At 55.0% G+C, this 55,063-nt stretch carries 61 protein-coding genes and 2 pseudogenes (2 of these 63 cut by a window edge); 46 read left to right on the forward strand and 17 right to left on the reverse strand.

Annotation, left to right across the window (positions count from 1 at the left end):
• Together FNY10_RS08995 and FNY10_RS27295 are read right to left on the reverse strand one after the other, a co-directional pair.
• Positions 1 to 36: the 5' end (the start) of a hypothetical protein gene (locus FNY10_RS08995; protein ID WP_160704814.1), read on the reverse strand. The gene continues 240 nt to the left of window position 1, outside the view; 36 of the gene's 276 nt are visible here — the first part of the coding sequence; its start codon is at positions 34 to 36; its stop codon lies beyond the left edge, outside the window.
• 1 nt (position 37) lies between these two features.
• Entirely contained in the window at positions 38 to 256 is a 219-nt protein-coding gene (locus FNY10_RS27295; RefSeq protein ID WP_160704812.1) for a carph-isopro domain-containing protein, read from the reverse strand.
• Between the two features lie 115 nt (positions 257 to 371).
• Here FNY10_RS27295 and FNY10_RS09005 point away from each other — a divergent pair, with 115 nt between their 5' ends.
• The 19 genes and pseudogenes from FNY10_RS09005 to uspE all read left to right on the forward strand — a co-directional run bounded on the left by FNY10_RS09005 (position 372) and on the right by uspE (position 10,363).
• Positions 372 to 1,091, forward strand: coding sequence for a S24 family peptidase (locus FNY10_RS09005; RefSeq protein WP_160704810.1), 720 nt, complete (start codon positions 372 to 374; stop codon positions 1,089 to 1,091).
• Between the two features lie 152 nt (positions 1,092 to 1,243).
• Positions 1,244 to 1,450: a hypothetical protein gene (locus FNY10_RS09010; protein ID WP_160704808.1), complete on the forward strand. Its 207-nt coding sequence runs from the start codon at positions 1,244 to 1,246 to the stop codon at positions 1,448 to 1,450.
• 199 nt (positions 1,451 to 1,649) lie between these two features.
• Positions 1,650 to 1,865 (forward strand): hypothetical protein, encoded by a 216-nt coding sequence (locus FNY10_RS09015; RefSeq protein WP_160704806.1) that lies wholly within the window; start codon positions 1,650 to 1,652, stop codon positions 1,863 to 1,865.
• 206 nt (positions 1,866 to 2,071) lie between these two features.
• Positions 2,072 to 2,296, forward strand: a complete 225-nt coding sequence (locus FNY10_RS09020; protein WP_202395523.1) for a hypothetical protein — start codon at positions 2,072 to 2,074, stop codon at positions 2,294 to 2,296.
• Positions 2,253 to 2,636, forward strand: a complete 384-nt coding sequence (locus FNY10_RS09025) for a hypothetical protein (RefSeq protein WP_160704804.1) — start codon at positions 2,253 to 2,255, stop codon at positions 2,634 to 2,636. The genes FNY10_RS09020 and FNY10_RS09025 overlap by 44 nt, the downstream gene beginning before the upstream one ends.
• Complete coding sequence (locus tag FNY10_RS26605) at positions 2,636 to 2,848, forward strand: hypothetical protein (RefSeq protein ID WP_202395497.1); 213 nt, start codon at positions 2,636 to 2,638, stop codon at positions 2,846 to 2,848. Before FNY10_RS09025 ends, FNY10_RS26605 begins: the two co-directional genes overlap by 1 nt.
• Positions 2,849 to 3,037: 189 nt before the next feature.
• Positions 3,038 to 3,469 carry a hypothetical protein gene (locus tag FNY10_RS09035; protein WP_160704802.1) on the forward strand — a complete coding sequence of 144 codons (432 nt, stop codon included), beginning with the start codon at positions 3,038 to 3,040 and terminating at the stop codon, positions 3,467 to 3,469.
• 49 nt (positions 3,470 to 3,518) lie between these two features.
• A complete protein-coding gene (locus FNY10_RS09040; RefSeq protein WP_160704800.1) occupies positions 3,519 to 4,037 on the forward strand; it encodes a hypothetical protein in 519 nt (172 codons plus the stop codon).
• A gap of 11 nt (positions 4,038 to 4,048) precedes the next feature.
• Complete coding sequence (locus FNY10_RS09045) at positions 4,049 to 4,288, forward strand: hypothetical protein (protein WP_160704798.1); 240 nt, start codon at positions 4,049 to 4,051, stop codon at positions 4,286 to 4,288.
• A 1-nt stretch (position 4,289) separates the two neighbouring features.
• Positions 4,290 to 5,087 carry a Rha family transcriptional regulator gene (locus tag FNY10_RS09050; RefSeq protein ID WP_227699359.1) on the forward strand — a complete coding sequence of 266 codons (798 nt, stop codon included), beginning with the start codon at positions 4,290 to 4,292 and terminating at the stop codon, positions 5,085 to 5,087.
• Complete coding sequence (locus tag FNY10_RS09055) at positions 5,080 to 5,514, forward strand: hypothetical protein (protein ID WP_160704796.1); 435 nt, start codon at positions 5,080 to 5,082, stop codon at positions 5,512 to 5,514. Before FNY10_RS09050 ends, FNY10_RS09055 begins: the two co-directional genes overlap by 8 nt.
• 105 nt (positions 5,515 to 5,619) lie before the next feature.
• Positions 5,620 to 5,844, forward strand: a complete 225-nt coding sequence (locus FNY10_RS09060; protein WP_160704794.1) for a hypothetical protein — start codon at positions 5,620 to 5,622, stop codon at positions 5,842 to 5,844.
• 242 nt (positions 5,845 to 6,086) lie between these two features.
• A complete protein-coding gene (locus FNY10_RS09065; RefSeq protein WP_160704883.1) occupies positions 6,087 to 6,320 on the forward strand; it encodes a hypothetical protein in 234 nt (77 codons plus the stop codon).
• Positions 6,321 to 6,355: 35 nt separating this feature from the next.
• A pseudogene (locus tag FNY10_RS26860) lies at positions 6,356 to 6,493 on the forward strand (ClpX C4-type zinc finger protein); the annotation flags it as partial.
• A gap of 274 nt (positions 6,494 to 6,767) precedes the next feature.
• On the forward strand, positions 6,768 to 7,031 hold the full coding sequence (locus FNY10_RS09075; protein ID WP_071057016.1) for a pyocin activator PrtN family protein: 264 nt from the start codon (positions 6,768 to 6,770) through the stop codon (positions 7,029 to 7,031).
• 123 nt (positions 7,032 to 7,154) lie between these two features.
• Positions 7,155 to 7,607, forward strand: a pseudogene (locus FNY10_RS09080) (AbgT family transporter); the annotation flags it as partial.
• Between the two features lie 202 nt (positions 7,608 to 7,809).
• Positions 7,810 to 8,325 carry a methylated-DNA--[protein]-cysteine S-methyltransferase gene (gene ogt / locus FNY10_RS09085; protein ID WP_160704792.1) on the forward strand — a complete coding sequence of 172 codons (516 nt, stop codon included), beginning with the start codon at positions 7,810 to 7,812 and terminating at the stop codon, positions 8,323 to 8,325.
• A gap of 195 nt (positions 8,326 to 8,520) precedes the next feature.
• The gene (gene fnr, locus FNY10_RS09090; protein WP_004862555.1) at positions 8,521 to 9,273 is read left to right on the forward strand and encodes a fumarate/nitrate reduction transcriptional regulator Fnr; all 753 of its coding nucleotides are present in this window, start codon (positions 8,521 to 8,523) and stop codon (positions 9,271 to 9,273) included.
• Positions 9,274 to 9,412: 139 nt separating this feature from the next.
• Positions 9,413 to 10,363: a universal stress protein UspE gene (uspE, locus tag FNY10_RS09095; RefSeq protein ID WP_100685073.1), complete on the forward strand. Its 951-nt coding sequence runs from the start codon at positions 9,413 to 9,415 to the stop codon at positions 10,361 to 10,363.
• A 148-nt stretch (positions 10,364 to 10,511) separates the two neighbouring features.
• Here the strand turns inward: uspE and FNY10_RS09100 are convergent, their stop codons facing one another.
• The 3 genes from FNY10_RS09100 to pntA form a co-directional block, all read right to left on the reverse strand.
• Positions 10,512 to 10,700 carry a YdiH family protein gene (locus FNY10_RS09100; protein WP_131049641.1) on the reverse strand — a complete coding sequence of 63 codons (189 nt, stop codon included), beginning with the start codon at positions 10,698 to 10,700 and terminating at the stop codon, positions 10,512 to 10,514.
• Positions 10,701 to 10,848: 148 nt separating this feature from the next.
• Positions 10,849 to 12,237, reverse strand: a complete 1,389-nt coding sequence (gene pntB, locus FNY10_RS09105) for a Re/Si-specific NAD(P)(+) transhydrogenase subunit beta (RefSeq protein ID WP_100685074.1) — start codon at positions 12,235 to 12,237, stop codon at positions 10,849 to 10,851.
• A gap of 10 nt (positions 12,238 to 12,247) precedes the next feature.
• A complete protein-coding gene (gene pntA, locus FNY10_RS09110; protein WP_141964510.1) occupies positions 12,248 to 13,777 on the reverse strand; it encodes a Re/Si-specific NAD(P)(+) transhydrogenase subunit alpha in 1,530 nt (509 codons plus the stop codon).
• A gap of 522 nt (positions 13,778 to 14,299) precedes the next feature.
• On the opposite strand from pntA, the gene ydgH reads away from it, so the two are divergent.
• From ydgH to folM, 3 genes are all read left to right on the forward strand, one after another.
• Entirely contained in the window at positions 14,300 to 15,250 is a 951-nt protein-coding gene (gene ydgH / locus FNY10_RS09120) for a DUF1471 family protein YdgH (protein ID WP_100685077.1), read from the forward strand.
• A gap of 177 nt (positions 15,251 to 15,427) precedes the next feature.
• Complete coding sequence (locus FNY10_RS09125) at positions 15,428 to 16,810, forward strand: amino acid permease (RefSeq protein ID WP_141964508.1); 1,383 nt, start codon at positions 15,428 to 15,430, stop codon at positions 16,808 to 16,810.
• A 36-nt stretch (positions 16,811 to 16,846) separates the two neighbouring features.
• The gene (gene folM, locus FNY10_RS09130; protein WP_141964507.1) at positions 16,847 to 17,572 is read left to right on the forward strand and encodes a dihydromonapterin reductase; all 726 of its coding nucleotides are present in this window, start codon (positions 16,847 to 16,849) and stop codon (positions 17,570 to 17,572) included.
• Here folM and FNY10_RS09135 read toward each other — a convergent pair.
• Positions 17,569 to 17,904: a GlpM family protein gene (locus FNY10_RS09135; RefSeq protein ID WP_100685081.1), complete on the reverse strand. Its 336-nt coding sequence runs from the start codon at positions 17,902 to 17,904 to the stop codon at positions 17,569 to 17,571. The two genes, folM and FNY10_RS09135, sit on opposite strands and share 4 nt — an antisense overlap.
• A gap of 228 nt (positions 17,905 to 18,132) precedes the next feature.
• Between FNY10_RS09135 and rstA the strand changes: the two genes are divergently transcribed.
• The 3 genes from rstA (at position 18,133) to tus (ending at position 21,465) form a co-directional block, all read left to right on the forward strand.
• Complete coding sequence (gene rstA, locus FNY10_RS09140; protein ID WP_131049646.1) at positions 18,133 to 18,849, forward strand: two-component system response regulator RstA; 717 nt, start codon at positions 18,133 to 18,135, stop codon at positions 18,847 to 18,849.
• Between the two features lie 309 nt (positions 18,850 to 19,158).
• The gene (gene rstB / locus FNY10_RS09145; protein WP_131049647.1) at positions 19,159 to 20,460 is read left to right on the forward strand and encodes a two-component system sensor histidine kinase RstB; all 1,302 of its coding nucleotides are present in this window, start codon (positions 19,159 to 19,161) and stop codon (positions 20,458 to 20,460) included.
• Between the two features lie 72 nt (positions 20,461 to 20,532).
• Positions 20,533 to 21,465 (forward strand): DNA replication terminus site-binding protein, encoded by a 933-nt coding sequence (gene tus, locus FNY10_RS09150; protein WP_141964506.1) that lies wholly within the window; start codon positions 20,533 to 20,535, stop codon positions 21,463 to 21,465.
• Here tus and fumC read toward each other — a convergent pair.
• Positions 21,455 to 22,855 carry a class II fumarate hydratase gene (gene fumC / locus FNY10_RS09155; protein WP_160704790.1) on the reverse strand — a complete coding sequence of 467 codons (1,401 nt, stop codon included), beginning with the start codon at positions 22,853 to 22,855 and terminating at the stop codon, positions 21,455 to 21,457. The two genes, tus and fumC, sit on opposite strands and share 11 nt — an antisense overlap.
• A 144-nt stretch (positions 22,856 to 22,999) precedes the next feature.
• A complete protein-coding gene (gene fumA / locus FNY10_RS09160; RefSeq protein ID WP_141964504.1) occupies positions 23,000 to 24,646 on the reverse strand; it encodes a class I fumarate hydratase FumA in 1,647 nt (548 codons plus the stop codon).
• Positions 24,647 to 24,842: 196 nt separating this feature from the next.
• On the opposite strand from fumA, the gene manA reads away from it, so the two are divergent.
• The gene (gene manA / locus FNY10_RS09165; protein WP_141964503.1) at positions 24,843 to 26,021 is read left to right on the forward strand and encodes a mannose-6-phosphate isomerase; all 1,179 of its coding nucleotides are present in this window, start codon (positions 24,843 to 24,845) and stop codon (positions 26,019 to 26,021) included.
• A gap of 98 nt (positions 26,022 to 26,119) precedes the next feature.
• Positions 26,120 to 27,664 (forward strand): YdgA family protein, encoded by a 1,545-nt coding sequence (locus tag FNY10_RS09170; protein ID WP_141964502.1) that lies wholly within the window; start codon positions 26,120 to 26,122, stop codon positions 27,662 to 27,664.
• Between the two features lie 537 nt (positions 27,665 to 28,201).
• Here the strand turns inward: FNY10_RS09170 and FNY10_RS09175 are convergent.
• A complete protein-coding gene (locus tag FNY10_RS09175; protein WP_100685089.1) occupies positions 28,202 to 29,230 on the reverse strand; it encodes a Mal regulon transcriptional regulator MalI in 1,029 nt (342 codons plus the stop codon).
• Positions 29,231 to 29,403: 173 nt separating this feature from the next.
• Between FNY10_RS09175 and malX the strand changes: the two genes are divergently transcribed.
• Both malX and FNY10_RS09185 read left to right on the forward strand, forming a co-directional pair.
• Positions 29,404 to 30,996 carry a maltose/glucose-specific PTS transporter subunit IIBC gene (gene malX, locus FNY10_RS09180; protein ID WP_141964501.1) on the forward strand — a complete coding sequence of 531 codons (1,593 nt, stop codon included), beginning with the start codon at positions 29,404 to 29,406 and terminating at the stop codon, positions 30,994 to 30,996.
• A 49-nt stretch (positions 30,997 to 31,045) separates the two neighbouring features.
• On the forward strand, positions 31,046 to 32,218 hold the full coding sequence (locus tag FNY10_RS09185) for a MalY/PatB family protein (RefSeq protein ID WP_160704788.1): 1,173 nt from the start codon (positions 31,046 to 31,048) through the stop codon (positions 32,216 to 32,218).
• Between the two features lie 72 nt (positions 32,219 to 32,290).
• Here the strand turns inward: FNY10_RS09185 and FNY10_RS09190 are convergent, their stop codons facing one another.
• Positions 32,291 to 33,319, reverse strand: coding sequence for a CorA family divalent cation transporter (locus FNY10_RS09190; RefSeq protein WP_141964499.1), 1,029 nt, complete (start codon positions 33,317 to 33,319; stop codon positions 32,291 to 32,293).
• 382 nt (positions 33,320 to 33,701) lie between these two features.
• Between FNY10_RS09190 and ydfZ the strand changes: the two genes are divergently transcribed.
• From ydfZ to yedF, 3 genes are all read left to right on the forward strand, one after another.
• Complete coding sequence (ydfZ, locus tag FNY10_RS09195; RefSeq protein WP_160704786.1) at positions 33,702 to 33,905, forward strand: putative selenium delivery protein YdfZ; 204 nt, start codon at positions 33,702 to 33,704, stop codon at positions 33,903 to 33,905.
• Positions 33,906 to 34,091: 186 nt separating this feature from the next.
• A complete protein-coding gene (gene yedE, locus FNY10_RS09200; protein ID WP_160704784.1) occupies positions 34,092 to 35,303 on the forward strand; it encodes a selenium metabolism membrane protein YedE/FdhT in 1,212 nt (403 codons plus the stop codon).
• Entirely contained in the window at positions 35,300 to 35,533 is a 234-nt protein-coding gene (yedF, locus tag FNY10_RS09205; RefSeq protein ID WP_032687424.1) for a sulfurtransferase-like selenium metabolism protein YedF, read from the forward strand. Before yedE ends, yedF begins: the two co-directional genes overlap by 4 nt.
• A 55-nt stretch (positions 35,534 to 35,588) precedes the next feature.
• Here the strand turns inward: yedF and metQ are convergent, their stop codons facing one another.
• The 3 genes from metQ to FNY10_RS09220 form a co-directional block, all read right to left on the reverse strand.
• A complete protein-coding gene (gene metQ / locus FNY10_RS09210; protein WP_100683701.1) occupies positions 35,589 to 36,404 on the reverse strand; it encodes a methionine ABC transporter substrate-binding lipoprotein MetQ in 816 nt (271 codons plus the stop codon).
• A 335-nt stretch (positions 36,405 to 36,739) separates the two neighbouring features.
• Complete coding sequence (locus FNY10_RS09215; protein ID WP_160704782.1) at positions 36,740 to 37,429, reverse strand: hypothetical protein; 690 nt, start codon at positions 37,427 to 37,429, stop codon at positions 36,740 to 36,742.
• Positions 37,430 to 37,498: 69 nt separating this feature from the next.
• Entirely contained in the window at positions 37,499 to 37,921 is a 423-nt protein-coding gene (locus FNY10_RS09220) for an Ivy family c-type lysozyme inhibitor (RefSeq protein ID WP_131048015.1), read from the reverse strand.
• A gap of 351 nt (positions 37,922 to 38,272) precedes the next feature.
• Between FNY10_RS09220 and add the strand changes: the two genes are divergently transcribed.
• Positions 38,273 to 39,274, forward strand: coding sequence for an adenosine deaminase (add, locus tag FNY10_RS09225; protein ID WP_160704780.1), 1,002 nt, complete (start codon positions 38,273 to 38,275; stop codon positions 39,272 to 39,274).
• Between the two features lie 36 nt (positions 39,275 to 39,310).
• Here the strand turns inward: add and FNY10_RS09230 are convergent, their stop codons facing one another.
• Positions 39,311 to 40,351 (reverse strand): oxidoreductase, encoded by a 1,041-nt coding sequence (locus tag FNY10_RS09230; RefSeq protein ID WP_131048013.1) that lies wholly within the window; start codon positions 40,349 to 40,351, stop codon positions 39,311 to 39,313.
• Between the two features lie 188 nt (positions 40,352 to 40,539).
• Here FNY10_RS09230 and blr point away from each other — a divergent pair, with 188 nt between their 5' ends.
• The 13 genes from blr (at position 40,540) to gstA (ending at position 52,367) form a co-directional block, all read left to right on the forward strand.
• A complete protein-coding gene (gene blr / locus FNY10_RS09235) occupies positions 40,540 to 40,689 on the forward strand; it encodes a division septum protein Blr (protein ID WP_131048012.1) in 150 nt (49 codons plus the stop codon).
• Positions 40,690 to 40,815: 126 nt separating this feature from the next.
• On the forward strand, positions 40,816 to 42,186 hold the full coding sequence (locus FNY10_RS09240) for a GH1 family beta-glucosidase (RefSeq protein ID WP_141964493.1): 1,371 nt from the start codon (positions 40,816 to 40,818) through the stop codon (positions 42,184 to 42,186).
• Between the two features lie 217 nt (positions 42,187 to 42,403).
• Complete coding sequence (gene ydgT, locus FNY10_RS09245) at positions 42,404 to 42,619, forward strand: transcription modulator YdgT (RefSeq protein WP_100683685.1); 216 nt, start codon at positions 42,404 to 42,406, stop codon at positions 42,617 to 42,619.
• A 68-nt stretch (positions 42,620 to 42,687) separates the two neighbouring features.
• Positions 42,688 to 43,128 (forward strand): DUF2569 domain-containing protein, encoded by a 441-nt coding sequence (locus tag FNY10_RS09250; protein ID WP_160704778.1) that lies wholly within the window; start codon positions 42,688 to 42,690, stop codon positions 43,126 to 43,128.
• A gap of 79 nt (positions 43,129 to 43,207) precedes the next feature.
• The gene (rsxA, locus tag FNY10_RS09255; RefSeq protein WP_100683683.1) at positions 43,208 to 43,789 is read left to right on the forward strand and encodes an electron transport complex subunit RsxA; all 582 of its coding nucleotides are present in this window, start codon (positions 43,208 to 43,210) and stop codon (positions 43,787 to 43,789) included.
• Between the two features lies 1 nt (position 43,790).
• Positions 43,791 to 44,369, forward strand: a complete 579-nt coding sequence (gene rsxB / locus FNY10_RS09260) for an electron transport complex subunit RsxB (RefSeq protein ID WP_100683682.1) — start codon at positions 43,791 to 43,793, stop codon at positions 44,367 to 44,369.
• Complete coding sequence (rsxC, locus tag FNY10_RS09265; protein WP_160704776.1) at positions 44,362 to 46,530, forward strand: electron transport complex subunit RsxC; 2,169 nt, start codon at positions 44,362 to 44,364, stop codon at positions 46,528 to 46,530. Before rsxB ends, rsxC begins: the two co-directional genes overlap by 8 nt.
• Positions 46,531 to 47,583 carry an electron transport complex subunit RsxD gene (gene rsxD, locus FNY10_RS09270; protein WP_141964491.1) on the forward strand — a complete coding sequence of 351 codons (1,053 nt, stop codon included), beginning with the start codon at positions 46,531 to 46,533 and terminating at the stop codon, positions 47,581 to 47,583.
• Positions 47,584 to 47,592: 9 nt separating this feature from the next.
• Positions 47,593 to 48,213 (forward strand): electron transport complex subunit RsxG, encoded by a 621-nt coding sequence (rsxG, locus tag FNY10_RS09275; RefSeq protein WP_142255875.1) that lies wholly within the window; start codon positions 47,593 to 47,595, stop codon positions 48,211 to 48,213.
• Positions 48,214 to 48,216: 3 nt separating this feature from the next.
• Positions 48,217 to 48,921, forward strand: a complete 705-nt coding sequence (locus FNY10_RS09280) for an electron transport complex subunit E (protein WP_160704774.1) — start codon at positions 48,217 to 48,219, stop codon at positions 48,919 to 48,921.
• Positions 48,918 to 49,553, forward strand: coding sequence for an endonuclease III (gene nth / locus FNY10_RS09285; protein WP_160704772.1), 636 nt, complete (start codon positions 48,918 to 48,920; stop codon positions 49,551 to 49,553). Before FNY10_RS09280 ends, nth begins: the two co-directional genes overlap by 4 nt.
• Before the next feature lie 600 nt (positions 49,554 to 50,153).
• Positions 50,154 to 51,659 (forward strand): dipeptide/tripeptide permease DtpA, encoded by a 1,506-nt coding sequence (dtpA, locus tag FNY10_RS09290; protein ID WP_131048005.1) that lies wholly within the window; start codon positions 50,154 to 50,156, stop codon positions 51,657 to 51,659.
• Positions 51,660 to 51,764: 105 nt separating this feature from the next.
• Positions 51,765 to 52,367 (forward strand): glutathione transferase GstA, encoded by a 603-nt coding sequence (gstA, locus tag FNY10_RS09295; protein WP_100683674.1) that lies wholly within the window; start codon positions 51,765 to 51,767, stop codon positions 52,365 to 52,367.
• Between the two features lie 51 nt (positions 52,368 to 52,418).
• Here gstA and pdxY read toward each other — a convergent pair whose 3' ends face one another.
• The 3 genes from pdxY to pdxH form a co-directional block, all read right to left on the reverse strand.
• Complete coding sequence (gene pdxY / locus FNY10_RS09300; RefSeq protein WP_131048004.1) at positions 52,419 to 53,279, reverse strand: pyridoxal kinase PdxY; 861 nt, start codon at positions 53,277 to 53,279, stop codon at positions 52,419 to 52,421.
• 66 nt (positions 53,280 to 53,345) lie between these two features.
• A complete protein-coding gene (gene tyrS / locus FNY10_RS09305; RefSeq protein ID WP_100683673.1) occupies positions 53,346 to 54,620 on the reverse strand; it encodes a tyrosine--tRNA ligase in 1,275 nt (424 codons plus the stop codon).
• Between the two features lie 242 nt (positions 54,621 to 54,862).
• Positions 54,863 to 55,063, reverse strand: the 3' portion of a protein-coding gene (gene pdxH, locus FNY10_RS09310) for a pyridoxamine 5'-phosphate oxidase (RefSeq protein WP_131048038.1). 456 nt of this gene lie beyond the right edge of the window; 201 of the gene's 657 nt are visible here — the last part of the coding sequence; its start codon lies off the right edge, out of view; the stop codon is at positions 54,863 to 54,865.

Below are 55,063 nucleotides of genomic sequence, written 5' to 3' on the forward strand. Positions count from 1 at the left end.
TGTGATGTGCTTGCGAATGAAGCATTCTGGTGACATGTCACACCTCCGGGCTGGGGTGCGGGAATAGCTTTGGTTTGTCTGGCCTTAGCTCGTGAGCTGGAATTCCCGTAGCCGCAGAAACGTCAGGGACGTGATCCACGCCAACCAATCCAACCTTTCTCCATCGAGATACCGACGGCTGCTTAACTCCAACCGCTCTTGCTAGGGCGTTTACACCGCCAGCCGCATCAATAGCTCTTTCAATCGCTGATTTCATAGTTGTGCTTAACCGTGTTTGTTAGCTATTGGGGAATGATAGCAATTGCTATTGGAATAGACAATAGACTTGTTTATTATGCGAAGCTAAAATGTGATAGCGGAGGCTATAAACTATGCAAGAAAGTACACTTAAGACGCTCGCAGATAGACTTAACTACGCGATGCAAGAGATGGGAATGAGTCAGGGGGCGTTGGCGAAAGCGGCCAACATGGCGCAGCCTACTGTATGGCGTATATCGTCGGGTAATGCCAGAGGAACAACCAGGATTGTTGATCTTGCCAATGCTCTCGGGGTCCGCCCAGAGTGGCTTTCAGATGGCAGCGGCCCCATGAGACCATTATCAGCCCATGAACTCCCAAAAGACAAAGAGTCTATTGGTGTAAAAACGTGGGACAGAAACACCCCTTTAGGAGATGATGAAGTGGAGGTTCCTTTCCTGAAAGATATTGAGTTTGCTTGTGGTAACGGACGTATCGGCAATGAGGACTACAACGGATACAAGCTGCGTTTCTCAAAGTCAACATTGCGACGAATAGGAGCAAGTTCAGACGGGCATGGGATACTGTGTTTCCCTGCCCGCGGGGATAGCATGGAGCCAGTAATACCTGACGGTACAACGGTCGCAATCAACACTGAAGACAAAAAAATAGTGGATGGCAAAATTTATGCTATCAGCGAGGATGGGTGGAAACGCATAAAAATACTGTATCGCACAGGGCCTGAAACCGTAAGCATTCGGAGTTATAATTCACTGGAGCACCCAGCCGAAGATAAGCCACTGAACAAAATAGAAATAATAGGCCGAGTGTTTTGGTACTCAGTTCTAATTTGATTAACCTTCAACATCAAAAGCCGCTACTGCGGCTTTTTTTATTTTTAATATCAATACGTTAAATTTCAATAGCAAAATAAATAGAATTTGCTATTGCCATAAATAATAGCATCCCCTATCATCTGTTCATCGACAAACAAGGAGTCAACGAGATGAACAGCGACCCTGCTCCATTCTTTAACGGCCTTTCTTTACAGCCTGTAGATGCTCTGAAAAACATATCTTCACTTATTGAGGCTGGTTGTTTATTAACGGCATCAACCAGTACTGAGCATGAAGAGATTGGCGATATTATTATTTGGTTAGCTCGCGACTATGCAAATGCTGCACACGCTTACGCTCTGGAGGTTGCAAAATGAAGCCCAGCACAACCAACCACCCGAACCTCATTAGCGCAATGGAATACACTAATAACGTATGTGCCCTACTCGTGGCTATTGAGTTAAGCGCTGAACAACTTGACGCGGAAACAATTAAAGATGCAACCAACGGGATTCGCTACTTGGCTTCGCGTGCATATGAAGAACTCGAATGCGTTAAGAATTCCGAGGTGAGCAAATGAATAATCCTATTCAGATGTTAGAAACTGTCTCGGCGGATATTATCGAAAACAAAGTGCTTCTTGAGATTATTTACAAAAACAGCAACGAGGACCACGAAACTGATTGCGCAATGGCTTGCTTGATTCGTTCAATGCAAAAAACTCTGGATACCACGAATGAATTTATTAAAACGTTAAGTGAGCCACCTGCGAACAGCAAGAATGTGAAGTAATCGGCATCGAAGTGAAATTGAATTAATCAAGCCGAATGTAATTACATCTTAATCGGTGGGGAATCCTTCACTCTAAATTTTATAAGGGGGGTTGTTGTGAGCTTCATTATCGACCGCGCGGCATATAAATCAGCCCGCCTGTACGCAGAAAGCGGACATGAAATTATTGCTGGTCTTTATCTGCGCAAAGCCTACGGGAGGTCAGCGTGAGCGCCCAATCCAACGGAATAAGCAATGTGACATTACAGGAAGCAAGTATTGCCACAGAAAGATTAATGCATCTGATTCAGACCATCGCGGAGAACTATTACGAAATGGAAGACGGGCAGCGCTGGAGTCTTTTGCAAATTGCTTACGACATGTCCGCAGATATTGACGGACAAATGAATGTCTTGGAGGAAAGAAACGGTGGAAAGACAAAACGCAATTGAAACACATCGGCGTAGAATTACAAATGCAGCCCTTTCGCGACTTAAAAGAAAAACCGGAGGCAATCTCCTGATTGTGAAACTTCCCGGCGGTAAAATAGAAACTGTGGAAATCACCCAATCATTTATGCATCAACTTTTATTGCGCTTTGAGGGTTTGACCTATGGCGAGTACGGTCGCACGGAAGGCGATCAGGTAATTAAGGCCGCCTATCAGAACGCTATCGAAGTTAATAAAAATACGGAGTACCTGACCGAGTCAGGGAAGCTAATAGTCGATGAACTGTTAAAAGAAGTTGCCGACTATGTGAAAGAGAAATATATCAGCGGAGGAATTAACTGATGACTAATTTACCCCCCCCTATTACACACGAAAAAGTGCAGGTCGTTATGACGATTGAAAACGGCCAGGTAATTGATACCCGCAAAGTTCGTGATAACGAGTTGATCGCCAGCATGGATACCTTCTTCTGGATGGCAAAGAAAGCCGGATATCAGGTGATCGCCCCTAATCAGGAGGGAGCCAGTGGCACTAACAGCAATACGCATTCCTGAACGGGTCCACCTGCAGGCGCTGCAGGTCCTGCTGCGGTACCGGCGCCGGAGGATATTCCCGAGGCGGATACGCCGCACCGGACATCTCAGCCTGAAGGTTAACCCACGCTGGCGGCTGTTATCGAAAGACGATGGTCGGAACTGGGTAGTGATGAGCCATTCCACGTACAACCGGGAGATAGAAAGCAAATGATCGATAACCGCACCGCCAGCGCCATTGACCTGGCATTACAGAAGCACCACACGCCAGTCGGCGACCTGTACGCCGCTATTCGTCACGGACGTATGAAGCGCTGCTTTAGCCGCGGCACCGCCATTATCTGGCTGGCGCACTTCCTGACATCGCACGCCTTTGCATGTTCAGGATTCCGCCAGCACCATCCGGACGTTCAGGCCACCCACCCGCTGAAACCTGAGCTGACACACTGGCAACGTGGTGGCGTCACTGTGGAATATTTCAATGCTCACCGTCGAACCATTCGCCGGCTGCGGCGGATCCTTGCCCGCAAACGTGAAATGCAGAAATGGTGCGAAAAATGGGATGCCATGCACGACCGCTACGTGAAAGAGCGCGAAGAACTTCAGGCCAGCAAACCAGCAGAGGTGCGCAATGCTTCTTAACATGCTTAACCCGGAACCAACCTCAACAGGGATCCGGTCTGGAAACCGGGTGATTGGTTACTCCGCTGCTATTCGCCTGCTGGATAACGGTCGCTATGACAAACACCTCGCCGAAGGTATGGAAATTCTGGCCTGCATCATGGAGGCGGTCGAAAGCAGCTGGATCACGCTCAACATCGAGAAGCAAATCATCGTCTGGCGTTGGTTGCTCGCCGCGGTATTCATTACCGAGGAGCGGGAGAAGAACGGGACTGTAGACGTTCCGAACGACGAAGGTGGCGTCGATGAAGCCGTTATCTACTCCGGGGAGCATGGCGCAATCAGCGTCTATCCTGGGCCGGAGCGCTTTGCACTCGCTAACCACATCGAGGCAGGCGCCATTGAGAAATACGGACCCGACCTTGGTCAGCGGCTGGCGCTGCGGATGTATCAGGACATGGTTGTTGCAGACGATGAATGCGGATTCAGGCTGTCCGCTATGGGCCGGGAGGGTTTCAACATGCTGCATGACGGCTTTATCGAGCAAATCCAGACTGAAGGCATGCCAGACATGCCGGTTATGCACTGAGGGAAATGATGATGGCAAAGAAAGCACGCAGAAACAGCACGGCGCAAGGATACGCAGGAATGACGATGGCGCAGTTTTTCCACAGCCACATCCGGTCAGACAACAGTAATGCCACTGATTACGCGAGTCTTCGGCATGGGCTTCACGACGCCGTAAAACCAGTCTCTGAAGGGGTGGTATGCATGCAACTGACTCGCAATCAACGCCGACTGGCGAAAAAGCTCGGAATTGAACTGAAGGAGGCTGAATAACATGAATATGAAATCCGTCAACGGCGTACTGATGATGAGCAGCAGTGAAATCGCAGTGGTTACCGATAAAGAACCTAAGCATGTTGTTCGCGACATCAAAACAATGCTGGAACAACTGGGTATCTATGGTCCAAATCTGGACGATAATGATTTTAAAGGTTTTTTCATTTCATATAAGGATTACTGCGGACGTACTGTTATTGATGAAATCTGGCTAAACGAAGACCTTTCGATGACGCTCATTACAGGTTATGACCCAAAGCGCCGACTGGCCCTCATTGAACAATGGCAAGGTATGAAAAAGGTGCTTGAGCAGCCGCGCATTGAAGCGCCGACAACATATCAGACGGCAGACATGCTCTCACTGGCTCGGGTCGTAGCTGAAGCAACGGCATCAGCGACGATGAAAGCCGTGATGGAAGTTATGGGGAGTAATCTGATTTCTGCAACACCAGGAGAACCCAAGCCACTTCATGTCGATCATGCCGCCCAAACGGCGCAGGAAGAAACCAAAGAACCCGAGTATGTACCAGTACATAAGGTTTCCTGGGCTGCCGGGATGTCGGACGCTACCTGCCGTCGGCTCGTCAGCTTTTACGACTTACCGAATTGCCAGCTCGATGGCGTTCGTGGGCTTTGCGTGCATCGCGCATTTTTCATGTCCGCGGTCGAAGTCCTGATTAAGGGGTCCACTCCACCAGCCAAGGGCCGCAAGCGCTGGCAGCATCCGGAGTTCGGCGGCTTTGAGCTGCGCAAAGATCCGGCGGAGATCTTCTGCGAGGGCGATCACGGTGAATAACGTTATCTGGCTGCCATCAGCCACAATCACCCAGGCCCACCAGCAGGCGCTGACCTGGGTGTGTGATGCGTATCTGTTCTATCTGGTCAGCCTGCACCGCCGCCCGGTCTATCGTCACCAGTACGGCGATATTTCGCTTAACCAGCCAGCGCTGCAGGGGTTCATTGATTCCTACCTCAAGGATAAAGGGTGGAGTCTGGAGCGGCGCCGTTCGCACTACATTAGCATTCTGGACCTCATTAAATATATGCATCGCAGCAATTCGAAATTTATCGACTGGGGAACAGTGCCAGCCCTTACCCCTCGTGGGATCCGCTGGATGAATGCCTGCCTCTCCCGGCTGGGTGAAATGGTTAACAGCTATGGCGGGTGGAAAGGATATATCGCAGCAGTAGAGGAGGTGCAGACCAATGAAAAAGGTATCTGAACTAGCGTTGTTCACTCTGTTTTTCTCCAGCCTTTCGGGGCTGGGGTTTGCGGCGGGTGTCTGCTGTTTCTTCGGCATTGCCCGATTACTGGCGAGGACTCTGGCATGAAAATCGAATATCAGGACCACGGATCCGTTGCAAATATTGTGGTCACCAGCACGGTGTTTGAATTCCGCCGGCACAACCGAGCGATTGATGTTGCTCTCTTTTTGGTTCCCGGCATGACCAGCAATAGCTGCGGATTTTTCATCATGAAAACGGTACTGAGTGGCCAGACAAAGCACGCCCTCCGGGCCTACAAACATCTGATGCGGGAGGCAAAGCGATGAGCATCAGCGAAAAACGGCTTAAAGCAATTGCCGATGGTGAACCTTTCTTCCCGGGCGAGGTGGTAGCGATGGCTCTTGAGCTTCTGGTGAACACTAAAGAAACATTGCAGCCGGAATATCCAGAAACGCTCCCCTGCCCGGTCATTCTTGAACCCGGCTTCCGGTTCGGTAAAGGCGTTGGTACTCATCTGGTTCTGCGAGCACTTAAGAACCGCGCCGAACGTTACGCAGAGTTGGATGCTATGGGTCCAGAGGCCCGCGCAGAGCATGATGCCGCTATCGCTGAACTCAGGCAGAAGCTGGGCTTTGGTGCTCCGGCGAAAACAGCCGTGCAGATTAAGTTGCCGGGGCTGCCAAAACTCGGTTCTGACGCTGAATGGTATCAAGGGTTTGCCGCCGGCGCCGGAAGTATGCGCGAGGCATGTGCGGCCACGCTGATTTCTGCGGGCGTTGAAATTATTGGGGAGGAAAAGTGATGGCTATCTATAACAACCTGGATAAATGGCGCCATATGCCTCAGCGCGAACCGGACCCAAAAACGGTTTGCAACTTCTGCAAACAGGTTACCGCTGAAGACAAACTGATCTCCGGGCCCTGCGTGAACATCTGCACCGAATGCGTCGACCTCTGCAACGACATTATTGCCGATCGGCAGGACGTACACCGCCAAAAGACAATTGAGGAGATAGCAAAAACTCTCTGTGAGCGCGACATGGCTCTGGTGGCCGAAAGAGCCATTGCGCTTGCCAGCGGCATTTTTGATGCCGGCTATCGCAAGGAGGTGAATTGATGGACTGGCCTACAGCATTCAGCATCGTCGGTGTTGCGTTTGCCATTTCCTGGATGTTTCGGAGCCTTTGACATGAAAAGAGAATTTGAAGTGTGGTGTCACTGTCGTGGACTGGAAGTAGTGTGAGGTGAAGATGAATACGATGTTTTTATTAATGGCCGAGTACGGGTCTGCTACCGTGCCACTCAGTCAGGTGTGTGAAAAGTATTTTGGGCTGAAGTCAGCAACAGCAGAAAAACGCGCCGCTATGGGGGATCTCCCTATCCCAACCTTCCGCGCAGCAGAGAGCCAAAAGGCCCCTCGCATGATCCACATTCAGGACCTTGCTAACCATATCGATGCGCAGCTGAAAAAAGGCCGCGACCTGCTGGAACAGATGAAATGCGGTAATCAGTGACACAGTAACCGGTACTCCGGATGCCGCCAATTGTGTAGCATCCGGTTTTATTTTTGCATCAAACAGGACCCCTAAAGCATCCCACAATAACACATTTCATTGTTTTAATTGATTATTCATACCATGTTTAACTGGAGCAATATGGGGAAATTTATGGCCGTGGGGCTGACTGATTTACTGGAACAAGCGGGAATGAACGGCGTGCCGGCCTTTGTTGGCCTGGCGTTGCTGTCGGCATTTCTCTGTATGTTCATCGCCAGCGGCTCGGCAATCTGGTCCATTCTGGCGCCGATCTTTGTGCCGATGTTTATGCTGCTCGGGTTTCATCCGGCCTTTGCACAGATTCTGTTCCGCATCGCGGATTCGTCGGTCCTGCCACTGGCGCCGGTATCGCCGTTTGTCCCGCTGTTTCTTGGTTTCCTGCAGCGCTATCGATCGGATGCGAAACTCGGCACCTATTATTCACTCGTTTTGCCTTATCCGCTGATATTCCTCGTCGTGTGGCTACTGATGCTGGTGATATGGTATTGGCTGGGTTTACCCATCGGTCCGGGAATTTACCCGCGCCTGTCGTGAAAAAGCGGGTGGTCGCAACCAGGTCACCCTCCGCCGCGCGCGTGACGAGGCACTTCACCACCTGGGGAGCAACGTAGTCGTTTTTTTAAAATCGGCACAGCGGTGGATTATCTTTCAGGAGTATAGTTGCCGGAACGGAGCGCGTGATATCTTGTCAATGTAGCGCATAATTATCTGGTTAATCAGGTAACAAGGAGAAACGATGCTGGTACTGCTGCAGGACAAAATCGACACCCCGCTGGGGCCGTTATGGATTCTATGCGACGAGCAGTTTCGCCTGCGCGCCGTCGAGTGGGACGAGCATAGCGACCGTATGACGCAACTGCTTGATCTGCACTACCGTGATGAAGGTTATCAGCGCATCGATGCCCGCAATCCCGGCGGGCTGAGTCACCAGCTTGATGCCTACTTCGCCGGCGATCTCGGCATCATCGAAACGCTGCCGACGGCAACGGCAGGCACCCCTTTTCAACGTGAAGTCTGGCAAGCCCTGCGCACCATTCCCTGCGGCCAGGTGATGCATTACGGCCAGCTGGCGGAAGTACTGGGGCGCCCAGGCGCGGCGCGCGCGGTCGGCACGGCCAACGGCTCAAACCCAGTCAGTATAGTCGTGCCCTGCCACCGTGTCATTGGGCGAAACGGCACCATGACCGGCTATGCCGGCGGCGTGCAGCGGAAAGAGTGGTTATTGCGCCATGAGGGGTATCTGCTTCTTTAACGCTACGTGCTTTTTATCGGAAGTTTCAGGCAATTTTACAATAAGGCTCATGTGAATATTGCATTAGTTATCAATGAGATAAAAGTGGTAAAAGTTTTACCCTTTTAATATTACGTGTTTCACGGGTTCGAGGCTTACCTGCTCACCAAAAAGATGTTAAAATTGACCAATATCAATTAAGGCTTGAGCAGACTTATGATCCCGGAAAAGAGAATTATACGACGCATTCAGTCTGGCGGTTGCGCAATCCATTGTCAGGATTGCAGCATCAGTCAGCTTTGCATCCCTTTTACTCTGAACGAGCACGAGCTTGATCAGCTGGATAATATCATCGAGCGTAAAAAGCCAATCCAGAAAGGGCAAACCTTATTCAAAGCTGGTGATGAGCTGAAATCTCTGTATGCGATTCGTTCTGGTACCATCAAAAGCTATACCATTACCGAACAAGGTGACGAGCAGATTACCGGCTTCCACCTCGCGGGTGATTTGGTTGGCTTTGACGCCATCGGTACCGCGCTGCATCCGAGCTTTGCCCAGGCGCTGGAAACCTCAATGGTCTGCGAAATCCCTTTCGAAACCCTGGACGACCTTTCCGGTAAAATGCCGAATCTGCGCCAGCAGATGATGCGTCTGATGAGCGGCGAGATCAAAGGCGACCAGGATATGATCCTGCTGCTTTCCAAAAAGAATGCGGAAGAGCGCCTGGCGGCCTTTATTTATAATTTGTCCCGTCGTTTCGCCCAGCGCGGTTTCTCGCCTCGTGAATTCCGCCTGACGATGACCCGCGGCGATATCGGCAACTATCTCGGTCTGACCGTCGAAACCATCAGCCGCCTGCTGGGTCGTTTCCAGAAAAGCGGCATGCTGGCGGTAAAAGGCAAATACATCACCATCGAAAATAGCGACCTGCTTGCTCAGCTCGCAGGTCAGGCCCGCAACGTCGCCTGATTCCTCTTTATCCCCCCGCCAGATCGCTCATTTTTTTTCTGATTTGTTGATCTGGCCAGGGTCATCCCCTGTTTCATTTCATCCATATGGGTTATCTTTTTAATTACAGACTGTAGTTACAGTTGTAAGGAGACCCTGTATGGCGAAGTATCAGAACATGCTGGTAGTAATCGACCCCAATCAGGACGACCAGCCTGCATTGCGGCGCGCGGTGTATCTACACCAACGGATTGGTGGACGCATCAAAGCCTTTTTGCCGATCTACGATTTTTCCTATGAGATGACGACCCTGCTGTCGCCCGACGAGCGAACGGCGATGCGCCAGGGCGTTATCAGCCAACGTAGCGCCTGGATCAAAGAACAGGCCCGCTTTTATATTGAGTCCGGCATTCCTATTGATATTAAGGTGGTGTGGCACAATCGCCCCTTCGAAGCCATTATTCAGGAAATCCTCAGCGACAAACACGATTTGCTGCTGAAAATGGCGCACCAGCATGACAAGCTGGAGGCCGTTATTTTCACCCCGACCGACTGGCATCTGCTGCGTAAATGTCCATGTCCGGTCTGGATGGTTAAAGATCAGCCGTGGCCGGAAGGCGGCAAGGCGCTGGTGGCCGTCAATCTCGCCAGCGAAGAAAATTACCACGACGCGTTAAACGAAAAACTGGTTAAAGAAACCCTCGAACTGGCGGACCAGGTCAACCATACCGAAGTCCATCTGGTGGGGGCCTACCCGGTAACGCCGATTAATATCGCTATCGAACTACCCGATTTTGACCCCAGTATCTACAACGATGCCATTCGCGGTCAGCATCTGCTGGCCATGAAGGCCCTGCGGCAAAAATTCGGCATTGATGAAAACCGTACCCACGTTGAAAAAGGGCTACCGGAAGAGGTCATTCCTGACCTGTCTGAACACCTGCAGGCGGGAATTGTCGTTCTGGGCACCGTCGGACGTACCGGACTGTCAGCGGCCTTTCTTGGTAATACCGCCGAGCAGGTCATCGACCATCTGCGCTGCGACCTGCTGGTTCTCAAACCTGAGCAGTACAAAACGCCGGTTGAAATGGATGACGAGGACGACGATTAATCCTCGCGGGTTGATGCGGTATAAAACATGTTCCCCTGCTTCGGCGGGGGATTTTTTTAGCGCTTACTCGTCCGCTGTCTTCCCGGCTAGCGAAAAAACAAAGGGCCTTACGGCCCCGTCATTGACAATATAGACACAGCAACAGTTTTTAATGGATACCTAAGCGCCAGGCATGATCGATCTCTTCTTTCAGCTCGCTGGAGGAGAGCGACATCAAATCAGCAAACTCCAGCTCAAGAAGTTTGAATTTTTTCAGGTACTGCGCGGGGGTTAATACTGTTGGGTCGCGACGCAGAAACTCGATTGCCATTTGCGCCGGGGTTAATTCGGTATCCATAATATCCTCAGAGTGATGAAAAAACAGGCTTAGTATAGCACTGCGGCCTGACGATTTTATGAGCAATTCATGACCTTGCTGTATATATAAAAAAGCCGTCTCAGCAGAGACGGCTTCAGAATCAAACATTATTTAGGATGGCAAACCATTACAACGCTTTCAGAATCGCGTCGACGCTGGCTTTCGCATCGCCAAACAGCATATGGGTGTTCTCTTTGAAGAACAGCGGGTTCTGAACACCGGCATAGCCTGTGTTCATCGAACGCTTAAAGACCACCACATTTTGCGCTTTCCACACTTCCAGCACCGGCATCCCGGCGATAGGACTCTTCGGATCGTCCTGCGCCGCCGGGTTAACGGTGTCGTTGGCGCCGATAACCAGCACGGTATCGGTATCGGTGAAATCGTCGTTGATCTCATCCATTTCCAGCACCACGTCGTACGGCACTTTCGCTTCCGCCAGCAGCACGTTCATATGCCCTGGCAAACGACCGGCAACCGGATGAATACCAAAGCGCACCTTGATGCCGCGAGCGCGCAACCTTTCGGTGATTTCAGCCACCGGATACTGCGCCTGCGCCACCGCCATACCGTAGCCTGGGGTGATGATCACCGAGTGCGAGTTTTTCAGCATTTCCGCGGTTTCTTCAGCGCTGATTTCGCGGTGTTCGCCCACTTCTTCATCGCTACCGGTCGAGGACCCATCGGTGCCAAAACCGCCGGCAATCACGCTGAAGAATGAGCGGTTCATCGCCTTACACATAATGTAAGACAGAATCGCACCCGACGAACCTACCAGCGCCCCGGTCACAATCAGCAGGTCGTTGCTGAGCATAAAGCCCGCCGCCGCCGCCGCCCAACCCGAGTAGGAGTTCAGCATTGAGACCACGACCGGCATATCTGCCCCGCCGATCGACGCCACCAGATGCCAGCCAAAGGCCAGCGCGATGACCGTCATCACCAGCAGCGCCAGAACCTGAGTTCCGGTGCTGTCGGTACGAACAAAGGCTACCAGCAGCAGGAAGGAAACCACCAACGCCGCCAGGTTCAGCTTATGGCGCTGCGGCAGCATCAGCGGTTTAGACGAAATCTTGCCGCGCAATTTGCCAAAGGCCACAATCGAACCGGTGAAGGTCACCGCACCGATGAAGATGCCGAGGAACACTTCCGTCAGGTGAATATTCACCAGGATCTGTTCCATACCCGCTTCGTGATGCAGGTAGCTGTTAAAGCCTACCAGCACCGCGGCCAGGCCGACAAAGCTGTGCAGTACGGCAACCAGCTCCGGCATTTCGGTCATTTCAACTTTCTTCGCCAGGCGAATACCAATCGCGCCGCCGATCACCATCGCCAGGATTATCCATGCCACGTTGCCGGTATCCGGCCCGAGAATGGTCGCCAGCAGCGCGATAGCCATCCCGGCCATCCCGAACAGGTTGCCCTGCTTCGAGGTTTCGTGCTTTGACAGCCCCGCAAGGCTAAAAATAAACAGAATAGCGGCAACAATGTATGCAGCTGTAACTAATCCTCCAGACATGTGCTACCCCTTAGTTCTTGCGGAACATTTTCAGCATGCGCTGAGTAACGGTGAAACCACCAAAAATATTAATGCTGGCGATCAGCACCGCGATAAAACTCAGGAAGCTGACCCAGCCACCGTGGCCTATCTGCAGTAATGCTCCGACAACGATAATCCCTGAAATCGCGTTGGTCACCGACATCAGCGGCGTGTGCAGCGCATGAGAAACGTTCCATACCACGTAATAACCCACCACGCAGGAGAGCGCGAAAACGGTAAAGTGACCGAGGAACTCCTTCGGCGCCACGTTCGCCAGCCAGCCAAACAGAATAATCACCAGCGCCATCAGCGCGTATTTGCGCCACGGAGAGGCTGGTTTTTCTGCTTCTTTCGGCGCATCAGCAGGCTTGGCCGCCGCCTGCGGCTGGGCAGAAACCTGAATCGGCGGCGCAGGCCAGGTGACTTCGCCTTCACGAACCACCGTCACGCCACGCACCACGACATCGTCAAAATCGATGGCGATATTGCCGTCTTTCTCTTTGCACAGCAGCTTCAGCAGGTTGACCAGGTTAGTCCCGTACAGCTGCGAGGACTGCGTCGGCAGACGGCCAGGCAGGTCGGTATAGCCGATGATCTTCACGCCGTTGGCGGTAGTCACCACTTCGCCAGGCACGGTGTACTCACAGTTGCCGCCGTTCTGCGATGCCAGGTCGACCACCACGCTGCCCGCGGTCATCGAGTCGACCATTTCGCGGGTAATCAGCTTCGGTGCCGGTTTGCCCGGGATCAGGGCCGTGGTGACGATGATGTCCACCTCTTTGGCCTGCGCGGCAAACAGCGCCATTTCAGCTTTGATAAAGGCTTCGGACATCACTTTGGCATAGCCGTCGCCGCTGCCCGCCTCTTCTTTAAAGTCCAGCTCCAGAAACTCGGCGCCCATACTCTGCACCTGCTCTTTCACTTCTGGACGCGTATCGAACGCACGGACAATCGCGCCGAGGCTGTTCGCCGCGCCGATAGCCGCCAGTCCGGCGACGCCGGCGCCAATAACCATGACCTTCGCCGGCGGGACTTTCCCGGCAGCGGTGATCTGGCCGGTAAAGAAGCGGCCAAATTCGTGAGCCGCTTCTACAATCGCGCGATAGCCGGCAATGTTGGCCATCGAGCTGAGCGCATCCAGCGACTGGGCGCGGGAAATACGCGGCACCGAATCCATCGCCATCACGTTGATGTCGCGAGCCGCTAATTTCTGCATCAACTCAGGATTTTGCGCCGGCCAGATAAAGCTCACCAACGTAGTGCCCGGATTGAGTAATGCAATTTCATGTTCTTCCGGTGCGTTCACCTTCAGAATAATGGATGACTGCCAGACTTCAGCGGTGTCTACAACTTCAGCACCCGCCTGGACAAAGGCTTCGTCATCGAAACTTGCCAGATGACCCGCGCCGCTTTCAACGGCAACGGTAAACCCGAGTTTTAGCAGCTGCTCCACCGTTTTCGGCGTGGCAGCGACGCGGGTTTCATTGGCAAACCGTTCTTTTGGTACCCCGATACGCATAGTTTTCCCTTCCATCGGTTTTTGATGATGGTTGTTCTTTTCTTACAGACGACGGTTAAGCGGCAAAACATGCCGTTTCTTTGCCATTGACTGAAAAAATGAAACAGTAACAAACTTTTTATAACCTACTGAAAATAGCGATTGTGATCTACTGCGATAAAACAGAAATTTTGATTTTATTGGTAAAACGCATCGTGAACCGTGTCAGGCAGCAATATTTACCTTAAATTCATGACCAGACCTGATAAATCGCTTAACTGATGCTGTTATACGCCATTAATCGCCAGTAAGAACACACTATTAACATTACGTTAACTTATAAAAGTGGTATTGATTATCAATTTTGCTGGTCAAGCGGCTGTTTTTTCAACATATCAGAAATTGTTATATTATTGTGATGCACGTTTCGGGCGGTAAGCAAAAAATGACGCAGACAGTCACGCCTTTTAAATGCAATAATCGAGCGTTATCAGTCAACAACAATACCAGTACATGGTTTGCGCAAGGCAAAGGATTATTTTTATGAAGCTTAAGAACTCACTCCTGGCGTCTGCTCTCCTGGCTACGACAGCGTTGTCAGCCCATGCAGCGACCGAGCTGACTCCGGAGCAGGCGGCGGCGCTAAAACCCTACGATCGTGTCGTGATCACGGGCCGTTTTACTGCCATCGGCGATGCGGTAAAAGCCATGTCCCGCAAAGCGGACAAAGATGGCGCTGCCTCATTTTATGTTGTCGACACTTCTGATTATGGCAACAGCGGCAACTGGCGCGTAACGGCGGATTTGTATAAAAACAATGCCCCGCAGGCGGATGCCCCGAAAAATCGCGTCATTAATGGCGTCATGGAATTGCCTAAGGATCAGGCCGTCGAGCTTGAGCCTTTTGATACCGTGACCGTGCAGGGCTTTTATCGCAGCCAGCCGGAAGTGAATGATGCGATCACCAAAGCGGCGAAAGCCAAAGGCGCCGCCTCCTTCTTTATCGTTCGTCAGGTTGATGCCAACCAGGGCGGCAACCAGCGTATCACTGCCTATATCTATAAAGCCGATGCGAAAAAACGCGTTCTGCAGAGCCCGGACGCGATCCCGGCCGACTCTGAAGCCGGGCGCGCAGCGCTGGCTGAAGGCGGTAGCGCCGCGAAAAACGTCGAAATTCCAGGCGTTGCCACCAGCGCAGCGGTCGGTTCCGGTACCGGCGTAGGTCGTTTCTTCGAAACGCAGTCATCAAAAGGCGGACGTTACACCGTCACGCTGCCGGATGGCACCAAAATCGAAGAAGTGAACAAGATAACCGCCGCCCAGATGGTGCCGTTTGACAGCATCAAGTTCACCGGTAATTACGGCAACATGACCGAGATTTCGTACCAGACCGCCAAGCGCGCGGCGAAGAAAGGGGCGAAGTACTACCACATTACCCGCCAGTGGCAGGAACGTGGCGGCAACATCACCATCAGCGCAGACCTGTATAAATAATCGCGTCGACCTGGACAAAAAGGCGGCATCTTGCCGCCTTTTTGTTTTTTTTCATCCGCCGCCATTGCATGCACCCAAGACACTCCGTAAAATCCCGCGCCTTAGCGTAATCCTCCATTTTTATGCGATTTCGCCAAATAAATATTCTTGATTCACCGCCGTCACCCCGAGAATACAATGGAAAAGAAACTGGGCCTCAGCGCCTTGACCGCACTGGTACTGAGCTCAATGCTGGGCGCAGGTGTGTTCAGCCTGCCGCAAAATATGGCGGCCGTCGCCAGCCCTGCGGCTCTGCTGATTGGCTGGGCGATCACCGGCGTGGGGATTTTATTCCTCGCCTTCGCTATGCTGCTGTTGACCCGTATTCGCGCCGATCTTGACGGCGGTATCTTCACCTATGCCCGCGAAGGCTTCGGCGAGGTCGTCGGTTTTTGCTCGGCCTGGGGCTACTGGCTGTGCGCGGTGATCGCCAACGTCTCTTATCTGGTGATTGTCTTTGCCGCGCTCAGCTTCTTTACCGACACTCCGGACGCCGTTATTTTCGGTAGCGGTAATACCTGGCAGGCCATCGTAGGCGCTTCGCTGCTGCTGTGGATCGTGCACTTTCTGGTCCTGCGCGGCGTCCAGACCGCCGCAGGCATTAACCTGGTCGCCACCCTGGCGAAGCTGATCCCGCTCGGCGCCTTTATTATTCTCGCCGTTATCACCTTTCGTCTGGAGAGGTTCCGCCTTGATTTTAGCGGCCTGGCGCTCGGCGTACCGGTCTGGGAACAGGTGAAGAACACCATGCTGATCACCCTGTGGGTATTTATCGGTGTGGAAGGCGCGGTCGTGGTTTCCGCGCGTGCGCGCAATAAACAGGATGTCGGCCGCGCGACGCTGCTGGCGGTCCTTTCGGCGCTGACGGTGTATCTGCTGGTGACTCTGCTCTCGTTAGGCGTGGTCGCCCGTCCGGAACTGGCCGAAATGCGTAATCCGTCGATGGCCGGTCTGATGGTGAAGATGATGGGCTCATGGGGCGAAGTGGTCATCGCTGCCGGGCTGATTATTTCCGTGTGCGGCGCCTACCTGAGCTGGACCATTATGGCGGCAGAAGTCCCGTGGCTCGCCGCGACGCATAAAGCATTTCCGCGCCGCTTCGCCCGGCAGAATAAAAACAACGCCCCGTCGGCCTCGCTGTGGTTAACCAATATCAGCGTTCAGGTATCGCTGGTGCTGATCTGGCTGACAAGGTCCGACTACAATACGTTACTGACCATCGCCTCCGAGATGATTCTGGTGCCCTATTTCCTCGTGGGCGCCTTCCTGCTGAAGATTGCGGTACGTCCGCTGCATAAGGCGGTCGGTGTCGGCGCATGTCTTTATGGCTTATGGTTATTATATGCGTCTGGCCCTGTGCATTTATTGTTGTCAGTGATACTTTACGCTCCGGGTCTTCTGGTGTTCCTGTACGCTCGCCGTACGCACCAGCACGATCGCATGCTCAAACGCCGTGAATTAGCCTTAATTGGTTTTTTGCTGGTTGCCGCTATACCGGCAACGTGGATGCTGGTGGGGTAAGCGGTCGCCCTGCTGCTGAACTCAAAGGAGATACTCATGACTGTCCGACAGCCTCGCCCGATACTTATCACCGGTGGAGGCCGCCGCATCGGCCTTGCGCTGGCGCACCATTTTCTGGAGCAGCAGCAGCCTGTTATCGTCAGCTATCGCACGCACTACCCGGCCATTGACGCGCTGCGCAACGCCGGAGCCATCTGTCTTGCCGCCGATTTTAGTACCGATGACCAGATAATGGCCTTCGCCGAAGCGGTCAAACTCCACGCCGCCGACGGGCTGCGCGCTATCATTCATAACGCTAGCGGCTGGATGGCTGAAAAGCCGGGCGTTCCGCTCACCACGGTGCTGGCCAGCATGATGCAGATCCACGTTCATGCCCCCTATTTGCTCAACCACGCGCTGGAAACGCTCCTGCGCGGACACGGGCACGCCGCCAGCGATATTATTCATATCACTGACTATGTCGTTGAACGCGGCAGCGATAAACATATTGCCTACGCGGCCAGTAAAGCCGCGCTGGATAATATGACCCGCTCATTTGCCCGCAAGCTGGCGCCGGAGATTAAGGTTAACGCAATTGCCCCTTCGCTAATTATGTTTAACGAGGGCGACGACGCTGAATATCGCCAGCAGGCGCTGGATAAATCGCTCATGAAAAGCGTGGCGGGCGAAAAAGAGATTATCGACCTGCTCGATTATCTGTTCTCCAGCCGGTTCGTTACGGGCCGCTCTTTTGCCGTGGATGGCGGCAGACACCTGCGTTAGTGGCAGCGGCTCCAGACGAGGATCAGCAGCCAGGCACACAGTCCCCAGCCGCCAACTGCGCCCGCCAGTGCCCACGGCAGGCGCATCATGCCGATAAAGTACCAGAGCAACAGCAGATAGATAAAATAGGGAATGATTGACCACATCCCGAAGATTATCGTGGTTCGCAGCGCCTCAATCCCGCGCTCGTTGGCCACAATATAATGTGCAATCAGGGCGAAGGTCGGAAATAACGGAATTAAACCGGCAATATAATAATTTTTGCTTTTAGACAGTATGCCGATAAGTACCACGACCAGCGCTCCGAGCAGCCCTTTAATCAACAACCCCATTCCTTTAGCCTTAACATTTAAACAACAAGTTGATGTAGCATAATGGAAGTACATATATTCACAATATCATTCGCATCGCCCCCTCCCGAGCCTGGTTAACCCGCCGGGCGCCCAACGCGCGAAGCGAACGCCGGGACAGTGTGAAGGATGACGTCTTTTTTATAAAAGAGTAATGGCAGGTAGCCTGGCGGCGGTGTATGTTAATTCTTTTTCCAGTACAAGTAAGATATGAATAAGATCGTTTTTGTTGAGGATGATCCGGAAGTTGGCGCTCTGATCGCCGCTTATCTCGGAAAGCACGATATGGAAGTGGTGGTTGAGCCGCGAGGTGACCGGGCTGAAGAGGTTATCGCGCGGGAGAAACCCGACCTGGTGTTGCTGGATATTATGTTGCCAGGCAAAGACGGCATGACGCTATGCCGCGATCTGCGCGGCCAGTGGCAAGGTCCGATTGTGTTGCTCACCTCGCTTGACAGCGATATGAACCATATTTTGTCGCTGGAAATGGGCGCCAGCGATTACATTCTGAAGACCACGCCGCCGGCCGTATTACTGGCGCGCCTGCGCCTGCATTTACGCCAGCACGTCGCCACTCCCGTGGCCCATACCCCGGCATCGCTTACGCCGCATAAATCGATTGCATTCGGTTCCCTGCTCATCGACCCGGTTAACCGTCAGGTGCTGCTCGGTGGCGAGAGCGTGGCGCTGTCAACGGCTGATTTTGAGCTGTTATGGGAACTGGCCACCCACGCCGGACAGATTATGGATCGTGATGCGCTGCTGAAAAACCTGCGCGGCGTCAGTTACGATGGGATGGATCGCAGCGTGGATGTGGCGATATCACGCCTGCGCAAAAAACTGCTCGACAGCGCGACCGAGCCCTATCGCATCAAGACGGTGCGCAATAAAGGGTATCTGTTCGCTCCTCACGCCTGGGACAATTAACGTCCCTGCGGCCGTAACCACGACAAAACCACCTGCGGGTGGTTTTTGCTGGCGTCTCCTGGCGCCTGCCATCGGCAGGCGCACTGACGATTCCCGACAATTCACTGCCGCTTCCCCGACGCGCGCCGGACGCCTCTTCGTGCTATACCGCTTTCGCGACCCGTTTTACGCTCGGGCAGCCATATTAGCGAGTTAAACCGCTGGATGCGGAGCGCGGCCGGTGAATCAGGCGGGCGAATATCGGCCTGCCGGTAGCGCTCATGAACGGAAAAGCGATATAGTTAACCGTCTATATTTCGGTGGTATTTTATGAAAAAGCTGTTTGTGCAGTTTTACCTTCTGCTGTTCGTCTGCTTCCTGGTGATGACCATGCTGGTGGGGCTGGTGTATAAATTCACCGCCGAACGTGCGGGTCGGCAATCGCTGGACGATCTGATGAAAAGCTCGCTGTATCTGATGCGTAGCGAGCTGCGAGAAACCCCGCCCCGCGACTGGAGCAAAACGCTAAAGGAGCTGGATCTTAATCTGTCATTCGATCTGCATATTGAGCCGCTGAGTAAATATAAGCTCTCAGAAAACTCGATGCAGCATCTGCGCGCCGGGGATATTGTCGCCCTCGATGATGAATACACCTTTATTCAACGTATCCCGCGCAGCCACTACGTTCTGTCGGTAGGCCCCGTCCCCTATCTCTATTTCCTCCATGAGATGCGTTTGCTGGATGTCTCCCTGATGGCTTTCATCGCCATTTCGCTGGCCTTTCCGGTGTTTATCTGGATGCGTCCCCACTGGCAGGATATGTTGCGCCTTGAGACCGCGGCCCAGCGCTTTGGCGAGGGGCATTTTACCGAGCGCATTCATTTCGACAGTATGTCCAGCTTTGAACGTCTGGGCGTGGCCTTTAACCAGATGGCCGACAATATCAACGCCCTGATCGCCAGCAAGAAACTGCTGATCGACGGGATTGCCCACGAGCTGCGTACGCCGCTGGTGCGTCTGCGCTATCGTCTGGAGATGAGTGAAAACCTGACCGAGGCGGAATCCCAGGCGCTGAACCGCGATATTGGTCAGCTGGAAGCCTTAATCGAGGAGCTGTTGACCTACGCCCGCCTGGACCGTCCGCAGAACGAACTTCATCTGACGACGCCTGATTTCCCCGCCTGGATAGCGGCGCACGTTGAAGAGATTCAGATGGTTAATCCCCAACGCGATGTGGCGTTACATGAAGTGGTCGCCGGGGATTACGGCGCGCTTGATATGCGTCTGATGGAACGCGTGCTGGATAATCTCGTCAACAACGCATTGCGCTACAGCAACCAGCGGATTCAGGTCAGCCTGACGCTACAGGGTTCGCGAGCAACCTTACAGGTTGAAGATGACGGCCCGGGCATCGACCCGGAGGAACGCGAGCGGGTGTTTGAGCCCTTTGTCCGTCTCGATCCTAGCCGCGACCGGGCCACCGGCGGCTGCGGGCTTGGGCTGGCGATTGTTCACAGTATCGCCCAGGCCATGTCTGGCGAGGTGAGCTGCGGCGCCAGTTCTCTGGGCGGCGCTCGCTTTTGTTTTAGCTGGCCAGTCTATCATCAGTTGCCCAATTTGAGCGCTGCCTGACCCCACTTGCGCAGGTGCTTCGGCCTGCGTATAGTTAAAATCAAACAGTATGTTGTAACTAAGGTGGGCACTATGGCCAGCTATGACCTCGTTGAACGTCTGAATGATACCTTTCGCCAGCTGGAACGCGAGCTCCAGCTGCTCCAGCAGCGCCTGCGCGCCTGCCGATTGCTGGCCGCCCGGGTGTTTGAACTGCCGGCGGTCAGTAAAGAGGCGGAACACGACCCGCTGGAGACCATTGAGGTGGTCCAGCACATCGGGCAACCGGCGCTGGAGATGGCGCTCAGGCACTACAGCCATCTGTTCATTCAGCAACAATCGGAAAGCCGCAGCAGCAAGGCGGCGGTCCGCCTCCCCGGCGCTATCTGTCTGCAAACCGCTGGCGAGGAGCAGTCAGCGTTACTGCAGAACATTTCCCACATTAACGCGCTGAAAGCCGCTTTCGAAAAAATTGTCACCGTCGATTCCGGCCTGCCCACCGCGGCGCGTTTTGAATGGGTCCACCGTCATCTGCCGGGGCTTATCACCCTCAGCGCCTATCGCACCTTGACGGTGCTATGCGACCCGAGCACTATTCGCTTCGGCTGGGCTAATAAGCATGTGATTAAAAATCTCACTCGTGATGAGGTGCTGCTGCAGCTGGAAAAAAGCCTGCAATCGCCGCGCGCGGTACCGCCGTGGACGCGCGAGCAGTGGCAAAGCAAACTGGAGCGAGAGTATCAGGATATCGCCGCTCTGCCGCAGCGGGCAAAGCTTAAGATCAAGCGGCCGGTGAAGGTCCAGCCTATTGCCCGCGTCTGGTACGCCGGTGAGCAGAAACAGGTGCAGTACGCCTGCCCTGGCCCGCTTATCACGCTGATATCCGGCACGCAGGGGGGGAGCGTGCCGGATATCGGCGAGTTGCTGAACTACGATGCGGATAATGTGCAGTATCGCTATAAGCCGCAGGCGCAATCGCTCAGGCTGCTGATCCCGCGCCTGCATCTGTGGCTGGCTAACGAGTAGTCATACTGCCCACCATCTCTTGCGGACACACCCAGCTGTCAAATTCGGCCTCCGTCAGATAGCCCAGCGCTAACGCGGAGGCTTTCAGGGTCAGCCCCTCCTTATGCGCCTTTTTGGCAATTTCCGCCGCTTTGTCATAGCCAATATGGGTATTCAGCGCCGTGACCAGCATCAGAGACTCATTGAGCAACTGGGCGATGCGCTCGCGGTTCGGTTCAATACCGGTCGCGCAGTGCTCATTAAAACTCTCCATCCCGTCCGCCAGCAGGCGCACCGATTGCAGGAAATTATGAATCACCATTGGACGATAGACGTTGAGTTCGAAGTTGCCGGATGCCCCGCCGATATTGACCGCTACATCATTGCCCATGACCTGGCAGCACAGCATCGTCAGCGCTTCGCACTGCGTGGGGTTAACCTTGCCAGGCATAATTGACGAGCCGGGTTCATTTTCCGGAATGGCGATTTCACCAATCCCGCAACGCGGGCCGGAAGCCAGCCAGCGCACATCGTTGGCAATCTTCATCAACGAGGCCGCCAGCCCCTTCAGCGCTCCGTGGGCGTGGACCAGCGCATCGCAGGTCGCCAGGGCCTCAAATTTATTCGGCGCAGTGACGAACGGCTGACCGCTGAGGGTCGCCAGTTCCGCCGCCACCCGCACGGCATATTCAGGATGGGTGTTCAGACCGGTGCCAACGGCGGTACCGCCCAACGCCAGCTCGCTCAGGTGCGGCAGGCTCAGTTCAAGGTGGCGCAGATTGTGTTCCAGCATCGCCACCCAGCCGGAGAACTCCTGCCCCAGCGTTAACGGCGTCGCATCCTGCAGATGCGTACGGCCAATTTTAACGATGTCGTTGAAGGCAGCCGCTTTGTCGCTCAACGTCTGTTTCAGCACCGTGAGCCGGGGGATGAGCGCTTCGCGCAGCGCGATAATCGCCGCCACATGCATCGCGGTCGGAAAGACGTCGTTAGAACTCTGGCTCTTATTCACGTCATCATTAGGATGAACTTTGCGCTCCATGCCGCGCACGCCGCCCAGCAGTTCACTGGCGCGGTTGGCCAACACCTCGTTCATGTTCATGTTGCTTTGCGTGCCGGAGCCGGTCTGCCAGATAGCCAGCGGAAATTCATCGGGATGGTTGCCAGCCAGCACTTCATCGGCAGCCTGAATAATTGCCCCGGCCTTCTCTGCCGCCAGTAATCCCAGATCCTGGTTAACCTTCGCCGCCGCCCGTTTGGTCAGCGCCAGCGCATAAATCAGTTCGCCCGGCATTTTTTCCGTCGAGATGCGGAAATGTTCCAGCGAACGCTGGGTCTGCGCGCCCCATAGCTTATCGGCGGGCACCTCGATAGCGCCCATAGAGTCTTTTTCATTGCGATGCGTTGTCATTACTTTCTCCTTGAATACAAAGTACGTAATTACGACAAAGCTCACCTGCTATAAAGGGTTAAGTATTGGTCAAATTTTTAAGGTTATATTGTTCGTTCGTGCCGCTAAACGACATAAAAAAACCGCCCCGGAGGGCGGCTTCGATTATTTCACACAGCGCGTGCACTGCGAGGACTGAATCTGCTGGAAGAAGTCGTTACCTTTGTCATCCACCAGAATGAATGCCGGGAAATCTTCCACTTCGATTTTCCAGATAGCCTCCATCCCCAGTTCCGGATACGCCACGCACTCCAGGCTGCGGATACTCTGCTGCGCCAGCACCGCCGCCGGGCCGCCGATGCTGCCGAGATAGAATCCGCCGTGTTTATGGCAGGCGTCGGTCACCTGCTGGCTGCGGTTGCCTTTCGCCAGCATCACCATACTCGCGCCGTGGGACTGCAGCAGATCGACATAGGAGTCCATACGTCCGGCGGTGGTCGGGCCGAGCGAACCGGAGGCATAGCCATCGGGCGTTTTCGCCGGGCCAGCGTAGTAGATCGGGTGATCTTTCACGTACTGCGGCAGCGTTTCGCCGTTATCCAGCAGCTCTTTCAGCTTCGCGTGGGCGATATCGCGCGCTACGATGATGGTGCCACTGAGCGACAGCCGGGTCGATACCGGGTACTGCGACAGCAGGGCCAGAATCTCGCTCATCGGCTGATTGAGATTCACCTTCACCGCCTCACCCTCACCGGCCTGACGCAGCGACTCCGGAATGTATTTGCCCGGATTGCTTTCCAGTTTCTCCAGCCAGATCCCTTCCCGGTTGATTTTGGCCTTGATATTGCGATCAGCGGAACAGGAGACGCCCATCCCCACCGGGCAGGAGGCCCCGTGGCGCGGCAGACGCACTACGCGGATATCGTGGGCAAAGTATTTGCCGCCGAACTGGGCGCCGAGGCCAAGATTCTGCGCTTCCAGCAGCAGTTCCTGCTCCAGCTGAATATCGCGGAACGCCTGACCATGTTCATTACCTTCGGTCGGCAGGCCGTCATAATATTTGGTCGAAGCCAGCTTGACGGTTTTCAGCGTTGATTCCGCCGAGGTGCCGCCAATCACGAAGGCGATATGGTACGGCGGGCAGGCCGCGGTGCCGAGAGTGCGCATCTTCTCAACCAGGTAGCTTTTCAGCTTCGCCGGGGTAATCAGCGCTTTGGTTTCCTGATACAGATAGGTCTTGTTGGCCGAACCGCCGCCCTTGGCGATACAGAGGAATTTGTATTCGTCGCCGTCGGTGGCATAAAGATCGATCTGCGCCGGCAGGTTGGTCCCGGTGTTGACCTCTTTATACATATCCAGGGCCGCGTTTTGCGAGTAGCGCAGGTTGTCCTGGATATAGGTGTTATACACCCCTTGCGCCAGCGCCGCTTCATCGCCGCCGCCGGTCCACACGCGCTGGCCCTTTTTACCGGTGATGATTGCGGTACCGGTATCCTGGCAGGTCGGCAAAATGCCTTTGGCCGCGATATCGGAGTTGCGCAGGAACTGCAGGGCGACGTATTTGTCGTTTTCGCTAGCTTGCGGGTCGTTAAGGATATCGGCGACCTGCTGCTGGTGCGCCGGGCGCAACATGAAGGAAGCATCGTGGAAAGCGTGTTGCGCCAGAAGGGTCAGCGCCTGAGGTTCAACCTTCAGGACTTCCTGGCCGGCAAATTCGGCGACGGAGACGTAGTCACGACTGAGGAGATAATACTCGGTGTCATCCTTTTTAAGGGGAAAAGGATCCTGATAAACAAACGGTTTATTCGACATTGTGCTCTCACTTACTGCTGGGCTGATTATATTTCAGGCAGACACTCCATTTGCCTGTAGAAAAGCGAGTCGATCAATTTTACACAAAATTTTAACAAAAACTGAGACAGGGACGACTTTTTCTTTCAGCAGTTGCTTCCTGGCGGTTTGCTGGTTTAATAGAGCGATAATTATCATGTAGCAACAGGGATTGAGAATGCAAAAGCTCATTAACTCAGTACAGAACTATGCCTGGGGAAGCCACACCGCATTAACCGAACTTTATGGTATCGCTAACCCGGACAACCTGCCAATGGCGGAGCTGTGGATGGGCGCGCACCCGAAGAGCAGCTCGCAAATTCTCGACGCTGACGGTCGCCCGCACGCGCTGCGCCAGATCATTGAAGGCGACAAGTCCGCGCTGCTCGGCGACAAGGTTGCGCAGCGTTTCGGCGAACTGCCGTTCCTGTTTAAAGTGCTCTGCGCCGCCCAGCCGCTCTCTATTCAGGTGCACCCGAACAAGCAGGCCTCGGAAATTGGTTTCGCCAAAGAGAATGCTGCCGGTATTCCGCTGGACGCCGCCGAGCGTAACTATAAAGACCCGAACCACAAGCCGGAGCTGGTCTTTGCGCTGACGCCATTCCTGGCGATGAACGCGTTCCGCGAGTTTTCCGCTATCGTTGCCCTGCTGCAACCCGTCGCCAGCGCGAATCCCACGATAGGCGAGTTCCTTCGCCAGCCGGACGCGGAACACTTAAGCCAGCTGTTTGCCGGACTGCTGAATATGCAGGGCGAGGAAAAAACCCACGCGCTGAACGTACTGCGGGCAGCGCTGGATAGCGAACAAGGCGAACCGTGGCAGACCATCCGCCTGATCGCCGAATTCTATCCCGACGACAGCGGCCTGTTCTCTCCGCTGCTGCTTAACGTGGTGAAGCTGAATCCCGGCGAGGCGATGTTCCTGTTCGCGGAAACGCCGCACGCCTACCTGCAGGGCGTGGCGCTGGAGGTGATGGCCAACTCGGATAACGTGCTGCGTGCCGGCCTGACGCCGAAGTACATTGATATTCCTGAGCTGGTTGCCAACGTCAAGTTTGTCGCCAAGCCGGCAGGCGAACTGCTGACTCAGCCGGTGCAACACCAGGCGGAGCTGGATTTCCCGATTCCGGTCGATGATTTCGCCTTCTCCCTGCACGATCTCTCGGCACAGGAATCCACCCTCGACCAGCAGAGCGCGGCTATCATCTTCTGCGTAGAAGGCGAAGCGGTTCTACGTAAAGGTGAACAGCGTCTGACCCTGAAAGCCGGTGAATCGGCCTTTATTGGCTGTAACGAGTCGCCGGTACAGGTCAGCGGCAGTGGTCGTCTGGCGCGCGTCTTTAATAAGCTCAAGTAAGTTACTGAACTTTTTAGCCGCGCTTGCTAGACTTTCCCTCATCATGACAACATCACCAGGCGGCCCGATCCGCCTGGTTTTATTTATGGACAAATGCTATGAAGAAATCGCTGGTCGCAGCAGGAATTATCGTGGCGCTGGGCGTCATCTGGACAGGTGGCGCCTGGTATACAGGGAAACAGCTGGAAAACCGCCTCGCCGAAGTGGTGCAACAGGCTAATGCGCAGCTACAGAGTAGCGCGCCGGAAGCGGGCGTCGAGCTGTCATGGCAAAACTATCAGCGTGGCGTATTCAGTAGCCACCTGCAGCTGGTAGTGAAGCCGGTTGCCGGTAAAGAGAACAGTTGGCTGGCGGACGGGCAGTCACTGGTGTTTGATGAAGGGGTCGATCACGGCCCCTTCCCGCTAGCCGCGCTGAAATCCGGCCAGCTTGCCCCGGCGTTAGCGTCCATCAAAACCACGCTGGTCAATAACGATGCCAGCAAAGGGCTGTTTGATATCGCCAAAGGCGAATCACCATTTACCATCAATACCCGCATTGCCTACAGCGGCGACAGCCGGTCGGCTATCGTTCTGAAACCGCTGGACTACGCGAAAGGCGATGAGAAAGTTGCCTTCAGCGGCGGTCAGTTCCAGCTCGATGCGGATGCGCAAGGCAAAGCCGTGAGTCTGAGCGGCGAAGCGAGCAGCGGCCAGATCAACGCGCGCAATGAATACAACCAGAAAGTCCAGCTGAACTTCAATAACCTGAAAACCGACGGCGCCACCGAGATGACCGACTTCAATGAGCGTATCGGTAAGCAAAAAATCTCTCTGGATAAACTGTCGATTGGCGTTGAAGGGAAAGAGCTGGCTCTGCTGGAAGGCATGAACATCGATGGTCAGTCTTCGCTGACCGCAGACGGTAAAGGGATTAACAGCCAGTTGGATTACACCGTCAACAGCCTGAAGCTGCAAAACCAGGATATCGGCAGCGGTAAGCTGACCGTCAAGCTGGCGAATCTGGATGGTCAGGCCTGGCATCAGTTCAGCCAGCAGTACAATGCCGAAGCCCAGGCGCTGATGGCGAATCCGCAGCTGACGCAAAATCCTGAGCTGTATCAGCAGGCGCTGACGGAAACCTTCTTTAAAGCGCTGCCGATTCTGCTGAAGGGCAATCCGTCACTGACTATCGCTCCGCTGAGCTGGCGTAATGCCAAAGGGGAAAGCACCTTTAATATGTCCGTTCTGCTAAAAGATCCTGCGCAGACCACCGCTGAGCCGCAAACGCTGGCGGATGAAGTGGATCGCAGCATCAAGTCGCTCGACAGCAAGCTGGTCATTCCGGTCGATATGGCCACCGCCTTTATGACTCAGATTGCCGGCCTCGAAGGCTACCAGCCAGAAGATGCGGCGAAACTGGCAGACCAGCAGGTGAAAGGTCTGGCCGCCATGGGACAGATGTTCCGCATTACCACGATGGACGACAACGCGATTACCTCCAGTCTGCAATATGCCGAGGGTCAGGTCACCCTGAACGGGCAGAAAATGCCGCTGGACGAGTTCGCGGGAATGTTTGGCTTCACTCTGCCGGCAGCCCCTGGCGGCGAGCCGCAGGAAACCCTGCCTGAAGAAGTGGCGCCACCGGTTGCGCCGCAGCCGTAACATCACACAGGCCCGGTCAGGTACAGCCGCCACCGGGCAAGCATGCGGGAACCATAGTTAACATCTGAGCCCTTTTCGAGGGGCTCCGTTTGCCTGCTAACGCCCGGCGGCGCTTCGCTTGCGCGGGCCTACGGCAACGTGGCAACCGCTCAAATCACACAGGCCTGGTAAGACAGCCGTCACCGGGCAAGCATGCGGGAACCATAGTTAACATCTGAGCCCTTTTCGAGGGGCTCCGTTTGCCTGCTAACGCCCGGCGGCGCTTCGCTTGCGCGGGCCTACGGCAACGCGGCAACCGCTAACATCACACAGGCCCGGTCAGGTACAGCCGCCGCCGGGCAAGCATGCGGCAACCATAGTTAACATTCGAGCCCCTTTCGAGGGGCTCAGTTTGCCTGCCAGCGCCCGGCGGCGCTTCGCTTGCGCGGGCCTACGGCAACGCGGCAACCGCTAACATCACACAGGCCCGGTAAGGCGCAGCCGCCACCGGGCAAGCATGCGGCAACCATAGTTAACATCCAAGCCCCTTTCGAGGGGCTATTTTCGGGTCACCAGCCGCGGGGGCATAATTTGATTTCTCGCGCTCATCGGCCCCTTTTCCAGACGGCGTAGAATACATTCTGCCAGGCTTTGACCCATCTCGCGCGCAGGCGTGGTGACCCAGGTCAACGGCACATCGTCCAGCGCGCTTTCCGGGACTTCGGCAAAGGCCGCCAGCGCCACGCGCTGTTCAAAATAGCTCTCCACGCTGTCTTCACCGCTCTGGCGTCCCGCTCGCATCAGGCCAAACCACGCGCCGGTGGCAATCACGTTGTTGTAGCACAGCACGGCGGTAATGGTCGGGTTCTGGCGCAGCAGCGAGGCCATCGCTTCGGCCGCCAGCTTTTGGCTGGATTCGCACTCCACGACCCATTCACTGTGAAACGGCAGACCGTATTTGAGCAGCGTCGCGCAGTATCCGCCCACCCGCTCCGCACGCGTCAACGAAGCGCTTTGTCCTCCAAGCCAGGCAATACGCTGGTGCCCGCGGCGGATCAGGTGCTCGGTGACTATCTGCGCGGCCTGCATATTATCCGGGCGGATAAGGTCGATATCATCGAGATAGCTGGCGCGGGAGGCAAACACCAGCGGCATGCCGACCTCCGCGGCGCGATCGCGCAGTTCGCTGCCTTTGTCGATAGCACCGGCAATAATCACCCCGTCTACGCCCTGTGAAATCAGGGTTTCAAAGCGCTGACGCATTTTTTCCCCGCCATAGCCGCCCTGGGTGAGAAAGACCATTTTGCCCTCGGACTCAAGCGCATCGGTCAGCCCGGCGGTGAGCTCGGCATAAAACGGTTTGGAGAGGTCGCTGACGATAAGACCAATCACGCCGCTCTGCCCGCCGCGCAGCGAAGCCGCCTGGCGGTTACGCACAAAACCCAGTTGCTCAATCGCCTGATTGACGCGATCGCCGGTGGCCGACGATATCCGGCCTTTGCCGCTCAGCACCAGTGACACCGTACTCACCGAGACTCCGGCCACCTGCGCAACGTCGTTAATGGTGATCTTTTTTGCGATAGCCATAACTGCAACCGTCTCCCTGTGGCGGTCGATAAAACGTTTTATCAATGAGTTACCTTTATAAACGTTATTATCGCCTGATTATGTGATTTTTATCGCACTAAAAAGTGATAAAACGTTTTATCTTGCCGTAGCGTTATACCCTACCCACCACTGAAAAATCAGGATTCGTGTTAATGACGGCAAAAACGACACCAAAAATTACCTTGTGGGAGTTTTTCCAGCAGTTAGGAAAGACGTTTATGTTGCCCGTGGCATTGCTTTCTTTTTGCGGGATCATGCTGGGGATCGGCAGCTCTTTAAGCAGCCACGATGTACTCACCCTGCTGCCATGGCTCGATATTCCGCTGCTGCAGGCCGTGTTTGTCTGGATGAGCAAAGTCGGCTCCTTCGCCTTTAGCTTCCTGCCGGTGATGTTCTGTATTGCGATTCCGCTGGGGCTGGCGCGCGAAAATAAAGGCGTGGCGGCCTTCGCCGGCTTCGTCGGCTATGCGGTCATGAACCTGGCGGTGAACTTCTGGCTCACCGCGAAAGGGATCCTGCCCACGACCGATGCCGCGGTGCTGAAAGCCAACAATATCCAGAACATCATCGGTATCCAGTCGATCGATACCGGGATCCTTGGGGCGGTGATCGCCGGGATCATTGTCTGGATGCTGCACGAGCGTTTTCATAATATCCGCCTGCCCGACGCATTGGCCTTCTTTGGCGGTACGCGTTTTGTGCCGATTATCACCACCGTGGTGCTCGGGCTGGTCGGCCTGGTTATCCCCCTCGTCTGGCCGGTCTTTGCCATGGGGATCAACGCGCTCGGCCACGTGATTAACAGCGCCGGCGACTTTGGACCGATGATCTTCGGTACCGGCGAACGTTTACTGCTGCCGTTCGGCCTGCACCATATTCTGGTGGCGCTGATTCGCTTTACCGAAGCGGGCGGGACCATGGATGTGTGCGGTCATACCGTCAGCGGTGCGCTGACTATCTTCCAGGCGCAGCTGAGCTGCCCGGAAACCCACGGCTTCTCAGAAAGCGCCACCCGCTTTCTGTCGCAGGGTAAAATGCCGGCATTCCTCGGCGGCCTGCCGGGTGCGGCGCTGGCAATGTATCACTGCGCGCGTCCGGAAAACCGTCATAAAATTAAAGGCCTGCTGATCTCCGGCGTGATCGCCTGCGTTGTCGGCGGCACCACTGAACCGCTGGAGTTCCTGTTCCTGTTCGTCGCCCCGGTCCTGTATGTTATTCACGCTCTGCTGACCGGCCTCGGCTTCACCATTATGGCGGTGCTGGGCGTCACTATCGGCAACACCGACGGGAACATCATTGACTTCGTGGTCTTTGGCATCCTGCACGGTCTGTCAACCAAATGGTATCTGGTGCCAGTGGTTGCCGCTATCTGGTTTGCGGTGTATTACGGCATCTTCCGTTTCGCTATCACCCGCTTCAACCTGAAAACTCCGGGCCGCGATATCGACACCCAGACCGCCTTTGACAAAGCCGTGGCCGGCGTCAGCGGGAAATCCGGTTACAACGTACCGGCAATTCTGGCCGCGCTCGGCGGGGCCGATAATATCGTCTCCCTCGATAACTGTATTACCCGCCTGCGTCTGTCGGTACACGACATGAGCAAAGTGGATAGCGCCGCGCTGAAAGCCAACCGCGCCATCGGCGTGGTGCAGTTGAATCAGCATAACCTGCAGGTCGTTATCGGCCCTCAGGTTCAGTCGGTGAAAGATGAAATGGCCGTCCTGATGAATACCGTCCAGGCATAAACGTCCACCCCCTCCTGACCCGGAGGGGGCTTTGATGAAGGAAGTGTCAATGTTTGATTTTGCAACGCCTGTCGATCGCCACGGCACCTGGTGTACGCAATGGGACTATGTAGCCGATCGCTTCGGCGCCGCCGACCTGCTCCCCTTTACTATCTCCGATATGGATTTCGCCACCGCCCCCTGCATTCTCGATGCCGTCAGCAAGCGCCTGGCGCACGGCGTATTCGGCTACAGCCGCTGGAAAAACGATGAGTTTCTTGGCGCGGTCGCCCACTGGTACGCCAGCCGTTTTCACTCCCCCGTGAGTCGCGATGCGATCGTCTATGGCCCGTCGGTCATTTACATGGTGGCAGAGATGATTCGCCAGTGGTCTGACGAAGGCGACGGCGTGGTTGTCCATACGCCGGCCTACGATGCTTTTTATAACACCATCGCAGGAAACCGGCGTCGCGTTGCGCCGGTCCCGCTGAGCTATCGGGATAACCAGTGGCATTGCGATATGGCGCAGCTTGAACGCACGCTGGCGGAGCCGCGCAACACGCTGCTGCTGCTGTGCAGCCCGCATAACCCGACCGGAAAAGTGTGGCGCCGTGAGGAGCTGGAGACCATGGCGATGCTGTGCGAAAAGCACGGCGTGAAGGTCATCAGCGATGAGATTCATATGGATATGGTCTGGGGCGCACATCGTCATACGCCGTGGTGCGATGTCGCTCGCGGGCCGTGGGCGTTGTTCACTTCCGGCTCAAAAAGCTTCAATATTCCCGCGTTTACCGGCGCTTACGGCCTGATTGATGATGTCGCATCCCGCGAAGCTTATCTGACGGCGCTGAAGGGGCGCGATGGACTCTCATCGCCCTCGGTACCGGCGCTGGTCGCCCATATTGCCGCCTACCGTGAAGGCGCCCCGTGGCTCGACGCGCTTCGGGCCTATTTGCAGGACAACATGCGCTATCTTGCTCAGGCGCTCAATCAGGCCTTCCCGCAGCTGAACTGGCAACCGCCGCAGGCCACCTATCTCGCCTGGATCGATCTGCGCCCGCTCGGCGTGGACGACCGCGCGCTGCAAAAAGCGCTCATCGAGGTGCAGAAGGTCGCCATAATGCCCGGGTATACCTACGGCGAAGCCGGCGTCGGTTTTGTGCGCCTCAATGCCGGCTGCCCCCGGGAGAAGCTGGAAAGAGGCGTCAACGGATTGCTTGCCGCACTGCGCGATTTAACGTAGCTGCGCCGCGGCGTTCCGCACAGCCCCGGCGGTGTTAAACGCCGCGGGCACAGCCCGAACGGGGCCCCCGACTCACAAATCGTCCCGTCGCCGAAAGGCCAGATACCCGGCCCCAAGGGTAAATCCGCCGACCAGCAGCACCAGCAGGATAAACCCGTGATGGTTGGTCGAGAGCGGGATCCCCCCGACGTTCATGCCGAAGAACCCCGCCACAATATTGATAGGTAGCGCCAGCACGGTAATGACCGTCAAGGTATATAGCGTGCGGTTGCTTTTTTCCATTTGCCGGGCGCTGATCTCTTCCTGCAGCAGGCTGATACGCTCGGTCAGCCCGGAGAGATCGTTGAGCACTACGGTAAACTCCTCGGTGAACTGGCGAAACTCCTGAACCACGGAGCGGTCGATCCACGCCGGCGGACGGTTGAGGAGTCGAAACATCGCCGCCGGTTCCGGGGCCAACAGCCGCTGAAAGCGCAGGAGCATCCTCCGCAGGCGCGCCAGGTCGGCACGGTTGCGCTGGACATGGTTGGTGAGCAGCCGCTCTTCGATGTCATCGACGTGGCGACTTGCCTGGCGCACCACCTGTTCCAGCACTTCCTCCTGCTCTTCAAGCAGAAAGGCCAGCAGCGCGGTGGAAGAGGTCACGTTTAATGTCGCCAGCCGCGGCAGCATCCATTCAATAAAGCGCAGCGGTTTATAGCGCGCGGTCACCACCAGCTTCTGACTGCAGTACAGCCACAGCGTCGAGGTTTCTGCGGTGGTCTCTTTGGGATGAAAAATGACGTCGTTCAGCACGGCAAACAAATTGTCGCCCTGCCGCTCAATGCGGGTGGTATGAGAGCCGTCGCGGATCTCTTCAAAGAAAAAATCGGCAACCGGGAAATGAGTCAGCAGCCACTTCTCGGCGGTTGCGTGGTTGAGATTGAGATGCAGCCAGACGAAATCATTTTCGCCGTCCAGCTCGTGAAAGCGGGAACACACTTGCTGAGAGGTGATTTGCAGCGGCTGATGCCCTTCCCGAAAAATAAAACCGTACACCAACCCGGAGACTTCCATATCAAAATCGGGCTTTAACATCTTTCCTGTGACATCTTGACTCATATATCCCTCAGGATTTTATTGCATACTGTTCTGACCCGAATAAAGTCATCTTTCGCTATTTTTCAGAGCCTGGCAAGGTTAATGATTTGTTCATCAAACGGCAACCTGACTGAAATCTGTGTTTTATAATTTCAGCGCGGTCACCCGTAACATTTTATCCTGTCTGAGGTTGAGAGGACGGTTCCTGATGAGCGATAACAGCAGCTCACTACGCGTTGCGCCGGGCCCTGGCCCGCGAGTCGTCCGGTCAAAGATTTAGCAAAAGAACAGTAAAAAAACGGTTCTTTTTTTTGTCTTTTTATTCGCTATCGGCATCGCATTTTCCGGCGTGAGCTTATTTAACGATGTGGCCCGTTCAGCGACGTGATAAGAGGAGGAAACCATGAAAACTTACAATCGTAACCGTAACGCTATCTCAACAGGCTGCAGGGTTATGGTGGCAGGAAATGGCGTGACGGGCGTCATTAAGGCTATCCACGGCGAAGGTAAAACGGCGGAACAATTACGCCGCGCTGACTGCGTGGAAATAGACGGCGGCGAAGAGTTATATTGCCCAGTGAACCTTATTCGGCTGGGCTTTCATTAATTGCCTCCCGATGCAGAGTCATCGCCCTGCTGAAAAGGATAAAGGCCGCCGCGGTGGCCTTTATTTTGTTGGCGGATCGATTCATTTTGATCCCATCGAGTGTTTTGTCGTTATAAGCGGCGTATTATCCCGCCTTCTTTGACCCCGCCTGGGGTGATTTACCTTCTGAGTTCAGAGGCATCTTTCATGACTTGGCAACAGTTCAAACAGGCCTACCTGATTAAGTTCTGGGCACCGGCCCCCGCGGTTATCGCCGCCGGTATTCTCTCCACCTATTATTTCGGTATTACCGGCACGTTCTGGGCCGTGACCGGGGAATTTACCCGCTGGGGCGGGCAGTTATTGCAACTTGCCGGCGTTCATACCGAGCAATGGGGTTATTTCAGGCTGATTCATCTTGAGGGAACGCCGTTAACCCGCATTGATGGCATGATGATTATCGGCATGTTTGGCGGTTGTTTCGCCGCCGCGCTGTGGGCCAACAATGTCAAACTCCGCCTGCCGCGCAGCCGGATCCGGATCATTCAGGCCGTGGCGGGCGGGATCATTGCCGGTTTCGGCGCACGCCTGGCGATGGGCTGCAACCTGGCGGCCTTTTTTACCGGTATTCCTCAGTTCTCTCTCCACGCCTGGTTTTTTGCCATCGAGACGGCTATCGGGAGCTGGTTTGGCGCGCGCTTTACGCTGCTGCCCCTGTTCCGCATTCCGGTCAGGATCCAGAAAGTGTCGGCGGCCTCGCCGCTAACGCAAAAACCGGCGCAGGCGCGGCGTCGTTTTCGCGCCGGTATGCTGGTGTTCTTCGCCATGATCGCCTGGGGATTACTGACGGCACTCGATCAGCCTAAGCTCGGGCTGGCGATGCTGTTCGGGGTGGGTTTTGGCCTGCTGATTGAGCGTGCGCAGATCTGCTTTACTTCGGCATTCCGCGATATGTGGATTACCGGACGCACCTATATGGCTAAAGCGATTATCTTCGGGATGGCGGCGAGCGCGATTGGCATTTTCAGCTATGTGCAACTGGGCATGGAGCCCAAAATCATGTGGGCTGGCCCGAACGCGGTCATCGGCGGTCTGCTGTTTGGTTTCGGTATTGTACTGGCCGGCGGCTGCGAAACCGGCTGGATGTATCGCGCCGTTGAAGGTCAGGTCCACTACTGGTGGGTCGGGCTGGGCAACGTCATTGGTTCGACGATTCTGGCCTATTTCTGGGATGATTTGTCACCAACGCTGGCCACCAGCTGGGATAAAGTCAATCTGCTGGCCACCTTCGGGCCTTTTGGCGGCCTGCTGGTGACCTATCTGCTGTTATTCATCGCATTGATGCTGGTCATTGCCTGGGAGAAACGTTTTTTCCGCCAGAAATCCGCCGCGATGGCCAATATTAAGGAAACCGCATGAAAACTATCGTTCCCGATTATCGTCTCGATATGGTAGGCGAACCCTGCCCCTATCCGGCCGTCGCCACCCTGGAAGCGATGCCTTCGCTCAAAAAAGGGGAAATTCTCGAAGTGGTCAGCGATTGTCCGCAGTCGATTAATAACATTCCGCAGGATGCCCGCAACTACGGGTATACGGTGCTGGATATTCAACAAGACGGGCCCACTATCCGCTATCTGATCCAGAAGTAATGCCCGGCGTGCAGGCCGGTGACGTGCTCCCGCCACCGGTCTGCTGCAACCCGGATTACCAGCCTTTTACCGCGTCGCCTTTGTACAGCTCCGCTGCAGCGGCGGCAACTTCATCGCTGTGATACGCTTGCACCAGATTTTTCACCTTTGCGCTGTCCTGGTTATCGACCCGACTGGCGAAAATATTAACGTAGGGTGAATGTTTATCTTCGACAAACAGCCCGTTGCGGGTCGGTGAGAGCCCCACCTGGCTGGAAAAGGTGGTATTAATCACCGCAAGCGCAATTTGCCGATCGTCAAGTGCGCGGGTCAACTGCGGCGCCTCGATCTCGACGATTTTCAGCTTCTTCGGGTTATTCACAATATCTAACGACGTCGGCAGCAGACCGACCCCCTCTTTCAGGGTAATCAGCCCCTGTTTTTGCAACAAAAGCAGCGAACGTCCGAGATTGGTCGGATCGTTTGGCACCGCTACCTGAGCGCCTTCAGGCAGCTCATCGATGGTGCGTATTTTCTTCGAGTAGGCGGCAATCGGATAGACGAATGTCTTGCCCACCTCAACCAGCTTATAGCCGCGCTCCTCGATCTGTTTATCCAGGTACGGTTTATGCTGGAAAGCGTTGATGTCCAGATCGCCATTATTCAGCGCTTCATTGGGCAAAACGAAATCGTTAAAGGTGACCACTTCGACATCAAGATTATACTTCTCTTTCGCCACCTTCTGCGCCACCGCCCAGACCTGCTGATCGATCCCCGCGCTGATACCGACTTTTATATGATTCGGGTCCTGCCCGGCGGGGCCACAGGCGGCAAGCAGCGCAGTGCTGGCGACAAGCAACGGAACAGCAAACTTCTTCAGCGTAAATAACATCATCCCAGAGTCCTTTTTAAAATAGCCTGCCGCTCATGGCAGGAAAAGTAGCGCCTGAGACTATAGGAAATATCATTGGCGATATTAAAGACTGATTCACTATGATTTATAGCGATTGGCTATGAGCCTGGATCATGGCAGAAGAGAGGGAGAATTTTTCTGTCGCCGGAGCGCCGATTAAATGGTTTAAGTCACTGTTTAAAAATGATAATGCCGAATATGGCATTCGTACTGGCGGCGATCAATTAGCGCCAGGTGATTCTCCTGGCAGCGCGACCAAAAATCCGATCGGCGACTATATGTTCAACATGGCGATCTGCGCGCCGGGATGGCGCCTACCTCTGGAGGTTAACAGCGTCACAGCGGGCCCAGTTATAGTTCACCCTGGCCAGTTTGAGTTCTCCGCAAACCGCACCAAAGCGAAGCGCCTGATTCTGCTGAAAGTAGCGCCGCAACAATTCAGGCAGAAAACGGGCCCTGTAGCGCAGCAGCGTACAGTGCCAGAAAGGCGCCGGAAGCGGTGTGCTGGCGTGCCTGGAAAGCAGTTCGTCTTTCCAGGGCGATAGCAGAATGTTCTGGCAAAAAGCGTGGCGCATCGCCACGGCCTCCTCGTTGGGGATCCCGGCAAGCAATAGCTGGCCGGGAAGAGCAACTAAACGCAAATCTCTGACGGTAATACGCTGGCCCTGATAGTTCGCCCACAGGGTATGTAGCCGGGCAATCTTTTCAGGAAGGGGCTCGTTTTCGGCGTACAGCGGCAGCGTCAACGGCAAAAAGGTAAAGTGAAAACATGCCTCAGGCAGCCTGTCCGCCAGCGCGTCATCGCGCACCAACTCGCGGAGTTCACGGAAAAGTTGTTGGATTTGCGACGGCATCGTAGGCTGTATGCCCGTCGCAAGCGCCAGTTTTGTTGGGTCATAGTCCGGCGTATCGCGAATGCTACCGATCCCTTTGTTTTCTCGCCAGACCGCCAGAGTTTTGTCGTTCGTTGATTGATACACACAGTCCAGGTGAATCACTTTCATCTTAAATTGTCGTCAGGCAAGGGATGGCAACAAAAGCCGTCCGGAGACGGCTTAAATGATGTGCCATGCTCAGTTTGAGACATCACCATGCAACCGCGCGAATAAAATATTTCGCATCACATCAGAACCTGTCGGGTCAAGGTTCAACCAGGTGAGTTTTTGTTGCTCAGATGCAAGATCATATTCAGAAAAAACGCCGTGAATATCACCTTTATCCAAAGAATAAAGGACGGCTATTGATTGCGCCGGGCAGTTGTGCGGTTTACAGCCGGATAAGGCAAGGTATTTGCGCCCGGCGATGGTTATTTCATTTGCCGGGGTGCTCGTTCCCCCCTCTTTAACCCAGGATGGAAGGCTGTGTTTAGCAATAAGGCTCTTATAGGCCCGTCCTGTTTCCTTGCCTTGTACAAAATCAAAAAGGTAAGGATTGCCTTCCGCGCTGACCGTAAAAGATAACAGGGACAAAGCAGCAATCATTAGTTTCTTTTTCATGTCGTTTCCCTCATTCCATTAAAGAGCAGAGAAATTTTATCTTTTTCTTGCTGCTTTGTCAGGCTCTGGAGAGATGCCCTGCCAGTCCCGCCAGACTTATGCATGCAGGCCTTGTCAGCCGGGGCTACCCCGTCCTTCATCATCTCGCAAAAGGGGATGAAAACGCGAAAATAGTCTATGCGTTTATTCTAAATGGATAGTGAAAAAGACCGGAAGGCGCTCGCTCTGCGGTATAAAAAATGACGCGAATGCTGCCAGATGTTTGTATTGACTGGATTTTTTCAATACCTTCAAATAGTTACAGGCATGTTGTATAATGACGTGCACTTTAACTAAAAAATGAGTGCGACCATGATTGATTTAACTTTGCCATTAACCGACATTCACCGCCACCTTGACGGCAATATCCGTGCCCAAACCATTCTCGATCTTGGCCGCCAGTTCAATCTCCCCCTTCCTGCCACTTCGCTCGACGCGCTGATCCCGCATGTACAGGTCACCAGTAATGAACCCGATCTGGTCAGCTTCCTCGCTAAACTGGACTGGGGGGTAAAAGTTCTCGCCTCGCTGGAGGCCTGTCGCCGCGTGGCTTATGAAAACGTCGAGGATGCGGCGCGCAATGGTCTGCATTACGTTGAGCTGCGTTTTTCACCGCGTTATATGGCAATGACCCACCAGCTACCGGTCGACGGCGTGGTTGAGGCGGTGATTGCCGGGGTGCGTGAAGGCAGCCGCGATTTTAACGTCGAAACGCGCCTGATCGGCATTTTGAGCCGCACATTTGGCGAAGCGGCCTGCCAGCAGGAACTGGACGCGCTGCTTGCCCACCGCGACGGGATTACCGCGCTGGATCTGGCGGGCGATGAGCTCGGCTTCCCGGGCAATCTGTTTATGCAACACTTTACGCGCGCGCGCGATGCCGGCTGGCGTATTACCGTGCACGCCGGTGAAGCGGCCGGTGCACAAAGCATCTGGCAGGCTATCCGGGAGCTGGGAGCTGAGCGTATCGGCCATGGCGTAAAAGCGGTTCAGGATCCGGCACTGATGGATTACCTTGCGCAGCAGCGGATCGGCATTGAGTCCTGCCTGACCTCCAATATCCAGACCAGCACCGTAGCATCGCTGGCTGAACATCCGCTCAAAACGTTCCTTGAACACGGTGTTCTGGCATCCATTAATACTGACGACCCGGCGGTACAAGGTATCGACATCATTCACGAATATACCGTTGCCGCACCGGCAGCCGGCCTGAGTCGCGAACAGATTCGCCAGGCGCAAATCAATGGCCTCGAACTCGCGTTTCTCAGCAATCAGGAAAAAGCGGCGCTGATTCAGCGCGTTCAGCAGGCCTGACCCTCAGCCCGGCGGCCTTGCTACCGGGCAAAGGCTTTAGATAAGACTCAAGGTCGCGCGATGTTTCGCCGACTCCAGACCGAGTTCAATCAACTCCATAATCTGAATCGCCTGGCTGGCAGGCACTGGATTTTCGCCGCTGCCGTTCAGGGTGTCGCGAATGGCAGCATAGTAAGCCGGGTAGTTACCCGGTACAGTCAGCCAGTTTTCCGTCGCGCGCGCGTCCCCTTCAACCCGCGTCAGCACTCCGTCACGCATATCGTATCCCCAGTCTTCCTGCGGCAAGCGCTCGCCATTCTTCAGCCGTTCCTCCTGCGGATCCAGTCCATATTTGACATAGCTTGCCCGGGAACCATGGACGATATATCGCGCGGTTTCTGCCGCCGCCAGCAGCGTACCGTGTAACACCACCCGGCGCAGGGGATAAGTCAGCACGGCATGAAAATAGTCGGTAGCCTGCGCGCCAGGACGCAACTGCGCCAGATCAACGGTAATACTGACCGGCAGGCCAAACAAATTGACGGCCTGATCAAGAAGATGCGGCCCCAGATCGTACCAGATTCCGCTTCCCGGACCGCCCTGTTCGCGCCAGCGGTGACGAACCTCCGGACGATAGCGATCGAAGTGCGATTCAAAGTAGCACACCTCGCCCAGCAGCCCTTCGTTAATCAGCGATTTAAGCGTCAGAAAATCGCTATCCCAGCGGCGGTTATGAAATACGGAAAGCAGTCTGCCGCAGCGCCGGGCAGCGGCCTCCAGCCTTCTTGCCTGTGACAGCGTCACGGTAAAAGGTTTATCCACCACAACATGTTTGCCCGCTTCCAGCGCCGCTTTCGCCAGCGGGAAATGGCTATCATTTGGCGTCGCAATGACGATCAAATCAATATCAGGGTTGCTCAGTAAGCCCGTGGGATCGGCGACCACGCTCACCATGGGCCAGTCGGCCTGCACTTTTCTTTCATCGCTACTGGACACCGCGACCAGCGTCATTCCCGGTGTACCGCTGATTAACGGCGCATGGAACGTTTTACTCGCATACCCGTAGCCAATCATTCCTACCCGGATAGTGTCACTCATCTTGCAGCCCTCTCATTCAACAATCTCTGCCCTTTGCTAACTATAAACCTCAATTAATTTATTAGCTTTTCTAATGCTTATCAGCGGTCATCTTGACGACAATCGTTACAATACTATTCTGCTATCCCTTGCTTTACTCTCACCATTTAGTAACATTTACCCCTGTTTTAACTTTCAATTTCAGGATTATGGCAAACGTTTTTAACAGAATTGTAGAACTTATCGGCTGGGTAGTATTCGGCGTTTCAGCCCTGCTTTTGGTTATCGCTCATCACATTGATAACTACCAGTCTCCGCCTTCAGAGAATGTTGTACAAACGGCCAGCCTGCCCCATTAGCCCGTCAGCCTCTGCTGACGCTAAACAGTGACCCACTTCGCAAGTGTGCAACCGGTTTCAGAAACCGGTTGCACACTTGCGAACGCATTCACTACACTCTCTTTATCATTCGATAAGGAGTTTTTCATGGCCGCATTTCCGCAACATTTTCTTTGGGGCGCCGCCACCGCAGCCTATCAGGTTGAAGGCGGTCACGATGCCGACGGCAAAGGCCCGTCAATCTGGGATATTTACGCCCACCAGCCCGGTGCAACATTCGAAAACACCCATGGTGACGTCGCCGTCGATCACTATCATCGTTTTCGCGAAGATGTTGCCCTGATGGCCGAAATGGGCCTGCAAAGCTACCGCTTCTCAATCTCCTGGCCCCGGCTGTTGCCCCAGGGGCGTGGCGACATTAACGAAGCAGGCATTCAGTTTTATAGCGATTTGATCGACGCGCTGCTGGCCCACAATATCGAGCCGATGATTACGCTCTATCACTGGGATCTGCCGCAGGCGTTACAGGATGAAGGGGGCTGGGAAGCGCGAAGCACCGCCGAGGCGTTCGCCGACTATGCCCGCCTGTGTTACGAGCGCTACGGTTCCCGGGTGAAGCTATGGGCAACCTTCAATGAAACCATCGTGTTTATCGGACACGGTTATATTAATGGCTGCCATCCGCCGGCGGTGCGCGATCCGGCGCGCGCCATCCAGGCCTGCCACCACGTCTTTATTGCTCACGCGATGGCGGTTAAACAGTTTCGTGAAAGTGGTATTCATGGCGAGATTGGTTTCGTCAACGTATTGCAGCCGCATACACCACTCACCGACAGCCCCGAAGATCGAGCGGCCACCGACATGGCGGACGCCATTCACACGCACTGGCTGTACGATCCGGTGTTAAAAGGCCATTATCCGCAGTCGCTTTTGCAGCAGGCCCAGGCGCTGTGGGGTGTCCCGCAGTTTGCGCCCGGTGATGACGCGCTGCTGCGTGACAACCGCTGCGATTTTATTGGCCTTAACTATTATCGCCGCGAAACCGTCTCCGCCCGCCCTCAGGAGGGACTCAGCGCCGGCGAACCGGGCGTCAAAGGTCTGTTTTATTTCGTGCGTAACCCGCAGAGCACCTATACCGAATGGGGCTGGGAGATTTGGCCGCAGGGGTTAACCGACGGCATTATGATGATCAAAGAACGCTACGGCGATATTCCTGTTTACATCACCGAAAATGGTCTGGGCGCCAAAGATCCGATTATTGATGGCGAAATCGTCGACGATCCGCGCATCGACTATCTTAGCAGCCATATTAATGCCGTGGAAAAAGCCATCGAGGCTGGCGCCGATGTCCGCGGTTATTATCCCTGGTCCTTTATTGACCTCCTGAGCTGGCTGAACGGCTACCAAAAACAATATGGTTTTGTGTATGTCGATCATCAGCAAGGGCTCGCCCGTAAACGTAAAAAGAGTTTTTTTTGGTATCAAAACGTTATTGCCAGCCGAGGCAAACAGCGTTAATCTTCTCTCCCAGGCGCCGCCCGGCGCCTGACTTAGCGATAGAATATTCCTAAATATCTTTTGACTACCCCAGGAACGAAATCAGTTCTTGTCTTTAGTATTTACAACCTAAATAATTTCATCAGGCCCGTTAAGAAGGCACTGTTTGTTGAAAGCTGGTTTACTAACAGTTGGTAATATTCGACTTGTTTATTCCGATTATAAAATGGAAACGCAAATGACCGTCCAGGACTACTTATTAAAATTTCGTAAAATCAGTTCGCTTGAAAGTCTTGAAAAACTTTTTGACCATCTTAACTATTCTCTGACCGACACAGCAGAAATCGTCAACATGTATCGCGCCGCCGACCACCGTCGGGCAGAACTGGTTTCCGGCGGCAAATTGTTCGATATCGGCCAGGTGCCGAAGTCCGTCTGGCGTTACGTGCAATAAACACTGTTCTCAACCATGCCAGTTGCTTATACTCCCGCTCTTCATCTTGATTGAATCCGGGAGAAATCATGTCTTCTCACTCTGCAGAACGTATCGGCGGGTGGCTGTTGGCACCGCTGGCATGGCTACTGGTTGCACTACTGAGCACGTCGTTGTCGCTGTTGATATTCGCTAATGCGCTGATGGCCTCCCGGACCTACGCCCTGCTGGCGGAGATGAGCACAGGGCACATCCTGCTTTGGGTGGGGTCGTTGCTGTTTGCCCTCGCCATGTGGTACTACACCCTGTGGCTGACCATTGCTTTTTTCAAACGGCGGAGCATCGTAGCGAAGCACTATATTATCTGGCTGCTCATCTCTCTGCTGCTGGCGATAAAGGCCTTTGCTTTTTCACCGATTTCAGACGCGATGGCCCTGCGTCAACTGCTGTTTCCGCTGCTCGCCGCGGCGCTGTTCGTCCCCTATTTCAAACGTTCCGCACGGGTTAAGCGAACCTTCGTGAATTCGTAATAACCCCACAGTTAACCTGTTGTCGCCGGTATCGATTTATTCGATAATAGGCGGCTTTTTCTGTTTTCAGGTCGAGTTGATGGCTGATTATTTACTGCTCTTTATTGGTACTGTCCTTGTGAACAACTTCGTGCTGGTGAAGTTTCTTGGACTGTGCCCGTTTATGGGGGTTTCCAAAAAACTGGAAACCGCAATGGGGATGGGGCTGGCCACCACGTTTGTGATGACCCTGGCCTCGATTTGCGCCTGGCTGATTGATACCTGGATTCTTATCCCGCTGAACCTTATCTATCTGCGTACGCTGGCTTTTATTCTGGTTATCGCGGTGGTGGTACAGTTTACCGAGATGGTGGTGCGTAAAACCAGCCCCGCCCTGTATCGACTGCTGGGTATTTTCTTACCGCTGATCACCACCAACTGTGCCGTGCTCGGCGTCGCGTTGTTGAATATAAACCTCGGGCATAATTTCTTACAGTCCGCGCTCTACGGCTTTGCCGCTGCGGTCGGTTTCTCACTGGTGATGGTTCTGTTCGCCTCTATTCGCGAACGTCTGGTGGTCGCAGATGTGCCTGCGCCGTTTCGCGGTAATGCCATTGCCCTGGTGACTGCGGGTTTAATGTCTCTGGCATTTATGGGCTTTAGTGGTTTGGTGAAGTTGTAATATGAGTGCAGTCTGGATAGCCGTGATCGCCATTAGCCTGCTGGGGCTCATTTTTGGCGTGATTCTGGGATACGCCTCCCGTCGGTTTGAAGTGGAAGATGATCCCGTCGTTGAAAAAGTCGATGAGCTTCTTCCGCAGAGTCAGTGTGGACAGTGCGGCTACCCCGGCTGTCGTCCTTATGCCGAGGCCGTCGGCTCTCAGGGTGAGAAAATCAACCGCTGCGCCCCTGGCGGCGAAGCGGTGATGCTAAAAATCGCCGCCCTGCTGAACGTTGACCCGCAGCCTATCGATGGCGATGAACAACAACTCGAGCCTGCGCGCATGCTTGCGGTCATTGACGAAAATAACTGTATCGGATGCACGAAGTGTATCCAGGCCTGCCCGGTCGATGCGATTGTCGGTGCAACTCGCGCCATGCACACCGTGATGAGCGACCTTTGTACCGGCTGTAATCTTTGCGTCGCCCCCTGCCCGACGCAATGTATAGAAATGGTTCCTGTCGCGACGACCACTGAAAACTGGAAGTGGGACCTTCACACGATTCCGGTACGCAATATTCCTGTGGAACAACATGTTTAAGCTATTTTCCGCTTTCAGAAAAGATAAAGTCTGGGACTTCAACGGCGGTATTCACCCGCCGGAAATGAAAAACCAGTCTAACGGTACGCCACTGCGCCAGGTTTCCCTGCCGCAGCAGTTTGCTATCCCGTTAAAACAGCATATCGGCGCTGAGGGTGAGCTCTGCGTCCAGCCTGGCGATCGCGTACTGCGCGGTCAGCCGCTGACCCGCGGCTGGGGACGAATGTTACCGGTTCATGCCCCGACCTCCGGTACCGTCAGCGCCATCGCGCCGCACTCTACCGCGCACCCCTCCGCCCTCGCCGAGATGAGCGTCATTATCGATGCCGACGGCGAAGACCGGTGGATTGAGCGCGACGGCTGGAGTGATTATGCAAACCAATCTCGCGAAGCGCTCATCGAGCGTATTCATCAGTTCGGCGTGGCCGGACTGGGCGGCGCGGGATTCCCGACCGGCAGCAAATTGCGCGGCGGCGGCGATAAAATTGAAACCCTGATTATTAACGCCGCTGAATGCGAACCCTATATTACCGCCGACGATCGCCTGATGCAGGATTGCGCCGCGCAAATTATCGCCGGCATCCGCATCCTCGCCCACATTTTACAGCCGCGTCAGGTGCTGATCGGTATTGAGGATAATAAACCGCAGGCTATCTCGATGATGCGGGCGGTCCTTGCCGATGCGCACGGTATCGAACTGCGGGTGATCCCCACCAAGTACCCGTCCGGCGGCGCAAAGCAGCTGACGCAAATCCTCACCGGCAAGCAGGTCCCCCACGGCGGGCGCTCGTCGGACATTGGCGTCCTGATGCAAAACGTCGGGACCGCCTATGCGGTTAAACGCGCGATAATCGACGGTGAGCCGCTGACCGAGCGGGTGGTGACGCTCACGGGAGAAGCGGTGACTCGTCCGGGCAACGTGTGGGCGCGGCTGGGAACACCGGTTCGCCATCTGCTGGAAGATGCCGGTTTCTGCCCGAGCGCCGAACAGATGGTCATTATGGGCGGCCCGCTGATGGGATTCACCCTGCCGTGGCTTGACGTGCCGGTGGTTAAAATCACCAACTGCCTGCTGGCGCCGTCGGTAAGCGAAATGGGCGAAGCCGAGGAAGAAAAAGGCTGTATTCGCTGTAGTGCCTGTGCGGACGCCTGTCCGGCCGATCTACTGCCGCAGCAGCTGTACTGGTTCAGCAAAGGTCAGCAGCACGATAAAGCCACCGCCCATAACCTGGCCGACTGCATCGAGTGTGGCGCCTGCGCCTGGGTCTGCCCGAGTAATATTCCGCTGGTACAATATTTCCGTCAGGAAAAGGCTGAGATTACGGCTCTTCGTCAGGAAGAAAAGCGCGCGGCGGAGGCCAAAGCCCGCTTTGAGGCCCGCCAGGCTCGCCTGGAGCGGGATAAAGCCGCGCGTCTGGAACGCCACAAACAGTCCGCGGTTCAACCTGGCGCAACAGATCACGCCGCGATTAACGCCGCGCTGGCCCGGGTTCGCGAAAAACAACGCGATGCCGCCCAGCCGATCGTTGTCCAGGCCGGAACGAAGCCGGATAACAGTGAAGCCATCGCCGCGCGCGAAGCCCGTAAAGCCGAGGCCCGCGCCCGCAAGCTGGCGCAGCAGGATCAGCAAACGGAACAGCCCGCCACCGAGGCTGCCGACCCGCGGAAAGCGGCAGTTGAGGCGGCTATCGCCCGCGCGAAGGCCCGTAAAGCCGAACAGCAGGCTGCCGCGCCGGCTGACGTTCAGCCCGTAGCCGAAGCCGTCGACCCGCGTAAAGCGGCAGTTGAAGCGGCTATCGCCCGCGCGAAAGCCCGTAAAGCCGAACAGCAGGCTGCCGCGCCGGCCGACGTTCAGCCCGCCGCCGAAGCCGTCGACCCGCGTAAAGCGGCAGTTGAAGCGGCTATCGCCCGCGCGAAAGCCCGTAAAGCCGAACAGCAGGCCGCCGCGCCGGCCGACGTTCAGCCCGTAGCCGAAGCCGTCGACCCGCGTAAAGCGGCGGTTGAAGCGGCTATCGCCCGCGCCAGGGCCCGTAAGGCCGAACAGCAGCAAGAGATGACCCCGTCAGCCACCAACGACGACCCGCGCCAAGCCGCAGTCGCCGAAGCAATCGCCCGCGTTCAGGCCAGGAAAGCATCCCGGCAGGCAGTTAACGAGGAATAAATGGTTTTCAGAATCGCAAGCTCTCCTTATACCCACAACCAGCGTCAGACCTCACGGATTATGCTGCTGGTTCTGCTCGCGGCCGTACCCGGCATCGCGGTTCAGACCTGGTTTTTCGGCTGGGGAACCGTGATGCAGCTCGTCCTCGCCGCCCTCACGGCCTGGGCGACGGAAGCCGCTATCCTCAGGCTGCGCAAGCAAAACATTGCCGCCACGCTTGCCGATAACTCCGCGCTGCTGACCGGTCTGCTGCTGGCGATCAGTATTCCGCCGCTGGCCCCCTGGTGGATGGTCGTTGCCGGTACCGCCTTTGCCGTTATTATTGCCAAGCAGCTGTACGGGGGACTGGGCCACAACCCGTTTAACCCGGCGATGATTGGCTATGTCGTGCTGCTTATCTCATTCCCGGTGCAGATGACCTCCTGGCTGCCGCCGCATGAGATTGCGGCCAGCGTTCCTGGCTTCACCGACGCTCTGCAGGTGATTTTTAGCGGCCACACCGCCAGCGGTAACGATATGAACGCCCTGCGTCTGGGGATCGACGGCATCAGCCAGGCCACGCCGCTGGATACGTTTAAAACGTCGCTGCATGCCGGTCATGGGGTGAAGGAAATTCTGCAATACCCGATTTACGGCGGCACACTGGCCGGCCTTGGCTGGCAGTGGGTCAACATCGCCTATCTGGTCGGCGGTCTGTTTTTACTCTGGCAGAAAACTATTCGCTGGCATATTCCACTGAGCTTCCTGCTTAGCCTGACTCTCTGCGCCACCCTGGGCTGGCTGTTTTCCCCGCAGAGCTTCGCCGCCCCGCAGATTCATCTGCTTTCCGGCGCGACCATGCTCGGCGCATTCTTTATTTTAACGGACCCGGTTACCGCCTCCACCACCAACCGCGGCCGCCTGATATTCGGCGCCCTCGCCGGTCTGCTGGTGTGGCTCATCCGCAGCTTCGGCGGCTATCCTGACGGTGTGGCTTTTGCCGTGCTGCTGGCGAACATTACCGTTCCGTTGATCGATTATTACACGCGCCCGCGCGTCTATGGCCACCGCTGAGGACCAATGATGTTAAAAAGCATGCGCAAACACGGCACCACGCTGGCGCTCTTTGCCGCCGGCTCTACCGGGTTAACTGCGGCCATTAATGAGCTGACGAAATCGACGATTGCTGAACAGGCGGCGACGCAGCAAAAAGCGCTGTTCAATCAGGTTATGCCTGCGGACCGTTATAATAACGATCTGCTGCAGAGCTGCTATCTGGTCGCGGCGCCGCCGCTCGGTAAAGGGCAGCATAAGATCTGGATTGCCAAAAATAACGACGCTCCGGTCGGGGTGGTGATGGAAGCGACGGCGCCCGATGGTTACTCCGGCGCGATTCAGTTGCTGGTCGCCGCCGACTTTAAAGGCACCGTACTTGGCACCCGCGTGACGGAACATCATGAGACGCCCGGCCTTGGCGACAAAATTGAACTCCGTCTGTCGGACTGGATAACCTATTTTGCGGGTAAAATCATTCATGGTCCCGGCGACAGCCATTTTGCCGTGAAGAAAGACGGCGGTGATTTCGATCAGTTCACCGGCGCCACGATTACCCCACGCGCGGTGGTCAACGCCGTTAAGCGTGCCGGTCTGTATGCGCAAACGCTGCCGGCACAGATTCCTGAACTCACCTCCTGCGGAGAGTAAGCCATGAGCGAAGTCAAAGACGTTATTGTTCAGGGGTTGTGGAAAAACAACTCCGCGCTGGTGCAACTGTTGGGTATGTGCCCCCTGCTCGCCGTGACCTCTACCGCTACCAATGCGTTAGGGCTTGGACTGGCGACGACCCTGGTGCTGACGCTGACCAACCTGACCATCTCCAGCCTGCGCCGCTGGACACCGGCTGAAATTCGTATCCCGATTTATGTCATGATCATCGCATCGGTTGTCAGTATCGTGCAGATGCTGATTAACGCCTACGCATTTGGTCTGTATCAGTCTCTGGGGATTTTTATTCCGCTGATTGTGACCAACTGCATCGTGGTCGGTCGAGCCGAAGCCTTCGCCGCCAAAAAGGGGCCGGCGCTGTCGGCGCTGGACGGTTTCTCCATTGGCATGGGGGCGACCTGCGCGATGTTTGTGCTCGGTTCGCTGCGAGAAATCCTCGGTAACGGGACGCTGTTTGATGGCGCCGATAGCCTGCTGGGCAACTGGGCGAAAGTACTGCGAATAGAAGTGTTCCATACCGATACGCCGTTCCTGCTGGCGATGTTGCCGCCGGGCGCCTTTATCGGTTTAGGGATGATGCTGGCGGTGAAATACCTGATTGATGAACGAACCAAACAGCGTAAAGCAAAAACCGTTGCCGCGAGTCAAGCGGCGCCGGCTGATGCTCACAGGGAAAGTCTGGGATGAATAAGAGCAAACGTCTGGAGATCCTGACCCGCCTGCGGGATAACGACCCACACCCGACAACGGAACTGAATTTCAGCTCACCGTTCGAATTACTGATAGCCGTATTACTCTCGGCGCAGGCGACGGACGTCAGCGTGAATAAAGCCACGGCAAAGCTGTATCCCGTGGCGAATACGCCAGCAGCCCTGCTGGCGCTGGGTGTTGATGGCGTCAAAGCGTATATCAAGACCATCGGCTTGTTTAACAGCAAAGCTGAAAATGTGATCAAAACCTGCCGGATACTGCTTGAGCAGCACAATGGCGAGGTTCCGGAGGACAGAGCGGCGCTGGAAGCGCTTCCCGGCGTGGGACGTAAGACCGCCAACGTGGTACTGAACACCGCTTTCGGCTGGCCGACGATTGCCGTGGATACGCATATTTTCCGCGTTTGCAATCGGACACAATTTGCCCCCGGGAAGAACGTTGAACAGGTGGAGGAAAAACTGCTAAAGGTGGTTCCCGCCGAATTTAAAGTCGACTGCCACCACTGGCTTATTCTCCACGGACGCTATACCTGTATTGCGCGCAAACCTCGCTGCGGTTCGTGCCTGATTGAAGATCTGTGCGAGTTTAAAGAGAAAGTCGACGACTAACCCTTCGCTAAAACCATTACCCTTCTTGTGGTAATGGTTCTGCTCCTTCCGCCTGCCTCCTGTCTTTAACGCCACTATTTCTACACTTCACAGGACAATTAACCATCTATATAACGCTCACCCAGGTTAATCATTTTTTGTGGCGAAAAAATTTCTATACATTTGTGATCCAGATCATCCACGCAACTTAATATTAAATCCATGTTATCGAGATGATACGAAAAGTCAGTATTTGCAATATCAGAGTCCCGCCATCCAGGACAATACCCCATCATATTTTAGGATTACAGGCTATATCACTACATTAACGGCTAATTAGTAGAATATATCGCCATTAACCAATCATTTCCTTTTCCTGAAAGATAAAAATACCATCAATGTGTAAAAGCTGAAATTTAACTCTGCATAACATTTGAATGACTGGCGGATTATAACGCCCAAGATAAATGTAACAGAGTATTGCAAAGCGCTTGCCTCAATGGCCAGGATAGTGAACATTACTTGCCGTTTTCCCTCCAGAATAACTATAAAGGCGGCGGTCTTATCAGATTGCGCCCCGAACACCCCCCGTTAATATGGGATGTAAAAAAAGAGGTATATGTGTCAACTGCAAACAATAAACCAGCAGAAAGTGTGAGTCTGAACGCTTTCAAACAACCGAAATCGTTCTATCTGATCTTCTCGATCGAGTTATGGGAGCGTTTTGGTTATTACGGCCTGCAAGGGATCATGGCCGTTTACCTGGTAAAACAGCTGGGTATGTCAGAAGCGGATTCTATTACTCTCTTCTCCTCCTTCAGCGCGCTGGTTTATGGCCTCGTGGCTATCGGCGGCTGGCTGGGCGATAAAGTGCTCGGTACGAAACGCGTGATTATGCTGGGGACTATCGTCCTCGCTATCGGCTACGCCCTGGTGGCTTATTCCGGACATGACGCGGCTATCGTTTATATGGGTATGGCGACCATCGCCGTCGGTAACGGCCTGTTTAAGGCTAACCCGTCCTCCCTGCTCTCGACCTGCTACGAGAAAGATGACCCGCGTCTTGATGGCGCATTTACGATGTACTACATGTCCATCAACATCGGTTCCTTCTTCTCTATGCTGGCCACCCCGTGGCTGGCAGCGAAATTTGGCTGGAGCATCGCCTTCTCTCTGAGCTTCATCGGGATGCTGATTACCCTGGTGAACTTCATGTTCTGCAAAAAATGGGTGAAAAACTACGGTTCGAAGCCTGACTTTGCCCCGGTGCATTTCGGCAAACTGCTGGCGACCATCGTCGGCGTCATCGTCCTGGTGGTGATTGCGACCTGGCTGCTGCACAACCAGGGGATTGCCCGTATGGTGCTGGGCTTAGTGGCCCTGGGAATCGTGATTATTTTTGCCAAAGAAGCGATTGCGATGAAAGGTGCGGCGCGTCGTAAGATGATCGTCGCCTTCATTCTGATGGTTCAGGCGATCGTCTTCTTCGTCCTCTACAGCCAGATGCCGACTTCACTGAACTTCTTTGCTATCCGCAACGTTGAGCACGCTATTCTGGGCATCAGCTTCCAGCCTGAGCAGTTCCAGGCGCTGAACCCGTTCTGGATTATGGTCGGCAGCCCGATTCTGGCCGCTATCTATAACAAGATGGGCGACCGTCTGCCGATGCCGCACAAGTTCGCAATCGGCATGGTGCTCTGCTCGCTGGCGTTCCTCGTCCTGCCGCTGGGCGCCAAATTTGCAACCGACGCCGGTATCGTCTCCGTTAACTGGCTGATTCTGAGCTACGCGCTGCAGAGTATCGGTGAGCTGATGATTTCCGGTCTGGGTCTGGCGATGGTGGCCCAGCTGGTCCCGCAGCGCCTGATGGGCTTTATCATGGGCAGCTGGTTCCTGACCACCGCAGGCGCCGCAATCATCGCCGGTAAAGTCGCCAACCTGATGGCGGTACCGGAGGACGTTACCGACCCGCTGCAGTCTCTTGCCGTCTATGGCCATGTCTTCCTGCAGATTGGTATTGCTACCGCAGTTATCGCCGTGCTGATGTTCGCTATCGCGCCGAAACTGAACCGCATGACCCAGGATGACGAGGCGGTGAGCAAAGCTCGCGATACGGCAACCGCTTAAGCGCTTCGGGAAAACGAATAAATTTAGGCCGCTAACGCTTTGTTAGCGGCTTTTTTTTTACCCCTGGGCTAACATACAGAAAACTGCAGCCACGAGGAGTTACTGATGAAACTGTTCTACAAACCCGGCGCCTGTTCCCTTGCATCACATATCGCCCTACGCGAAAGCGGACTGGACTTCACCTTACAGGGCGTCGATCTGCAGAAGAAGCGCCTGGAAAACGGTGAGGATTATCTGCAAATCAACCCGAAGGGACAGGTTCCGGCGCTGCTACTTGACGACGAAATCCTGCTCACGGAAGGCGTCGCCATTATGCAATATATTGCCGATCGGGTGCCGGATCGCCAGCTGCTGGCGCCGGTGGGCACCATTGCGCGCTACCAGACTCTCGAGTGGCTGAACTACGTCGCGACAGAGCTGCATAAGGGCTTTACGCCGCTTTTCCGCCCGGATACCCCGGAAGATTACAAGGCTGTCGTGCGCGCGCAGCTGGAGAAGAAGCTGCATTATATTGATGAATCGCTGAAGGAGAAGCAGTGGCTGAACGGGCATCGTTTCACCATCGCGGATGGCTACCTGTTTACCGTACTGCGCTGGGCCTGGGCCGTGAAGCTGGATATGACGGGTTACAGCCATATCGAAGCCTGGATGAAGCACGTGACCGCTCGTCCATCGGTGGCCGCGGCGCTGGCGGCGGAAGGGTTCTAATCGCGCGGCGTCATCTGTGCCCGGCTGCGAGGCCGGGCAGCAGTGCGACAGTTAAAGCTGGGTGGCGCTAAAGTAGTGCTCCGGCTGCGCAATTCGGTCCTGAGCGGCAACGACCTGCAGCTCATACTCCTGCCTGTTTTTCGTGGCCAGCATAATTTCATACACCGCAGCGGTCACATGTTCCAGCGCATCGCGAAGCAGAGCGCCCTGCAACAGTTTAACCAGCAGTAATCCGCTGGTCACATCGCCGACGCCGACCGGCTGACGCAGGCCAAAATCGACCAGCGGGCGGCTGATATGCCAGGCTTCATCAGCCGTCACCAGCAGCATTTCGAACCGCTCCATACTCAATCCGGCACGGGCAAGATGCTTAACCAGTACGACCTGTGGGCCCTGGGCAATCAGCTCACGCGCGGCTGAGACTGCTTGCGCAACCGTAGCCACCGGATGACCGCAGAGGATTTCCAGCTCAATCAGGTTGGGGGCAATAATATCGCTCGCCGGCAGCGCATGGCGCACGTGAAACTCCGCCACTCCCGGCGCGACGATGCAGCCCTTCTCAGGGTGTCCCATCACCGGATCGCAGAAATATTTCGCCGCCGGATTAGCCGCTTTGACCTGACGCACGATACCGAGGATATGCTCACCCTGTTCGGCGGAGCCCAGATAGCCGCTCAGTACCGCATCGCAACGCTGAAGCTGATTAATCTCGGCAATCCCCTGAACGATTTCGGTCAGATGCGCAGGCGGCATCACGCAACCGGTCCATTTCCCGTACTGCGTATGGTTGGAGAACTGAACGGTATTAAGGGGCCAGACATTCGCGCCAAGGCGACGCATCGGAAATTCCGCAGCACTATTGCCCGCATGTCCAAAAACAACGTGGGACTGAATAGCGAGGATGTTCTTCATTTTTTGCTTACCATAACCCTGAAAAAAGAAAGGGGCATGGTTTCCCATGCCCCTGCTGATTTTTTATTATTTCCAGCAAATCAGACAGTAGTTCTTTTTACCGCGACGTAACAGCGTGTAACGGCCGAACAAAATGTCACTGTCCTGGAAGAAATATTCCGGATCGGACTGTTTTTCACCGTTGATCGTTACCGCATTGGAAGCGATGGTTTTACGTGCCTGACCGCGAGACGGCTGCAGTTCCGAATCCACCAGCGCCTGCATCAGATCGGCACCCTTTTCCATTTCGACCATCGGCACGCCATCCTGCGCCAGCTGTTCGAAATCGGCTTCGCTTAGCGCACTCAGCGTCCCGCTGAACAGGCTCTCGGTGATGCGTTTTGCGGCTACCAGACCTTCTTCACCGTGAACCAGACGCGTCACCTGTTCGGCCAGCACGTACTGCGCACGCGGAGCCTTACCGCTGTTTTTATCTTCTTCTTCCAGCGCATTGATCTCGGCAATGTCCATGAAGGTGAAGAACTTCAGGAAGCGATAAACGTCAGCATCCGCGGTGTTGATCCAGAACTGATAGAATTTGTACGGACTGGTTTTCTTCGGATCCAGCCATACCGCGCCGCCTTCGGTCTTACCGAACTTGGTGCCATCGGCTTTGGTGATCAGCGGAACGGTCAGACCAAACACCTGGTTCTGGTGCAGACGACGGGTCAGGTCGATGCCGGAGGTGATGTTGCCCCACTGATCGGAACCGCCAATCTGCAGCGCCACGCCATGCAGTTTGTTCAGACACGCGAAGTCGTAACCCTGCAACAGGTTATAAGAGAACTCGGTAAACGAGATGCCCTGATCGTCGCGGTTCAGACGCTGCTTAACCGCTTCTTTGTTGATCATCTGGTTTACGGAGAAGTGCTTGCCGATATCACGCAGGAAAGTCAGCACGTTCATGCCACCAAACCAGTCGTAGTTATTCGCGGCAATGGCTGAGTTGTCACCGCAATCAAAGTCGAGGAACGGCGCGACCTGCTTGCGAATTTTATCTACCCACTCCTGCACGGTATCTTCGGTGTTCAGTTTACGCTCGGCGGCTTTAAAGCTCGGGTCACCAATCAGACCGGTCGCTCCCCCCACCAGCGCCACAGGCTTATGGCCTGCCTGCTGAAAGCGTTTCAGGCATAACAATGGAACAAGATGCCCCAAATGCAAGCTGTCAGCGGTTGGATCGAAGCCGCAATAGAGCGCGATCGGGCCTTGCGCCAGTCGCTCTGCTAACGCTTCCTCGTCCGTCACCTGGGCTACCAGCCCCCGCTCTTGCAATTGTTTAATCAAGTTACTGCTTGCCATCAAATTCTCCATGTATAAAACGACTGCACCTTTGCCGGTACACGACTTTTCGCCAGACGCGAAAAAAAACATCTATGCAAAATCATTTAAGTTGCTTCAGGGCAGGCAGTACGGAGATTCATACCAGTCAACGACCGGAATAAACCAGCACAGCCAACACAGACGCAGCTTGAAAAATGAAGCCTATAGAATAAAGCGCCAGCCCATCCAGTACCAGCGCTTAACACAACAAATTTCAGGGATTACGGGGCCAGACGATCGATTTTCCACGCGCTATCGTCGCGCTGGTATAAAAAACGATCGTGCAGACGGTGTTCACCGCCCTGCCAGAATTCCATCTGCTCAATACTGACGCGGAATCCGCCCCAGAAGCTCGGCAGCGGCACTTCGCCTTGCTGGAATTTCTGTTTCAGCTCCAGGAACTTACTTTCCAGGATGCCGCG

The sequence above is a fragment of the Klebsiella sp. Lac1 genome (assembly GCF_009825425.1).
Classification (GTDB): Bacteria; Pseudomonadota; Gammaproteobacteria; order Enterobacterales; family Enterobacteriaceae; genus Klebsiella; species Klebsiella electrica.

Excerpts from the sequence above, each read along its gene's own strand:
- FNY10_RS09045 (WP_160704798.1), top strand. The coding sequence starts at position 4,049 with ATGGCAAAGAAAGCACGCAGAAACAGCACGGCGCAAGGATACGCAGGA.
- FNY10_RS09240 (WP_141964493.1), top strand. The coding sequence starts at position 40,816 with ATGGCCGCATTTCCGCAACATTTTCTTTGGGGCGCCGCCACCGCAGCC.
- FNY10_RS27295 (WP_160704812.1), bottom strand. The coding sequence starts at position 256 with ATGAAATCAGCGATTGAAAGAGCTATTGATGCGGCTGGCGGTGTAAAC.
- rsxA (WP_100683683.1), top strand. The coding sequence starts at position 43,208 with ATGGCTGATTATTTACTGCTCTTTATTGGTACTGTCCTTGTGAACAAC.
- add (WP_160704780.1), top strand. The coding sequence starts at position 38,273 with ATGATTGATTTAACTTTGCCATTAACCGACATTCACCGCCACCTTGAC.
- yedF (WP_032687424.1), top strand. The coding sequence starts at position 35,300 with ATGAAAACTATCGTTCCCGATTATCGTCTCGATATGGTAGGCGAACCC.
- FNY10_RS09025 (WP_160704804.1), top strand. The coding sequence starts at position 2,253 with ATGTCTTGGAGGAAAGAAACGGTGGAAAGACAAAACGCAATTGAAACA.
- FNY10_RS09230 (WP_131048013.1), bottom strand. The coding sequence starts at position 40,351 with ATGAGTGACACTATCCGGGTAGGAATGATTGGCTACGGGTATGCGAGT.
- ydgT (WP_100683685.1), top strand. The coding sequence starts at position 42,404 with ATGACCGTCCAGGACTACTTATTAAAATTTCGTAAAATCAGTTCGCTT.
- FNY10_RS09280 (WP_160704774.1), top strand. The coding sequence starts at position 48,217 with ATGAGCGAAGTCAAAGACGTTATTGTTCAGGGGTTGTGGAAAAACAAC.
- FNY10_RS09185 (WP_160704788.1), top strand. The coding sequence starts at position 31,046 with ATGTTTGATTTTGCAACGCCTGTCGATCGCCACGGCACCTGGTGTACG.
- FNY10_RS09125 (WP_141964508.1), top strand. The coding sequence starts at position 15,428 with ATGGAAAAGAAACTGGGCCTCAGCGCCTTGACCGCACTGGTACTGAGC.
- rsxB (WP_100683682.1), top strand. The coding sequence starts at position 43,791 with ATGAGTGCAGTCTGGATAGCCGTGATCGCCATTAGCCTGCTGGGGCTC.
- tyrS (WP_100683673.1), bottom strand. The coding sequence starts at position 54,620 with ATGGCAAGCAGTAACTTGATTAAACAATTGCAAGAGCGGGGGCTGGTA.
- pdxY (WP_131048004.1), bottom strand. The coding sequence starts at position 53,279 with ATGAAGAACATCCTCGCTATTCAGTCCCACGTTGTTTTTGGACATGCG.
- pntA (WP_141964510.1), bottom strand. The coding sequence starts at position 13,777 with ATGCGTATCGGGGTACCAAAAGAACGGTTTGCCAATGAAACCCGCGTC.
- FNY10_RS09035 (WP_160704802.1), top strand. The coding sequence starts at position 3,038 with ATGATCGATAACCGCACCGCCAGCGCCATTGACCTGGCATTACAGAAG.
- tus (WP_141964506.1), top strand. The coding sequence starts at position 20,533 with ATGGCCAGCTATGACCTCGTTGAACGTCTGAATGATACCTTTCGCCAG.
- ogt (WP_160704792.1), top strand. The coding sequence starts at position 7,810 with ATGCTGGTACTGCTGCAGGACAAAATCGACACCCCGCTGGGGCCGTTA.
- FNY10_RS09010 (WP_160704808.1), top strand. The coding sequence starts at position 1,244 with ATGAACAGCGACCCTGCTCCATTCTTTAACGGCCTTTCTTTACAGCCT.
- FNY10_RS09135 (WP_100685081.1), bottom strand. The coding sequence starts at position 17,904 with ATGGGGTTGTTGATTAAAGGGCTGCTCGGAGCGCTGGTCGTGGTACTT.
- rsxC (WP_160704776.1), top strand. The coding sequence starts at position 44,362 with ATGTTTAAGCTATTTTCCGCTTTCAGAAAAGATAAAGTCTGGGACTTC.
- FNY10_RS09215 (WP_160704782.1), bottom strand. The coding sequence starts at position 37,429 with ATGAAAGTGATTCACCTGGACTGTGTGTATCAATCAACGAACGACAAA.
- FNY10_RS09065 (WP_160704883.1), top strand. The coding sequence starts at position 6,087 with ATGGGTCCAGAGGCCCGCGCAGAGCATGATGCCGCTATCGCTGAACTC.
- yedE (WP_160704784.1), top strand. The coding sequence starts at position 34,092 with ATGACTTGGCAACAGTTCAAACAGGCCTACCTGATTAAGTTCTGGGCA.
- rsxG (WP_142255875.1), top strand. The coding sequence starts at position 47,593 with ATGTTAAAAAGCATGCGCAAACACGGCACCACGCTGGCGCTCTTTGCC.
- nth (WP_160704772.1), top strand. The coding sequence starts at position 48,918 with ATGAATAAGAGCAAACGTCTGGAGATCCTGACCCGCCTGCGGGATAAC.
- uspE (WP_100685073.1), top strand. The coding sequence starts at position 9,413 with ATGGCGAAGTATCAGAACATGCTGGTAGTAATCGACCCCAATCAGGAC.
- FNY10_RS09060 (WP_160704794.1), top strand. The coding sequence starts at position 5,620 with ATGAAAATCGAATATCAGGACCACGGATCCGTTGCAAATATTGTGGTC.
- fumC (WP_160704790.1), bottom strand. The coding sequence starts at position 22,855 with ATGACAACGCATCGCAATGAAAAAGACTCTATGGGCGCTATCGAGGTG.
- FNY10_RS09220 (WP_131048015.1), bottom strand. The coding sequence starts at position 37,921 with ATGAAAAAGAAACTAATGATTGCTGCTTTGTCCCTGTTATCTTTTACG.
- FNY10_RS09100 (WP_131049641.1), bottom strand. The coding sequence starts at position 10,700 with ATGGATACCGAATTAACCCCGGCGCAAATGGCAATCGAGTTTCTGCGT.
- FNY10_RS09075 (WP_071057016.1), top strand. The coding sequence starts at position 6,768 with ATGAATACGATGTTTTTATTAATGGCCGAGTACGGGTCTGCTACCGTG.
- folM (WP_141964507.1), top strand. The coding sequence starts at position 16,847 with ATGACTGTCCGACAGCCTCGCCCGATACTTATCACCGGTGGAGGCCGC.
- FNY10_RS09170 (WP_141964502.1), top strand. The coding sequence starts at position 26,120 with ATGAAGAAATCGCTGGTCGCAGCAGGAATTATCGTGGCGCTGGGCGTC.
- malX (WP_141964501.1), top strand. The coding sequence starts at position 29,404 with ATGACGGCAAAAACGACACCAAAAATTACCTTGTGGGAGTTTTTCCAG.
- FNY10_RS09050 (WP_227699359.1), top strand. The coding sequence starts at position 4,290 with ATGAATATGAAATCCGTCAACGGCGTACTGATGATGAGCAGCAGTGAA.
- blr (WP_131048012.1), top strand. The coding sequence starts at position 40,540 with ATGGCAAACGTTTTTAACAGAATTGTAGAACTTATCGGCTGGGTAGTA.
- FNY10_RS09005 (WP_160704810.1), top strand. The coding sequence starts at position 372 with ATGCAAGAAAGTACACTTAAGACGCTCGCAGATAGACTTAACTACGCG.
- metQ (WP_100683701.1), bottom strand. The coding sequence starts at position 36,404 with ATGTTATTTACGCTGAAGAAGTTTGCTGTTCCGTTGCTTGTCGCCAGC.
- ydfZ (WP_160704786.1), top strand. The coding sequence starts at position 33,702 with ATGAAAACTTACAATCGTAACCGTAACGCTATCTCAACAGGCTGCAGG.
- rsxD (WP_141964491.1), top strand. The coding sequence starts at position 46,531 with ATGGTTTTCAGAATCGCAAGCTCTCCTTATACCCACAACCAGCGTCAG.
- fnr (WP_004862555.1), top strand. The coding sequence starts at position 8,521 with ATGATCCCGGAAAAGAGAATTATACGACGCATTCAGTCTGGCGGTTGC.
- FNY10_RS09015 (WP_160704806.1), top strand. The coding sequence starts at position 1,650 with ATGAATAATCCTATTCAGATGTTAGAAACTGTCTCGGCGGATATTATC.
- FNY10_RS09190 (WP_141964499.1), bottom strand. The coding sequence starts at position 33,319 with ATGAGTCAAGATGTCACAGGAAAGATGTTAAAGCCCGATTTTGATATG.
- pntB (WP_100685074.1), bottom strand. The coding sequence starts at position 12,237 with ATGTCTGGAGGATTAGTTACAGCTGCATACATTGTTGCCGCTATTCTG.
- FNY10_RS09250 (WP_160704778.1), top strand. The coding sequence starts at position 42,688 with ATGTCTTCTCACTCTGCAGAACGTATCGGCGGGTGGCTGTTGGCACCG.
- ydgH (WP_100685077.1), top strand. The coding sequence starts at position 14,300 with ATGAAGCTTAAGAACTCACTCCTGGCGTCTGCTCTCCTGGCTACGACA.
- rstA (WP_131049646.1), top strand. The coding sequence starts at position 18,133 with ATGAATAAGATCGTTTTTGTTGAGGATGATCCGGAAGTTGGCGCTCTG.
- manA (WP_141964503.1), top strand. The coding sequence starts at position 24,843 with ATGCAAAAGCTCATTAACTCAGTACAGAACTATGCCTGGGGAAGCCAC.
- rstB (WP_131049647.1), top strand. The coding sequence starts at position 19,159 with ATGAAAAAGCTGTTTGTGCAGTTTTACCTTCTGCTGTTCGTCTGCTTC.
- fumA (WP_141964504.1), bottom strand. The coding sequence starts at position 24,646 with ATGTCGAATAAACCGTTTGTTTATCAGGATCCTTTTCCCCTTAAAAAG.
- FNY10_RS09175 (WP_100685089.1), bottom strand. The coding sequence starts at position 29,230 with ATGGCTATCGCAAAAAAGATCACCATTAACGACGTTGCGCAGGTGGCC.
- FNY10_RS26605 (WP_202395497.1), top strand. The coding sequence starts at position 2,636 with ATGACTAATTTACCCCCCCCTATTACACACGAAAAAGTGCAGGTCGTT.
- gstA (WP_100683674.1), top strand. The coding sequence starts at position 51,765 with ATGAAACTGTTCTACAAACCCGGCGCCTGTTCCCTTGCATCACATATC.